At 55.9% G+C, this 44,389-nt stretch carries 34 protein-coding genes (1 of these 34 running past the window's edge); 15 read left to right on the forward strand and 19 right to left on the reverse strand.

What is annotated here, in order from left to right:
• The 7 genes from IE111_RS22905 to IE111_RS22935 form a co-directional block, all read left to right on the forward strand.
• On the forward strand, nucleotides 1-862 hold the 3' portion of the coding sequence (locus IE111_RS22905; protein WP_189613307.1) for a VWA domain-containing protein. It extends 101 nt beyond the left edge of the window; 862 of the gene's 963 nt are visible here — the last part of the coding sequence; the start codon falls outside the window, past its left edge; the stop codon is at nucleotides 860-862.
• Nucleotides 859-2,589 carry a VWA domain-containing protein gene (locus IE111_RS22910; RefSeq protein WP_189613309.1) on the forward strand — a complete coding sequence of 577 codons (1,731 nt, stop codon included), beginning with the start codon at nucleotides 859-861 and terminating at the stop codon, nucleotides 2,587-2,589. Before IE111_RS22905 ends, IE111_RS22910 begins: the two co-directional genes overlap by 4 nt.
• A complete protein-coding gene (locus tag IE111_RS22915) occupies nucleotides 2,583-4,199 on the forward strand; it encodes a BatD family protein (protein ID WP_189613312.1) in 1,617 nt (538 codons plus the stop codon). The genes IE111_RS22910 and IE111_RS22915 overlap by 7 nt, the downstream gene beginning before the upstream one ends.
• Before the next feature lie 182 nt (nucleotides 4,200-4,381).
• Nucleotides 4,382-5,968, forward strand: coding sequence for a CHASE domain-containing protein (locus IE111_RS22920; RefSeq protein WP_189613314.1), 1,587 nt, complete (start codon nucleotides 4,382-4,384; stop codon nucleotides 5,966-5,968).
• A 2-nt stretch (nucleotides 5,969-5,970) separates the two neighbouring features.
• Entirely contained in the window at nucleotides 5,971-6,393 is a 423-nt protein-coding gene (locus tag IE111_RS22925; protein WP_189613316.1) for a DinB family protein, read from the forward strand.
• Nucleotides 6,394-6,526: 133 nt separating this feature from the next.
• Entirely contained in the window at nucleotides 6,527-7,012 is a 486-nt protein-coding gene (locus tag IE111_RS22930; RefSeq protein WP_189613318.1) for a GNAT family N-acetyltransferase, read from the forward strand.
• Nucleotides 7,013-7,122: 110 nt separating this feature from the next.
• Complete coding sequence (locus tag IE111_RS22935) at nucleotides 7,123-7,794, forward strand: dienelactone hydrolase family protein (protein WP_189613320.1); 672 nt, start codon at nucleotides 7,123-7,125, stop codon at nucleotides 7,792-7,794.
• A 4-nt stretch (nucleotides 7,795-7,798) separates the two neighbouring features.
• On the opposite strand, the gene IE111_RS22940 is transcribed toward IE111_RS22935, so the two are convergent.
• The 5 genes from IE111_RS22940 to IE111_RS22960 form a co-directional block, all read right to left on the reverse strand.
• Nucleotides 7,799-9,238 carry a DHA2 family efflux MFS transporter permease subunit gene (locus IE111_RS22940; RefSeq protein ID WP_189613322.1) on the reverse strand — a complete coding sequence of 480 codons (1,440 nt, stop codon included), beginning with the start codon at nucleotides 9,236-9,238 and terminating at the stop codon, nucleotides 7,799-7,801.
• A 119-nt stretch (nucleotides 9,239-9,357) separates the two neighbouring features.
• Nucleotides 9,358-9,924: a peroxiredoxin family protein gene (locus IE111_RS22945; protein ID WP_189613324.1), complete on the reverse strand. Its 567-nt coding sequence runs from the start codon at nucleotides 9,922-9,924 to the stop codon at nucleotides 9,358-9,360.
• A 93-nt stretch (nucleotides 9,925-10,017) separates the two neighbouring features.
• Complete coding sequence (locus IE111_RS22950; protein ID WP_189613326.1) at nucleotides 10,018-10,431, reverse strand: VOC family protein; 414 nt, start codon at nucleotides 10,429-10,431, stop codon at nucleotides 10,018-10,020.
• Nucleotides 10,432-10,458: 27 nt separating this feature from the next.
• Nucleotides 10,459-13,815, reverse strand: coding sequence for a methylmalonyl-CoA mutase family protein (locus IE111_RS22955; RefSeq protein WP_189613328.1), 3,357 nt, complete (start codon nucleotides 13,813-13,815; stop codon nucleotides 10,459-10,461).
• A gap of 18 nt (nucleotides 13,816-13,833) precedes the next feature.
• A complete protein-coding gene (locus IE111_RS22960) occupies nucleotides 13,834-14,685 on the reverse strand; it encodes a 3-hydroxybutyryl-CoA dehydrogenase (protein WP_189613330.1) in 852 nt (283 codons plus the stop codon).
• Between the two features lie 207 nt (nucleotides 14,686-14,892).
• On the opposite strand from IE111_RS22960, the gene IE111_RS22965 reads away from it, so the two are divergent.
• The 6 genes from IE111_RS22965 (at nucleotide 14,893) to IE111_RS22985 (ending at nucleotide 19,718) form a co-directional block, all read left to right on the forward strand.
• On the forward strand, nucleotides 14,893-15,288 hold the full coding sequence (locus IE111_RS22965; RefSeq protein ID WP_189613332.1) for a MerR family transcriptional regulator: 396 nt from the start codon (nucleotides 14,893-14,895) through the stop codon (nucleotides 15,286-15,288).
• A 94-nt stretch (nucleotides 15,289-15,382) separates the two neighbouring features.
• A complete protein-coding gene (locus IE111_RS22970; protein WP_189613334.1) occupies nucleotides 15,383-15,640 on the forward strand; it encodes a helix-turn-helix domain-containing protein in 258 nt (85 codons plus the stop codon).
• A complete protein-coding gene (locus IE111_RS22975) occupies nucleotides 15,624-16,841 on the forward strand; it encodes a type II toxin-antitoxin system HipA family toxin (RefSeq protein WP_189613336.1) in 1,218 nt (405 codons plus the stop codon). Before IE111_RS22970 ends, IE111_RS22975 begins: the two co-directional genes overlap by 17 nt.
• Before the next feature lie 297 nt (nucleotides 16,842-17,138).
• The gene (locus tag IE111_RS22980; protein ID WP_189613338.1) at nucleotides 17,139-18,101 is read left to right on the forward strand and encodes a C4-dicarboxylate TRAP transporter substrate-binding protein; all 963 of its coding nucleotides are present in this window, start codon (nucleotides 17,139-17,141) and stop codon (nucleotides 18,099-18,101) included.
• A gap of 223 nt (nucleotides 18,102-18,324) precedes the next feature.
• Nucleotides 18,325-18,456, forward strand: a complete 132-nt coding sequence (locus IE111_RS24685; protein ID WP_268245057.1) for a hypothetical protein — start codon at nucleotides 18,325-18,327, stop codon at nucleotides 18,454-18,456.
• A 71-nt stretch (nucleotides 18,457-18,527) separates the two neighbouring features.
• On the forward strand, nucleotides 18,528-19,718 hold the full coding sequence (locus IE111_RS22985) for a glycosyltransferase (protein WP_189613340.1): 1,191 nt from the start codon (nucleotides 18,528-18,530) through the stop codon (nucleotides 19,716-19,718).
• 231 nt (nucleotides 19,719-19,949) lie between these two features.
• On the opposite strand, the gene IE111_RS22990 is transcribed toward IE111_RS22985, so the two are convergent.
• From IE111_RS22990 to IE111_RS23040, 11 genes are all read right to left on the reverse strand, one after another.
• On the reverse strand, nucleotides 19,950-23,000 hold the full coding sequence (locus tag IE111_RS22990; protein WP_189613342.1) for a transglutaminase domain-containing protein: 3,051 nt from the start codon (nucleotides 22,998-23,000) through the stop codon (nucleotides 19,950-19,952).
• A 57-nt stretch (nucleotides 23,001-23,057) separates the two neighbouring features.
• Nucleotides 23,058-28,154: a PKD domain-containing protein gene (locus tag IE111_RS22995; protein ID WP_189613343.1), complete on the reverse strand. Its 5,097-nt coding sequence runs from the start codon at nucleotides 28,152-28,154 to the stop codon at nucleotides 23,058-23,060.
• Nucleotides 28,144-31,485 (reverse strand): carboxypeptidase regulatory-like domain-containing protein, encoded by a 3,342-nt coding sequence (locus IE111_RS23000; RefSeq protein ID WP_189613345.1) that lies wholly within the window; start codon nucleotides 31,483-31,485, stop codon nucleotides 28,144-28,146. Before IE111_RS23000 ends, IE111_RS22995 begins: the two co-directional genes overlap by 11 nt.
• A gap of 74 nt (nucleotides 31,486-31,559) precedes the next feature.
• Nucleotides 31,560-32,318 (reverse strand): hypothetical protein, encoded by a 759-nt coding sequence (locus IE111_RS23005; protein WP_189613347.1) that lies wholly within the window; start codon nucleotides 32,316-32,318, stop codon nucleotides 31,560-31,562.
• Between the two features lie 266 nt (nucleotides 32,319-32,584).
• Nucleotides 32,585-33,148, reverse strand: a complete 564-nt coding sequence (locus IE111_RS23010) for a hypothetical protein (RefSeq protein WP_189613349.1) — start codon at nucleotides 33,146-33,148, stop codon at nucleotides 32,585-32,587.
• Between the two features lie 25 nt (nucleotides 33,149-33,173).
• Complete coding sequence (locus IE111_RS23015) at nucleotides 33,174-34,286, reverse strand: NAD(P)/FAD-dependent oxidoreductase (RefSeq protein WP_189613351.1); 1,113 nt, start codon at nucleotides 34,284-34,286, stop codon at nucleotides 33,174-33,176.
• Between the two features lie 25 nt (nucleotides 34,287-34,311).
• Nucleotides 34,312-36,174 (reverse strand): LodA/GoxA family CTQ-dependent oxidase, encoded by a 1,863-nt coding sequence (locus tag IE111_RS23020; RefSeq protein ID WP_189613354.1) that lies wholly within the window; start codon nucleotides 36,172-36,174, stop codon nucleotides 34,312-34,314.
• Nucleotides 36,175-36,329: 155 nt separating this feature from the next.
• Entirely contained in the window at nucleotides 36,330-37,025 is a 696-nt protein-coding gene (locus IE111_RS23025) for a M24 family metallopeptidase (RefSeq protein ID WP_189613356.1), read from the reverse strand.
• A gap of 74 nt (nucleotides 37,026-37,099) precedes the next feature.
• Nucleotides 37,100-37,564, reverse strand: a complete 465-nt coding sequence (locus tag IE111_RS23030) for a GNAT family N-acetyltransferase (protein ID WP_189613358.1) — start codon at nucleotides 37,562-37,564, stop codon at nucleotides 37,100-37,102.
• Nucleotides 37,565-37,980: 416 nt separating this feature from the next.
• A complete protein-coding gene (locus IE111_RS23035; protein WP_189613360.1) occupies nucleotides 37,981-38,850 on the reverse strand; it encodes an HNH endonuclease in 870 nt (289 codons plus the stop codon).
• Between the two features lie 209 nt (nucleotides 38,851-39,059).
• Complete coding sequence (locus tag IE111_RS23040) at nucleotides 39,060-39,503, reverse strand: GIY-YIG nuclease family protein (RefSeq protein ID WP_189613362.1); 444 nt, start codon at nucleotides 39,501-39,503, stop codon at nucleotides 39,060-39,062.
• Nucleotides 39,504-40,964: 1,461 nt separating this feature from the next.
• Between IE111_RS23040 and IE111_RS23045 the strand changes: the two genes are divergently transcribed.
• Complete coding sequence (locus tag IE111_RS23045; protein WP_189613364.1) at nucleotides 40,965-41,693, forward strand: hypothetical protein; 729 nt, start codon at nucleotides 40,965-40,967, stop codon at nucleotides 41,691-41,693.
• Nucleotides 41,694-41,750: 57 nt separating this feature from the next.
• Here IE111_RS23045 and IE111_RS23050 read toward each other — a convergent pair whose 3' ends face one another.
• The 3 genes from IE111_RS23050 to IE111_RS23060 all read right to left on the reverse strand — a co-directional run bounded on the left by IE111_RS23050 (nucleotide 41,751) and on the right by IE111_RS23060 (nucleotide 42,890).
• Complete coding sequence (locus IE111_RS23050; protein ID WP_189613366.1) at nucleotides 41,751-42,032, reverse strand: type II toxin-antitoxin system RelE/ParE family toxin; 282 nt, start codon at nucleotides 42,030-42,032, stop codon at nucleotides 41,751-41,753.
• Complete coding sequence (locus IE111_RS23055; RefSeq protein WP_189613367.1) at nucleotides 42,029-42,301, reverse strand: CopG family ribbon-helix-helix protein; 273 nt, start codon at nucleotides 42,299-42,301, stop codon at nucleotides 42,029-42,031. The genes IE111_RS23050 and IE111_RS23055 overlap by 4 nt, the downstream gene beginning before the upstream one ends.
• A gap of 151 nt (nucleotides 42,302-42,452) precedes the next feature.
• Nucleotides 42,453-42,890, reverse strand: coding sequence for a hypothetical protein (locus IE111_RS23060; protein ID WP_189613369.1), 438 nt, complete (start codon nucleotides 42,888-42,890; stop codon nucleotides 42,453-42,455).
• 282 nt (nucleotides 42,891-43,172) lie between these two features.
• On the opposite strand from IE111_RS23060, the gene IE111_RS23065 reads away from it, so the two are divergent.
• A partial coding sequence (locus tag IE111_RS23065; protein ID WP_189613371.1) for a hypothetical protein occupies nucleotides 43,173-44,389 on the forward strand: 1,217 nt, incomplete at its 3' end.

The raw sequence follows: 44,389 nt of genomic DNA on the forward strand, positions 1-44,389 counted from the left end.
CTATCTGGCCAGTTGGGTCCAGCGGGAAGGGCGTGCGCCGGCCTCCTCCGGCCGCCAACGCGGCGTCTGGCTCTGGCTGGTCTGGGCCCTGCTGCTGGTGGCGCTGGCGCGGCCACAAACGGTCGGCGAGCCGATCATGCCGGAACAGCCCGGTCGCAGCCTGATGCTGGTGGTCGATATGTCGCGTTCCATGCTGGAAGAGGACATGACCTGGCAGGGCCGCTACATCACCCGGTACCAGGCGGTGCAAAACGTCGTCGGGGATTTCGTGCGCCAGCGACAGGGCGACGCCCTCGGTCTGGTGGTGTTCGGTGATTTCGCCGACATTCAGGCGCCGCTGACGCCGGACATCGAGGCCGTGCGCGAACTGCTGCTCGACCTGATACCGGGCATGGCCGGCAACGGCACCGCCATCGGCGACGGCCTGGGCCTGGCGGTCAAACGGTTGCGCGATGTCTCGGTACCGGACAAGGTCATCGTCCTGCTCTCGGACGGTGAAAACAACGCCGGCCGGCTCACCCCGGCAGAGGCGGCCAAGGCCGCGGCCGCCAGCGATATCCGCGTCCACGCCATCGGGTTTGGCGGCGAACCGCGCATCGGCCTGTTCGGCACGCGCAGCGGCGATGGCGTGGACGAGCGCGCCCTGCGGAACCTGGCCGAGCAGACCGGCGGCCAGTATTTCCGGGCCCGCAGCACGGACGAACTGGAAGCCGTTTACGAGCGGATCGACGAACTCGAACCCAGCGCCCTGGACGGGCCGGAACACCGTCTGGCGCGGGAATGGTTCTGGGTGCCCACGGCTCTGGCGCTCGGGTTGCTGGCGCTGGGCCGCCTCTGGCCGGGCCGGGAGGTTGCGGCATGATCTGGACCCGTCCCTGGCTGTTACTGCTGTTGGTGCCCTGGTTGTTGTTTATGGCCTGGCAATGGCGCCGGGCCCGATCGGCCGGCCGCTGGTCTCAGGTGATGGACCCGCAACTGCTGTCCGCCCTCGGGTATCGGGCCGGGCAACAGCGCCAGCCCGGGCTCAGCCTCGCCCTGGGTCTGGCCGGGGTTCTGCTGATCGTGGCGCTGGCCGGTCCGGCCCGGTCCCTGGCCGGAGGCACGGCACTCAGTCAGGGCAGCCTGGTGGTCGTGCTCGACAACAGTCTGTCGATGGCGGTGGAAGACCTGTCGCCTTCGCGTCTGGTCCGGGCACGACGTACCGCGCTCGACTGGGCCGGCTCCAGTTTGTTTCAGCGCACCGCCGTCATCGCCTATTCCGGCACCGCCCACTGGCTGACACCGTTCACGCGCGACGTCGAGACCCTGCAACTGCAACTGAACCAGCTCGACCCCTACCTGATGCCGCAATACGGTAACCGGCCCGATCGGGCATTCGCCCGGGTGCGCGAGAAGCTTGCTGAATGGCCGGAGCAGCGCGTACATCTGTTGTGGCTGACGGACGATGCCAGTCCGGAACGCCTCGGCGACATCCAGACCAACCTGACCCAGAACGGCCAGGTCTGGATCATGCCGTTCGGCACCGAGGCCGGCGGGCCGATACCGCTGCCGAACAACCAGGGCTTCCTGAACGACGGCAGTCAGATGGTCGTGCCCCGGCTCGAGCGCGCCGAGTTCAGTCAGGCCGCCGAACAACTGGGCGCGCGTGTGCTGGCGCCGGGGCAGCAACCCCAGGCCGCCTGGCTGGGAACCGCCGGGCGCGAGGCCAGCGAAGAGCGTGCCGTGCGCGAATTCGGCTATTGGTTGCTGATCCCGGCATTGATGCTGTTGCTGCCCTGGTACCGGCGTGGTCTGGTTTATGCGCTACCGGCGATGGTATTGCTGCAACCCCCGGCGGCCGAAGCGGCGCAATGGACCGATTGGTTGTTGAAGAACCGGGAGCAACGGGCCTGGCAGGCCTTGAACGAAGGCGAGCACGAACAAGCCGAAGCCCTGAGCCGGCGCCCGGCGATCGACGCGTCCGCCGCCTTCCGGCAGGGCGACTACGACGAGGCGATCGATCATTGGGCCGAACTCGATACCCCGGCCGCGCATTTCAACCGGGGCAACGCCCTGGTGCGTCAGGGCGAACTGGAACCCGCGCTCGAAGCCTACCAGCGAGCCATCGACCTGGGGCACGAAGCGGCGCGGGAGAACCATCGCAAGGTGAAAGACTTTCTGGAGCGTCAGCAACAGGGGTCCGGGAATCAGCAAAATTCGGAGCAGCAGCCGTCCGACTCCGACAGCGAGGGTCAGTCCGGCCAGGACAACCCGCAATCCGGTGATGAATCGAACCAACCTTCGCAATCCGAATCCGAATCGAACCAGCCCGAAAGTTCGCCGTCGGACAGCGACCCCCGGTCGAGCAACGAATCACAATCGCAACAGGCCGACGACGCCCAACAGGCCGAGGAACCCGGCGATGGCGAGCCGCAACCGGGCCAGCAACAGGCCGACTCCGCCGAGCGTCTGCGTCAACAGGCGGTCGAGCAGTTGCTGAATCAGGTGCCCAGTGCGCCGGAGAGCATCCTGCGGCACAAATTCCAATATCAGTATGAAAAAGACCCTGAACGACAGGGCTCGAACGAACAGGAAACCCCGACATGGTAAGGCGATGGCTGCTCATTCTGGCGATGCTCGCCCTGGCCCCGCTGGGCCGGGCGGACGTGACCGCCAGCGTGGATCGAACCACTCTCTACAGCGATGAAAACCTGTTGTTGACCATCCGTGCCGATTATCCGGAGGCCGAAGAGCCGCTGGACCTGACTGCGCTCAGCACCCTGTTCGAGATCGAGCAGCAGACCCAGTCGACCCAGAGCCGCTACAGCACCAGTGCCGGTCGGGAGCGCTGGCGCGAGTGGCGGTTGTGGCTGCGGCCCAAGCAGACCGGCACCCTGGCTATACCCAACTTCAAGCTCGGTGACGAGCGCACCGAACCGATTTTTGTGCAGGTGCGCGACGCCGCCAACCGCCAGGACGGTCTGCCGGAAGACGCCGTGATACTGGAAGCCGAATTGAGCGACGAGAGCCCCTATGTCGGCCAGCCTGTCATCCTGACCATCCGCCTGAAATACCAGGTCCGCCTGCAGGGCACGTTTGACTCGCTGGAACTGGACGCCTTCGAGGCCGAGCAACTGGACGAATCCAGTTCGGTGGTTCGCGAAAATGGGCAGCAATACAACCAGTATCGGCTGGTCTATCGGCTCACTTCGGAACAGGCCGGCGTGGTGTCGATCCCCGAGATCCGTTTCAGCGGCCAGTACCAGTCCGGCCAGTTCAATTCGGCCCGACGCATCACCCGGACCCATCGCGGTCTCGACCTTCAGGTTCGGCCCATTCCGGACAACTACCCCGGTGACGCCTTCTGGTTGCCCGCCGAATCGGTCAGCCTGCACGACAACCTGTCCTCGACCCTGGAACTGACCGCCAACGAACACCTGAACTGGGTGGTCACCACCCGCGTCAACGGCCTGCCCGCCACCCGCCTGCCGAACCCGATCGCCGATCTGGACGGGGACGACTTCCGGCTGTACCGCAACGAGCCGGAATTCGAAGAGGGCGACCCGCTGGGCCGTCGCCGCGACATGGCGGCTCTGGTGTTCACCGAACCCGGCACCTACACCCTGCCGGCGGTTCGGGTGCCCTGGTGGAACCTGCGTACGGACCAACTGGCCTGGGCCGAAATACCGGCGCGGACCGTGACGGTAATCGCCGGCGCACAAACGACGATAACCCCGACTCTGTCCGAACCGGCCGGCACAACGGCCACCGAACCCGCGCCGGCTTCGGCCGGTGTCTGGCCCTGGGTCAGCCTGTCGCTCGGCATCGGCTGGGTCGCGACCGCGTTGGTGTGGATTGCCTCGCTGCGGCGCACTCCGACCCACCGTCCGGCACCGGTAACCCAATCGGAACCAACCCGACAGACCGACTGGGCCAACCTGAAATCCCTGGCCCGGACGGGGCAACCCTCGGCGTTTTACACCGCCCTGACCACGGCCCTGAACCGTCGGCACCATATCCATCTCGACCGGCTCAAGCCCGACCTCGACGAGCGGGCCCGACACTGCCTGGACCAGCTCGAAACCAGTCTCTACAGCGTCGAAGCGGGGGAACCACCGGAGACCGCAGACCTGGTCAACCTGGTCGATGCGCTGGAACGTGCGCTCAAGCGGGGGAACACAAAAACGGGGTCCGACCCGACCCGGCTTTACCCGGACTGACCACCGGTCACGCCGGTCTGTGACGGCCCTCAAAGCATGCGCGGCGCAATACGCTACACTGGTCCTGATCCCAACCGGGGTCTGACCCGTACCCTGAAGGAGAAGGGGCGTTTTCCCTTCGCAGCGATTGGAGTTGGTTGTTTGAGATCGGACACCTCGTATGGATTGCCCCGAGGGATGTCGTGAGCCGTCGCGCCATCGCCTTCCTCGTGTTATTCACCACCGTCGGTATCGCCTGTTTCGGCTGGCTGGCTCTGAGCCTGTACGAGGCCGAGACCGACGCCATCGACCGTGGCTTTCGCAGTCGGGTGAATCAACAGGTCACGCTGTTCGAGCGGGAAGTCCTGTTGCATCTGGAAATCCTGCATGCCCTGAAACCCGGCTTCGAAACCGCCCCGACCGTCGACTATGAGCAATTCGACCGGCTGACCCGAAATGTACTGAAGCGTTCACCGGCGTTACAGGCGCTGGCGTGGGCGCCACGCGTATCCAGAAGCGAGCTGGAACCCTTCCAGGCCCGACTCGCCGCAGAGCAACCCGGGTTTCAACTGACCGAACGAAACGGAGGAGGAGACATCAAACCCGTGGACCCGCGGGATTGGTACCTGCCCGTGGCCTACATTCAGCCGTTGGCCACCAACAGCGCGGCCGTCGGGTTCGATCTCGCCAGCGAGCAACGTCGACTCGCCGCTTCCATCGAAGCGCGGCGAACGGGAAAGCTGGTGGCGACCGCCGGTGTTCGTCTGGTTCAGGAACCCGCCAATCAACGCGGTTTTCTGGTGTTCATGCCGTTGTATCATGGTGAACCGAGTAACCTGACCGAACGCCTTCAGCAGCACTATGCCTACCTCAACGGGGTCTTTCGCGTCGGCGAACTGTTCCGCCAATCCATCGGCGTCACCGTCTCCAAAAATGTGCTGTTGCGAGTGCTGGACCGGACCGAAGGCGAGCCCGAAGAGTTATTTGCCAGTGCCGACCCGGGGCTTGAACGATGGAACCGGGAATTCACCTACGTCCAGCCCCTGGCCGACATCGCCGGTCGTGACTGGGTCATCGAGGCTATGCCGTCCAACCAGTATTTGCAGTTGCGGCGGGGCTCCTTACCCATTCTGGTGTTCCTGGCCGGTCTGGTATTGCTCGGCATGCTGAACGTCTACGTGGTGGTGACCCTGCGACACAACCGGGAATTGAACGCGACCAAGGATCAATTGGAACGCATCTCCCTGACCGACAGTTTGACCGGGCTCGCCAACCGCCGTCACTTCGACGAGTTCCTGGAGACCGAATGGAAACGCGCCCGACGTCAGGGCAATCGACTGTCGCTGATCATGATCGACATCGACCATTTCAAGCAATACAACGACGAATACGGCCACCCCGCCGGCGATCACTGCCTGGAACAAGTGGCGCAGGCGCTTGACAGCGTTGTGGGTCGATCCACCGACCTGGTGGCCCGTTACGGCGGCGAGGAGTTCGCCCTTGTGCTGCCGGACACGGACGACGCCACCGGCGTCGCCGAGGCCTGTCGCGAAGCCGTCGAGTCGCTGCGCATTCCACACGAGTATTCCCGCGTGGCCGACATCATCACCATCAGCGCCGGTGTCTATACCGTCGAACGACCCGAATCCGGGATGACCGCAGAAAGCATCACCGAAAAAGCCGACGAAGCTTTGTATCAGGCCAAGGAGCGCGGTCGAAATCAGGTGGTGACGGTGGCGAGAAGCTCCGGCTTCAAATCCGAAAAGCCTGTCAAAACGCAAGGAGGTTAATCGTGCTGAACATCATCCTGACCAACCTCGAAAACCGATTCGATGTGTTCAACGACATACTCGCTACGGTCGACGACAACGATTTTCACAAGAAGCTGGACGTCCCGAAAAACAAATCCATCGCCGAACATCTATGGTGCGTGATCGGAGCGCGACAGAGTTTTGCCCGCGCGATTCAGGCCGGCGAGTGGCAGGGTTTCGAATGCTCGCTGGATACCGAAGCCGGACCGGCCGCCTACAAAGCCGCGCTGGACAAGGCAACGGCGATATTCCATCGAACCGTAAGGGATTTGGACACTTGGTCGGACGACCGCGAAGCCCTGCTGGCGCAGTTGTACGAACACGAAGTGATGCACGAAGGCCAACTGATTCGGCAGGTGTATGGCCTGGGGTTGTCGATGCCTGCAACCAGTACTTGGGCTTGATGGCAGCGGGAAGTCCGGGCGTCAAACCTGGAAGCCTCTGACAACAGGAGTTTGGTACAGTCCGTTATATAACGTAGATACCCTGGCCGGGGTTTTCGGCATAATAACGCCGGGACCCTGACGAGAACCGTGTATGAAGATTGTGCTGGACAACCTGGAAGGACCGGAAGTCGCCGACTTGCTTCAGGATCACCTCGATCAGATGGCCATCCATTCCCCGCCCGAAAGCCGCCACGCGCTCGATCTGGACGGTTTGAAATCGCCGTCGGTCACCTTCTGGAGCGCCTGGGACGGGGACAACCTGATGGGCTGCGGCGCGTTGAAGGAACTGGACGCGCGGCACGGCGAACTGAAGTCGATGAAAACGGCCAACGCCTACCTCAAGCGCGGCGTGGCCAAGGCGCTGTTGCGGCACATCCTGGCGGAGGCCGAACGGCGCGGTTACCGGCGCGTCAGTCTGGAAACCGGCTCGATGGCGGCCTTTGACCCGGCCCGGCGGCTCTATGCGAACTTCGGTTTCACCGACTGCGACCCCTTCGCGGACTACGTCGAAGACCCGAACAGCGTCTTCATGACGTTGGAATTACCGGTCGCTAACATCATCTCCGACAGCGCCTGACCGGATTGTGTTTACAAACTGAAACCAGATCCCCGGGCCCGCCGACACGACCGAGGCCGTTCGAGCGCTACGCTACAGCACATAACCGGCCGAAACGGTAGGAGGTGCTTATGACCGAGGATCTCAAGACTCATACCGAAGCCGTCACCATACCGATCGGACCCAACTCCCTGAACGCGGACATCACCATGCCGCCCCGCGTCCTGCGGGGGATCGTCCTGTTCGCCCACGGCAGTGGCAGCAGCCGGCTGAGCCCGCGCAATCGCACCGTAGCCCGTGGACTGGTGGGTCGCGGCATGGCCACCGTTCTGCTGGACCTGCTGACCGAACAGGAGGACCAGGTAGACCAGATTACCCGCGAGTACCGTTTCGATATTCCTCTGTTGGCCAGGCGACTGGTCGCCGCCACCGACTGGGTGTTGGAGCAGCCCCGGTTTCGGACAGCGCCCATTGGATACTTCGGCGCCAGTACCGGAGCGGCGGCCGCCCTGATCGCGGCGGCGGAAAAGGCCGAACGGGTGTCGGCCGTGGTCTCACGTGGTGGCCGGCCGGACCTGGCGGGCGAGGCATTGCCCCGCGTCCAGGCGCCGACCCGTTTGATCGTGGGCGGTAACGATACCGCCGTGATCGAAATGAACCGGGACGCGGCTGGCGAGATGCGCTGCCCCGTTCAAGTGGACATCGTCCCGGGTGCCAGTCACCTGTTCGAAGAGCCCGGCGTATTGGAACGCGTCATGGAGCTGGCCGGCGAGTGGTTTGAACAACACCTGGACTCTGGCTAGGCGCTCACCCGACTGCGCCGTTTCGGCGTGACCGGACCAGATAGCGGTGCAGCCAGAGCGACATCGCGAGGCCCAGAATGGCCAGACCGAAGGCGAACCAGAACGCCAGGTGGATGCCGGCGGCCAGCGCCTCGGGTGATTTCGGGCTGTCGAACAGGGCGGCCCGGGTGCTCAATACCGTGATTAACAGAGCGGTGCCAATGGAAGCGCCGACCATGCGCAGGGTGTTGTTCATCGCCGCCGCGTGGGCGATCAGCGGCCCGGGCAGGGAATTCACGCCGGCCGTGATCAGCGGCATCATCAACAGGGTAGCGCCCAGCATCTGGCCAATCGAGCCGGCCATGATCCAGGCGTAGTGGATGTCTTCCGGTACCATCGCTAGAAACAGCATGGCGCCCGCCAGCAACAGAAAGCCGACGATGGCCTGCCGTTCGATGCCGAACGCATCGAACATCCGCCCCGCCACAGGAGAGACCATGCCCATGATGACCGCGCCCGGCAGCAGCACCAGGCCGGTGTGCAACGCATCCTGACCGCGCACGCCCTGAATGTAGAGCGGAATCAGCGTCTGGGTACTGATCAGCAGAGTGAACACCAGAATCGATTGCAGCGATGTCAGCGTGAACACCGGCGATTGAAATACTTTGAAATCCAACAACGGCATGGGCATGTCGAGCTGACGTCGGACGAAGAACGTCAACGACACCGCCCCGATGATCAGGCTGATCAGTACCGACGGACTCGTCCAACCCGCCGAGCCGGCGATGCTGAACCCGTACAACAGACCGCCCCAGCCGAAGCTCGACAGCGTCACCGACAGCGCATCGATCCGGGTGGGCCGCTGGTGCGTCACATTCTTCATGAAAAAGAAGGTCGCGACGATCACCACCAGGGCGATCGGAATCATCAGCACGAAGAGGTAGCGCCAGGAAAAATGATCGATGATCCACCCGGACAGGGTCGGTCCGATGGCCGGTGCGAAGGAGATGACCAGACCCACCAGCCCCATGGCCGTACCGCGTTTCTCCAGCGGAAACATCGTCATCATCAGCGTCTGAATCATCGGCATGATGATACCGGCCGCCGCACCCTGGATGATGCGGGCCAGCAGGAGCATGGTGAACGTCTGGGCGGCCGCACCCAGAACGGTACCGACGGTGAAGATCAGCAGGGCCGTGAGGTACAGGGTGCGGCTCGAATAGCGATCGATCAGCGCCGCCGTAACCGGAATCAGCAGACCGCTCGCCATCATAAAGGCGGTGGTGATCCACTGCGCCAGGCTGGCGTCCGCCTGGAAGTCCTGCATGATCGGCGGAATGGCGACCAGCATCAGGGTCTGGTTCAGTACCGAAACGAAAGCCCCGGCGATCAGGATGACGACAATGAGGGTTCGGTTGTAACTGAGTGCGGGTTTGTCCGAGTCGGTGGTGGAATGAGACGTCATGGTGTATCCGTGAGATTCTAGAGCAAGCAGTCTACCAGCCTCATCCATGGTTGCGTGTGTCGATGGTCATAGGGCTTGGACTGGAACGCATCGTTCCAGCCATGAGAAGCCGCGGAATGTCAGGCGGTTTTCGCGGTCGGACGGGCTTTGGACGCCTCGCCGATAAAGCGCTGAACGCGTTTCAGCGGAATATGGTCGCTGGTGTCACGGCCGTACCAGGTCTCGACGATGTAGCCCTTCTCGTTGATCAGGAAATCGGCCGGTACCAGAGTCACGTTCGGGTTTTTGCTTGGCCGACCCCCGGTAAGAACGCCCCGAATAATACGCGGCAGCTTGAACAACATGGCCTTGAGCAGGGCGGAGCCCGAGCGCTCGACGCCGTATTGATTGTAGAGCGTGAGGTCTGGATCCGCGATCAGCCGGAACGGACGCGGATGCCGCGCCACATACTCGCGCACCTCCTCCGCCGTGGAACTGAACACCGCGATCACCTCAACCCCCTGGCGCTGCCAGGCCTTGTACTGATGGGTCAGCTCATAGACCCGGAAATTACAGAACGGGCAGGCCGCATCCCGAAAGAAACACAGCATCACCTTCCGGCCGCGAAATTGATCCAACCGGATCGGTTCGCCATGGATGTCGTGCGTTTGAAACTCAGGAGCCGTTCGGGGCGCTTGCAGACGCATCAGATACCTCGTTGATTGAAGTCCAAGACAGGGTTACGGGTGTAAGACCGCATTGGACCAGGCCATCTGATGTAAGTTCCGCACGCTACGCCACTACTGCTCAAACACCCCGGCCGTTTCATCAAACCCCTTCATCTCAATCGGATTCCCGAACGGATCGTAGAAAAACAGGGTGTGCTGCTCGCCGGGCTGGCCTGCGAACCGGCGCGTGGGCGGGATGACGAAGTCGACCTTCGCGTCTTCCAGGCGTTTGGCCATGGCCTGCCAGTCCGGCAACGCCAGAATGACCCCGAAGTGCGGCATCGGCACGGCAACGTCGTCGACATGGCCGGTGGCGCGTGTGGTCCAGACCTCGCCCAGGTGCAGCGAGATCTGGTGGCCGAAGAAATCGAAATCGACCCAGGTATCGGTGCTGCGGCCTTCCTGACAGCCGAGCACATCGCCATAGAAGGCGCGGGCCTTTTCCAGATCGGTGACATTGAACGCCAGGTGGAATATCGACTTCATAAAGTTCTCTCGTTGTCGGAATGAACCCTACATATTACGCCGATATTCGCCGCCGACCTCATACAACCTGTGACTGATTTGCCCCAGGCTCGCGACCTTAACCGTTTCCATTAACCGGTCGAACAGGTTGTTGCGTTGACGGGCGTCTTCAGCCAATGCTGCGAGCGCCTCCTCTCGACGGTCACCATGCTGCGCGTGGAACCGCGTCAGTTGTTCGATCTGCTGCTGCTTTTCCTCGTCGGTCGAGCGCATCAGTTCCACTTCGGTTTCCGCTTCGCCGCCGTCCTTACCGAGGAAGGTGTTCACGCCGATGATCGGCAAGTCGCCGCTGTGTTTCTTGTGCTCGTACACCATCGACTCGTCCTGGATTTTGCCACGCTGGTACATCGAGTCCATCGCGCCGAGCACGCCGCCGCGTTCACTCAAGCGTTCGAACTCGGCGTAGACGGCGTCTTCGACCAGGTCGGTCAGGTAGTCGATCGTAAACGAGCCCTGCAGCGGGTTTTCGTTCTGGTTCAGGCCCAGTTCCTTGTTGATGATCAACTGGATCGCCACCGCGCGGCGCACGCTTTCCTCGGTCGGCGTGGTGATCGCCTCGTCAAAGGCGTTGGTGTGCAGGCTGTTGCAGTTGTCGAACAAGGCGTACAGCGCCTGCAGCGTGGTGCGAATGTCGTTGAACTGGATTTCCTGGGCGTGCAGCGACCGGCCCGAGGTCTGGATGTGGTACTTCAGCATCTGCGAGCGGGCGTTTGCACCGTAGCGGTACTTCATCGCCCGCGACCAGATGCGCCGCGCGACCCGGCCGATGACGGCGTATTCCGGGTCCATGCCGTTGCTGAAAAAGAAACTCAGGTTGGGCGCGAAGGCATTGATGTCCATGCCGCGTGCGCGGTAATACTCGACCAGGGTGAAGCCGTTGGCCAGCGTGAACGCAAGCTGGGTGATCGGGTTCGCCCCGGCTTCGGCGATGTGATAGCCGCTGACACTGACGCTGTAGAAATTGCGCACGCCCTGGTCGATGAACCAGCTCTGTACATCGCCCATCAGATGCAGCGCGAACTCGGTCGAGAAGATGCAGGTGTTCTGCGCCTGGTCTTCTTTAAGGATGTCCGCCTGCACCGTGCCGCGCACCTGTTTCAGCGTATCGGCCGATATTTTTTGATAGGTCTCGGCATCCAGAATCTGGTCGCCGGTCACGCCCAGCAAACCGAGCCCCAGGCCGGTGTGGCCTTCCGGCAACTCGCCCTGGTAGGTCACCGGCCGGTCGCCGAGCAGTTTTTTGATTTTCTTCTCGGCCGCGTCCCACTGGCCGTTTTCGCGCAGGTATTTTTCCACCTGCTGGTCGATGGCCGTGTTCAGGAACATCGCCAGAATGATCGGCGCCGGGCCGTTGATCGTCATCGAAACCGACGTGGTCGGCGCGCACAGATCGAAACCGGAATAGAGTTTTTTCATGTCGTCCAGCGTGGCGATGGAAACGCCGCTGTTGCCGACCTTGCCGTAGATGTCCGGTCGTTCAGCCGGGTCTTCCCCATACAGGGTGACCGAGTCGAACGCCGTCGACAGCCGCGCCGCCGGTTGCCCGAGCGACAGGTAATGGAAACGGCGGTTGGTGCGCTCCGGCGGGCCTTCGCCGGCGAACATCCGGGTCGGGTCCTCGCCCGCGCGGCGGTAGGGGTAAACGCCACCGGTGTAGGGGAAATGGCCGGGCAGGTTTTCCTGGCCGGTGAACCAGACGCGCTCGCCCCAGTCCCGGGTGCGGTTGGCCGCCACCTTGGGGACCTTGTTGCCGCTCAGGGTCTCGCGGTAGTTGTCGCCGGAGATGACCTTGTCGCGCACCTGGTATTCGAACTGATCGCGCTGCACCGAGTCCATGCGCTCGTCCCACTGTTGCAGGGCGTCGCGGGTCTCGGGCAGCAGGTCGTTCAGCAACTGGTTGTAACGCTGCGCCATCGCCTGGTGCTCTGCAGCCAGATCCTCGGCCTTGATCGGCACCAGCGGGTCCGGCAACTGTTCAGACGGACCTGCACCCAGTAATTTCAGGCTCTCGTACAGGTGCTGCACCTGGCGGGCGAGCTCGGCCTGTTCGCGCAACTGACCGCGAATGCTCTGCCCCTGCTCGGCGATTTCGGCGAGATAACGCTGGTGTTGACCGGGGATCAGCACATGCGCCTGCGGGTCGCCCTCGGGCAGGTCGCCGTCCCAGTCGCGTTCGGTGTTGCCCGCGAGCATCCGGCACAGGCCATTGAACACCCGGTTCACGCCCGGGTCCGAGAAATGGCTGGCGATGGTCGGGTAGACCGGGATTTTGGCGTCTTCGGTCTCGAAATCGATCCGGTTGCGCCGCCATTGTTTGCGCACATCCCGCAGCGCGTCCTGGGCGCCCTTGCCGTCGAACTTGTTGATGGCGATCCAGTCGGCCAGGTCCAGCATGTCGATCTTCTCGAGCTGACTGGCGGCGCCGTAGTCCGGCGTCATCACATAACCCGGGATGTCGACCAGATCGACGATGGCGCTGTCGGACTGGCCGATGCCGGCGGTCTCCACGAAGACCAGGTCGAAATTCTGATGGCACAGCTCGGTGATGGCGTCGTTCAGCTCTTCGCTGGTCGACAAATGCTGCCGCCGCGTCGCCATGCTGCGGAAAAACACATTCGGCAACCGCAGGCTGTTCATGCGGATGCGGTCGCCCAGCAGGGCGCCACCGGTACGGCGACGGGTCGGGTCGACGGCGAGCACGGCAAATTGCCGGTCCGGGAAGGCGGTCGCGAAGCGCAACACCAGTTCGTCCGTCAGGCTCGATTTACCGGCGCCGCCGGTGCCGGTCAGGCCGATGGTCGGGCAGTTGCGCTCGCCACCGGTCGGTTCGGCCCGACCGCTTTCGATGTCCGACAGCCGGTGGGCGCGTTTCAGGTCCGCATGGGCGTCCTTGGTGAGCTGTTTGGGGCGGTGTTTGCGGGCTTCGCGGATGCGTTCGACGGCGTCGTCTATCATGCCCGGCAAGCCCAGTTTCAGGCCATCGTTCGGGTGGTAGATGCGGGTGACGCCGTAGGCTTCCAATTCGCGGATTTCCTCCGGCGTAATGGTGCCCCCGCCGCCGCCGATAACGGCGACATGACCGGCCCCGGCCGCGCGCAGGCGGTCGACCAGATAGCGGAAATATTCGTTGTGGCCGCCCTGATAGGAACTGAGGGCGATGCCGTCCGCGTCTTCCTGCAACGCGGCCTTGACGATATCGTCCACGCTGCGGTTATGGCCGAGGTGAATCACCTCGCAGCCGCGATCCTGAATAAGCCGGCGCATCACATTGATGGCGGCGTCGTGGCCGTCAAACAGACTGGCGGCGGTGACGATGCGAAGCGGTGCCTGGTTCGAGTCGGTCATGGAGCGCCTCCGGACGCGTCAGTCGTAAGAGTAGAAGCCGCGGCCGTTCTTGCGGCCGGTGTAGCCGGCGTCGACCATTTGTTGCAGCAGGGGGCAGGGGCGGTATTTCGGGTCGTTGAAACCCTCGTAGAGCACTTTCATGATGAACAGGCAGGTGTCGAGCCCGATCATATCCGCCAGCTTCAGCGGCCCCATGGGATGGTTCATGCCGAGCTGCATGACGGTGTCGATGTCCTCGGCCGTGGCGACGCCTTCGTACAGCGTGAAAATGGCCTCGTTGATCATCGGCATGAGAATGCGGTTGGAGACGAACCCGGGGTAATCACCGGCCGTGACCGGCACCTTGCCGATTTCCTCGCTGAGCAGATGAATGGCCTGATAGGTCTCGTCCGACGTCTGGCGCGCCCGGATCAGCTCGACCAGCTTCATCAGAGGCACCGGATTCATGAAATGCATGCCCACGAACTGGCTCGGACGGGACGTGGCCGCCGCCATGCGGGTCAGCGAGATGGCACTGGTGTTGGAAGCCAGGATGGTGTGTTCCGGGCAGAGGTCGTCGACCTGCTTGAACAGGGCGATCTTGGTCGCCTCGTTCTCGGTGACGGCCTCGACCACCAGATCGCACTCCGCCAGGCCCTTCAGTTCGGTATGGGTGTGCAGTCGTCCCAGGGCGCCGGCCTTGATGTCCTCGGTGATTTTGTCCTTCTCGACGAACTTGGTGAGGCTCTTGTCGATGGAGGCCAGGGCGGCATCCAGCTGCAACGGCTGCTTGTCGACCAGGTGCACGGTCAGGCCGTGCTGGGCAAACACCTGGGCAATGCCGTTGCCCATGGTCCCGGCGCCGAGGACGCCAACGGTTTGAATCGCCATAGTGAAATCCTGTGTGTTCCGCACTGTTCGGCCCCGACAGGGAGCCAACCTTGTTTTTATTGGCGAATCAGGCTAGTTTTCGTTTACGTTAACGTCAACTTGTTTTGGAGTGTAAGATGGGGGCTTCGGTGCGAGAGCACGTAAACTCTCGCGAACAGACCGGACCAACCCCCGACAAAACACCCGTGAGGAGCCACCAGCCACATCATGACCGTCCGACCCGAAGAGACCATCTACAGCATCCGCGACCTGGCCAGCGAATTCGACCTGACCACCCGCACCATCCGCTTCTACGAAGACAAAGGCCTGCTCAGCCCTCAGCGCGAAGGCCAACGGCGGATCTACCTCAAGCGGGACCGGGCGCGGCTGAAGCTGATTCTGCGCGGCAAGCGGCTGGGCTTTTCACTGGACGAGATACAGCAACTGGTGGACGCCTACGAGACCCCCGAAGACGAGGTGCCGCAGCTGGAACAATACCTGGCGACCCTGGTTGAACACCGTGAGACGTTGTTGCGGCAGAAAGAGGATTTGGAGAAGACGCTGGAGGAGCTGGAGTTGGCCGAGCGGGAGTGCCGGTCGGCGTTGGATCGGAAGCGGGGGTAATGGGGTTTTAATCACCTTATTAGGTGATTTCTTTGCAATCTCATCGGTTTATGGCTATTTTATCACCGAATAAGGTGATTAATGTTGCAGTGATATGAACAGCCTGGAAGCCATCGGCCGCAAAGCGAGAAAACACCGCAAGCAGCTTAATTTAGGCAGCATGAGGGAGATTGCCCGGACGCTTCAGATTTCGGTTAACGATATTTCGGAGATCGAGCGGGGTATCTTTACTGGCTCGATACTGAACGTAGAACGCTACTTGTCGTATATAGGGCTGGAACTGACGGCGGTTGAGTCCAAAACGCCGACGCTCGATGACCTGGAGGCTATATTCCGTGAAGACGACGATTGACTGGCCTAGGCGTTTTTCCGAGCTACAAGTCTTCAGTCGGCAGGAGCGGGTCGGAACGCTGGTCCACGAAAGTCAGTACGTCTTCGGTTATTCTGAGTCCGCCCCTCGGCCCTGTTCACTGACCATGCCGGTTCGTATTGAAAGCTATGTTCGTGGTGCCCTGCATCCGGTATTTGAAATGAACCTCCCGGAAGGGTTTCTGCGTCGCTACATCAGTGAACGCTTGGTCCGCTACACCAAGGTTAACGACATGCTGTTCCTGGCACTGCAAGGTGACCGTGGAATCGGGCATTTGAACTATCGAAGCGGGCTTGATTTTGGTCAGGCCGATACGGTGTCGATGGACGATCTGTTGACTACCCGACGAGGCGAGGGGCTGTTCACCTATTTGCTGGACCGATACGGCTTGACTCACACACTGTCCGGCATGCAACCGAAACTGCTGGTGCAGACCGACAGGACAACCTTGTCTTACCCGAACTGCATTGTAAAAACCGAAGATGCCGAGTTTCCCGGTCTGGTGACAAACGAGTACCTCTGTATGAGTCTGGCCCGCGAATGCGGCCTCGCGGTGCCGGACCATTACCTATCGTCCGGGCGCGACCTGTTCATCATCGATCGTTTTGATGTGTTCCAAAATCAGAAGCTTGGATTCGAGGATTTCTGCAGCTTGATGGGGCTACCGGGAGAGGATCGTTACAGTCGTAGTTATGAAACCGCGGCGAAGGTACTGAATATCTATAGACTCCCGCAACCTGATTTTAAGTCGTTTTTCAGGCAGATCGTGTTCAGTTGCGCTATTGGTAACGGGGATGCTCACCTCAAAAACTTCGGTCTACTCTATGACCCGACGTCTACGGAAATCAGGCCGCGATTGTCACCAGTTTATGACTTAACCTGTACGCTGGCGTATGAGCACCTGGACAAGCAACTGGCACTGACGCTGAACGGCCGCAGAGACTTTCCGAATAAAACCGGCCTGATGGCATTCGGCCGCGCATTGGGCATTCGAAACCCAGGTGCAGTCGTCGATGAGGTTGTGACGCTCATTCGCGACGGACTAAAGCATCATGATCTGGCCGATGAAGTTCCTGAGGTGATTAAAATTATTGACCGTCAAGCAGGCTATACCGGTTCCGAATCAGCCTCTGGCGTTCGTGTTCCGGCAAGGCAACGGTCAAAGCGCAAGAAGTACCGTTAGCTAGCGATCAGCACACTCCGTCAGCCTCTATTTCACCGCTTCCCACACCTAGACGCGACCCGATAAGCGTAATCTTGCCGGCTGACTACCCCCAAGTAAGCAATATTTCGCCAATTCCACTCGTCAAACACGCAGATAGCTGCAATTCCGCGCTGGCTTGCCAATTGCAAACCTCACAAGTCCCGTCTGCTCGAAGATGGTGAACTTCAATAATAACAAGCAATGATGACTGTGAGGTCAAACGCAATGGCTCATACTAAATCAACGCTCGCCCTGCTCGTGGTGCTGGTGGTCTCTATGCTGACCGGTACCGTCCACGCCGCTACCGAATGGCACGTCTCCCTGTGGGGACAACGCCGCGCCTTCACCGAACACCTGGAAAAGCTGGCCGAGCTGGTCGCCGAGAAGACCAACGGTGACTTCACCTTGAACCTCTCCTACGGTGGGCTGGCGAAGAACACTGAAAACCTTGATGGCATTTCAAATGGTGATTTCGAGATGGCACAAATCTGTGCCGGCTATCATCCAGAAAAGAACCCGTTGCTGACGGTATTGGAACTGCCTTTTCTCGGAGTCGAGAATCTGGCGCAGGAGGTGGAAGTGTCAATGGCGTTATACCACCATCCGGCCGTGGTTCGGGAAATGGAGCAATGGAATGCGATCATTCTGATGCCATCCCCGCTGCCGCAATACAACGTTATCGGCCAGGGGCGGGCGCCCGCCAGTCTGGACGATTTTTCAGGCATCCGGGTACGCGCCACCGGCGGCATTGGTAATGCACTGGCCATGCTGGGAGCTCAGCCGACGCCCATGCCGGCCACGGAAGTGCGACAGGCCATGAATTCCGGAGCGATCGAAGGCGCCTCATTCGCGCCCCATGCGCACATGTCGTTCAGTACGCTCGACGCTTCAAACTGGTGGACCACCAATTTAAACCCGGGCACCGTGAATTGCCCCGTGATCGTGAATACGGATGCGCTGAGGCGGTTGTCTTCCAACCATCGCCGCGCACTGGCGTCATCCGTCCCCAAGGCGTTGGCGCACTATATTACTTACTACAATCAGGAAACAATGGAAGATTGGCTGCCAACACTTGAAGAGCGGGATATCGAACTCGTAACCTTTTCAGACGATGAATTGGGTAGGCTGCGTGTACTGGTGGCTCAACCCGCAGCGGAAGCCTGGATACGTCAGCAGACCGAACGAGGCTTGCCCGGGCGTGAACTGTACGAATTCGTGATCAGTACGCTCAACCATTAACCCCGGTTGTAGCATGCCTAGCCCAAATAGGGCCGCCTGCCTCGAAACTGCATCCGCGAATTTCCCGGTGGCGGTTTTATCTCAAGCGGGACCGGGCGAGGCTGAAGCTGATTCTGCGCGGCAAGCGGCCGGGTTTTCACTGGACGAGATACGCAACTGGTGGACGCCTACGAGACCCCCGAGGACGAAGTGCCGCAGCTGGGAACAGTACCTGGCGACCCTGGTGGAACACCGTAAGACGCTGTTGCTGCAGAAAGAGGATTTGGAGGAGACGTTGGAGGCGTTGGAGGCGTTGGAGGCGTTGGAGTTGGCCGAGCGGGAGTGTCGGTCGGCGTTGGATCGGAAGCGGATCTAATGAGAGGTGGACGGTGCTCAGTGACGGCGATACCATCGATCGATGTGGAACGTCGGATTAAAGGACGCTGTATGAAGGCATTGCTGGTTTGGGAAATGGGCCAGGATCTAGGGCATGTATCAATTCTCGCGACGGTTGCGCGTGTACTGATCGATTTAGACTATGAAGTGGTATGTGTGCTTAAAGAAACGTCCCATGTAGCGAGTACGTTTGGAGACCTTCCAATTACGTATCTACCCTTTCCTCCTACCGATCGAGTACGACGCAGTTCTTCCCCCACTATTTCAATGGCCGACATACTGAGTCGAAGAGGGTTTGACGATCCTTCACGACTGTCTAAACAAATAGAGAAGTGGCAAGCGGTGTACGACGCTGTCCAGCCGGACCTGGTTGTTTTCGACTTTGCACCGATGGCTTTGTTAGCCGCACGGAATCGGGACTTCAAGAAAGCTGTAATTGGTACAGGCTGGGGGACTTTGGCGCCTGGGTATTCGGTATTGCCACTGAATTTATGGGCGGATATCGATCCAGAGTTGATTCGTTCATCGGAAAAGACTCTTGTTGATTCCATCAATCACGTATGCCGAGCGATGTCGTGCGCTGAAGTGAACTACGTGTCCGACCTTTATGAAAGCGATCTTACACTGATTGTAAATTTCCCGGATCTTGATATATACGGGCCGCAACGCAATAACGCTATTTACTTGGGACCAATTGAGGAAAATAGGGCAGGACCGGTCAATGATAATTGGCTTGAAAAAGGAAGTAATGTCTTTGCTTATTTGAAATCAGGCCATTCTATAACCACCCGTACGCTGAATGTACTCAAGAGGTTGAATGTCAATTCCATTGTTTATATACCGTCGCTTTCAGACGACTCCGCGAATGCAATGCGAAGAGACGGTTTCAAAGTATCGACGACGCCAGTCAATCTTCGCTCGCTATTGCCTAAGGTGGATGCGGTTATATGCCATGCCGGATTGGGAACGTTAGGCCGTTCAATAATGGCGGGAACGCCTGCATTGGCATTGCCACTGCAACTTGAGCAAGCCAATACGGCGGAACTGTATACGCGGTCTGGCGCTGGCTTGCACGCCGGCCCCTCGGCTTCGGAAGAAGAGTTGGAGAAGAAGCTGAGTGCATTGCTCCAAAATGAAGTTTACATGGACTGCACCCATGCTTTGCGCAAGAGTCTCAATCACCCTGTTTCCGCAAAAACAAGAATTCGGAATGAGTTTGCTTCTATGTTCTCCTATCAGTGAATTCGACCACTAACCTGTAAGTCGAATTCACTGTAAATCACTTAAAGGGTTAGGCTCAGTCATCCTAGACCCAGCCTAATTTTATGGCGATCCAGAATAATAGAAATAGGAATGCAAGTAATGCCGAGGTAATAATCTCACGTTGCCAAAAACCTGGATTACCGTCCTTCGAAAACTTTGACTTGCTATCTCTTTTTCTAGCCATGACTGATTTTCGATCCTAATTAGTGCCTATTTTTTACAGCTGTTCTTTATCCAGCCTGTAACCATGCTTTGAATGAAGCTGATAATATGAATTATTATAAAAATAATCAGAATTAACAGTATTGGATTGATGACGCCAACGACAAATATTAGGCTCAAATTGGACAGGTAATTTCCAAGCATTGTAACCAAAATTGCACCCATCGCAGCTTCAAAGAAACCACAGCCAGCGTAGGTTAACTCAAGAAAAACTCCAACCCCGCCAAAGGCCTTGCCTGCAAAGGAATTTAGAAACTTCATTGACTTGGAGGCGTCATCGCCACCGACTAAATAAGACAATATCCCAACGGTGTCTTTTAGGATTTCCCCGCCATTTGCGCCTCCTGAAATTTTATAAGCGGAGGAACCTGTTTCATCTAGTATTATATAGCCGCTTCCGATCCAGCCATTGTAGTTTAGTGGTTCTTCGTGGACGGTTACTGTCTTCCCACTGTATATGGCGGATCGGATTTCTTGCCGTGCATCGGGATCAATAGAGACAGACGACAACTGATCAGCATTGCTAATATCGAGTGTAAAAATTCGCTGACCAGAATTTGTTGCCAGACCTATTGCTTTAACAGCACTAATACCCTGAACTTGTTCTGTATCTGTTGAAAGGAGCGTTTCTGGAATCCAATTTTCCATGTAACTCCATCTGGATCCTATCAAATGGTTAAAAACTAGTCGGCTGGAGGGGTCGTTGTCTTTTGCAGCGCCAATTGATCTAACCATATCAACATCCATGGTCATACCCGGAAATCTAACGTTTCTGGGTATTCCGAACCAATAAATTGAATCTACGCGTGTGTGAAACATCCCAAAACTTGGTGCGCGATAGTGGAGCTGATTGGCTGATCTTTTTGTTAGCTCGTCCTGTACATCATTCAGTAAAAAGTAGGAAATGATATTCGCTTGTACAAAATTACCAATTATGTCGTCTTGGTCTATATTCTCATGGTTACCGGACTCAAGGGTGTTGACGACCTCTTCAAGTTGACTGTGTATTCGTTCCAGGTGCGCATTAGAGATGCCCTGTAAGTCTAACCCTATTGCTGTGTATTCGCCTGCGACTGGTTTGTTGTTGCTTTGTTCCCAACCAAACGCGGGATCATACAATGCCAGGGTGCTATTAAGCTCCTGCCCCATTGTCACGGTGCCCGTAGCATAGGTCGTATTCTCGCCGTAGGTCAGTCGAGGCTTGAGTTGAATGAGATAGCCTGGAAGTTGAGATGGCAGGTCGTTCAATTCGATATCTTCGGACTCATCGACATCAGGCAAATAGCTATTGACCAGATCTATGTCAGATTGAGTAGCCAATTCGTAACTTATAGCAACGTCTTTTCCGGCTAGATCAATCGTTGGAAGAGTGACATTGATTAGGTCTCCACCCCATGGACCAGATTTAAGTTGAACCTTGAATTTATGCTTGAAGTGATCTGGAATAGATGTCAATTGATCGCTTCGATCCAGTACTTTATAAGGTAAGCCGGCGCTGAGCGGAGCTCTTTCCTTAATGGGAATGTCTTTAAGGCCCAGAATGTCCTCAAGTGTTGTATCTGGATTTTGGGTTTCAAAGTACTCCTCAACATCAGATTGAAAGCTCTGCATGGCATTTTGCATCGAAGTATCGTTGACCCCTTCGATAATGCCAGTGGATTCATCGATGCTGACGTTGTCTATAAATTCATCTACTATGGTATCTGCATCAAACGGGAGGCTTGCTGGAAGGCCTTCACCCTCAGCGAAGTCGTATTGTTTGAAGCTAGGATCCATCGGTATCCAGTGGTCACCCTCACGATTTACCAGGCCTCTACTGGGCTCGAAATCTACCCAGGCTTCAACCCAGATATGTTCCATTTCAACGTGACTGATTTGACCATTCACTGTTACCAGGCGAGCGGGAATGCCCCCTTGTAACATAACATTGGTCGCAGCCTCTGGATCGACAGCACCACCCACCCAGTTCATGGCTTGGTCTACAGGGACTTCTATTGTCCCGTATGAAAAGCGGGCAGGAATATCGGCTGCACGAAGAAGAGCCAGAAGGAGGGAGGACGTATCGAAGGGGTTACCTGCTTTTAAATCAAGAGTGTACTGTGCTCCTTGGATCGAACCGTAGCTTGGAATAGAATAAATATTGTTGTAAACCCAGTTATAAATCTCTATCGGGTCATTGTTGAGGCTGGCGGCCAGGTTCTTAATCGCCTCAGTATGTGGGGCTTCGGGGACTTCAACCGTATCTTCGGAAGTCGGGTGTGCAGCAGGACTACTCAAACCTCTAAGAACATCAATAGTCAATGTGTTGGAGGCTAAAACAACAGGTTCCAGCCACTGGTTCTGCAGTGAGGAAAGATCAGTTAGTGGTTCACGCGCTTCACCGTTTCTAGGGCCGAAGGGTAGGGTGTCTTTATCAAAATCCTCGGCTTGGTGAGAATGATCGAACTGTTGTTCGTTAAGATACTCACTGAGTTCGACCAATAGGGCTTCTTGCTCTTTGAACGTATCGGCGCTATCCAATTCAGATTGTATGCGCTTGATTGGATCCAATGCCTCTTTGAACTGTTGCACCGCAGTAAAGTGCCTATCAAAAATCACTTCATCCGCGTTTATCTCGTGCAAATATTCCAGCATGTCATCGAAGGAGTCATAAGCACTCTGTTCGAGGTCTGACATCTCGTCTAAAGTGTCCGTGAGAGCAGAAAGTTCAGCAGTACCTGGACCTCCCAGTCCTAGCCGAGACAGAATACGCTCGAAATCACTGATTTCATTCTTATCGTAGTTTTCTAAAGCATATAGGGTTTTTTCAGTGAGGGTGGTTGCTTGCTTGAAACTTTGGGTCAGTGCAGCCTCCTTACTATCCGGGGCTGGAGTTTTATGTTGAGTCTTCGCCACAATTTGTGGCTGTATATTCAACTGAATAGCTGCGGGGGTGTAATAAGCGTACTGATACAATGCAACGCCTATCAGGAAGATCAATAGCAGTGCCGTCCACTTGGCAATCCTCGAGCGAATAATGTCAAAAAAACTGATATTCATCTGGCCTGATCCTTTACTGTTTGATGCCTAAATTCCACCATGATGGGTGCTATTTCCCTAGTCATTGGACCAGGTGGCTACATAGAGAGTAATGCCATAACCACGTGGCAGCCTGCTATTGCGAGGTGCATCCTGGTTTAGCACCGTGCCTTCTTCTGCTGCACTGGTTCTAACCGCTAAGATCTCTCCTACAGAGAAACCGTCGGAAGTGAGTAGCTGTTCGGCATCCTCTACCGAGAATCCCCTCACATCCGGTACCAGGTTGTAGCGGACCCTTCTGTTCGGAATGCTGGATATGACTTGAGACTCACAACTTTGGAAGTAATTGCCATAACCGCCATAGTCTCCATATCCGTCATAAAATGAGGTCTCCTCGGACCAGTCACTCAGTGAGGGAATCTCACCGTAGCCACCGTCGTCGCACTCTCCGAAAGATGGAAACTCGCTGAATTCCCCGTATTCACCGTAGTCCCCGTAATCTCCATAGCAGTCGTCGTCATCCGGAGTGAAGTGTCGCTCGATCCGATAGTAGTACTGGGTACCGTCAGTGACGCTCTCATCGATCCATACGGAATAGGTATTCTCGGTTTGTGCGATCCAGTTGTATGGACCGTCAAATTGAGTGGACCGGTAGATATCGACTAAGTAGGTTTCGGGATCATAATCCCAGGTCAACTGGATCTTTCGAGATTTGGGCCGGATGTCAAGGTTGGCAACGCAAGCCTGAGCACTGTATATGTAGACTGAATCCGGGCTGGAGGACAGCTCCCCATCGTTTGTAACCAGTTGAACGACGTAATCGCCGGGTTCGTCAATGGTAAAACTTGCCGACTCCGGTTCGTTGGAGATCAACTGCGCTTGACTGTTATCGGGTCGGTCACTGAATGACCATTCAAACTGCAAACTGTCGCCATCCGGATCGGATCCGTAGCCATTAAGATAGATCGTGTCTCCCAGGTACACTTGCCCAAATCCACTCCGGTAGGCCGATGCATAGGGTTTAACATTTTCTGTACTCAAAACGACCAAATCAGGCTCACTGCTATTGGTACCATCCGACACGATCAGTTGAACGACGAATTCACCCGTCTGGTTAACGTAGAAGTACGGCTGAGAGCTGTATCGATTGTACAAGTACGGTTTGTAGCCGTTAGGGGTACTGAGGATGTTCCAATTGTAATTGAGGGCATCACCATCCAGGTCTGAACTATTGCTGCCGTCGAGATAGACATATTGACCATAATCGATCCGCGTATCCGGACCAGCATCAGCATTCGGTACCGAATTGCCGACGAAAATGGTGATTGAATCCGATTCGCTTTGCAGTTGACCATCATGGACGATCAACTCGGCGACGTAGGTACCTTGTACATCGATATCGACGTAGGGGCGGGCACTACCGCTGTTGACGATATCGGATTGGCTTCCTGCCGGTTTTTCAACCAGGTTCCAGTAGTACTGTAGTTCGTCGCCATTTACATCGAAGCTACCTGAACCATCCAATGTGACACGATCATTGATGTGCGCAAGAAGATCCTGACCCGCGTCGGCCACGGGCGGAACATTGGATGCGCTGAGAATGACCTGATCTGTATCAGACCCGCCCGCATCGTCCCGAACTGTAAGCTCAGCTATGTAGGTGCCTTCTGCATCGACAGTAAAAGACGGATTGCCGGCAGACGGATCGTCGAAAGAAGCAAGGCTCCCATCGGGCTGTTGAGTGAACTGCCACTCATAACTCAGCAAGTCTCCATCCTGGTCGTAACTGTTAAGGCCATCCAATTGGATGAGCTGCTGCAGCTGGATAGCCTGATCCGGCCCTGAATCAGCCACAGGGTCACGGTTTGGAACCGATATGGCTACTCGTTTGGGTAAACTCGCATCGTCACCATTGCTGGCGATCAGCTCAAAAACATAGTCGCCTTGCTGGTCAACGATGAACTCTTGGGCCGCAGCGGTCGGATCGGCAATTTCGATCTCCGAGTTAGACGGTTTCTCGACCAAGGTCCATTCATAGGTCAATGGCTGTCCGTCTGCTTCACGACTGGTGCTAGCGTCCAGTGTTAATGTGTCGCCAACGAAAAGAGACCTGGAGTCTCCAGGTTCAGCCACGACATTGAATACTTTGAACAGGTCAATACCAAGAGTGGAGCTTTCACCATTATCAACCAACCGAAGTACACAGGCGTAGTCACCCTGGTCAATACCTGCGGTGCTTCCATTCCAGGCTTCGGTGAGGGACTCCTGGGCATCGATCTGTAGCGTTAATTGTCTGGATTCGATGATGGAGTTGTGAGTTACGTCAAGTATTGATTGCTCAATTTGGGCCGCGGGATAAGTGCTGGATCCAGTGTTTTCGAGGGTGTCAATACAGGTCTGGTCGTCACCTCGCAGTATTTCCTCATGCTCCGCTTGTACGTTGCCTTGGATATCTACGTTACTGTTTGACACTATCTCTATAATGCGACTGTTTACACCGACCAGATCATCATCGTCATCATATACATAGGTCCAAACGGTATAGGTACCGGGAGGGATGTCATCAAGCTGAAACTGTTTCCCAATGGTCGATGCCATTCCGGGCTGTACAGCGGTGATGTCCGATTCCCAGTTCTGAACTTCATTGCCGTTCTCATTGTTAACCTGAATGACAACTCGTCCGCCATTGAACAATTCGTTGCTGGTGACATTCTCCAAATTTACGGAGACTGGTAAGAGGTCGGTTGTGCTGAATTCATCCTGGTTGATGATTTGCCCGTTTCCGGCGTCACTACCTGTCGCTATATCGACTTCCAATGGATAGTCATATTGTTCGTCTCGAACGACCTGAAACTGGTAGGTGGTTTCATTAACCAGGTTGCCTTCTCTGCGCAGACGGGCGATAACATTGTAAGTGCCCGCATACTGATTACCCGTATTCCATGCCCAGCTGGGATTAACAGTGGCACCTGGCTCAATGGAATCCAGTGGAATTGTGGTATCTGCGAGCTGGTGGCCATTACTATCGGTAATTTCCAGTTCAAGCTCTGTTGAGAAAGTAGATCCGGAGAGGTTCTTGACACTGGCGGTTACAACTACGTCCGTATTCGGACCGGTGGTCTCGTTAGAGACTCCGAGGTCAAGATCAAATGCAGACGAGGTCACATTAACATGTTGGGGGCCCAAAAGGACCTGATGCCGGTCGCCCCCCGGGGTATTCACATAAGACAATTCCAAAGAGCGGGTGATCAGTCGCTGCTCATTCTCGCTCGCGCCAATCAGTTTAACGTCATACTGGAGATCGCGAATTTCATTGGAGAGCAATCTGTCGAACCGCCAAGTGACTTCTACGCCTTCGTTCGTTGTGATGACCGATTCCGGGTCGTGGGAAAAGCTGGAATTATCTATAAACAGGCGATCACCCGAGACGCGACTAATGAGCTCGACATCCACCAAAGCGGACTCTACGGGAACTGAAATCGGTTGTTCTCGCGTATTGCCGTGAACATCTCGAACAATCAGGGTTCCCTGACCCGGTATGCTGGGATCAATGAGGCTGATATTGAATCCGAAAAGAGGAAAACGACCGCCCGTGGATTGGGTGCGATGCAAGGAGAGGTTTTCCGAATCTCCGAGCTCGACAACAACCAGACCAAAATCTCTATCTAGAACGCCGTTTGCATTAACATCCTCACCAGCGTCCATTTCGCCATTGTTGTTCGTGTCTTCTGAACGTCCATCGATAATACCATTCGAATTCAGATCTTCACCCGGATCCAGGATTCCATTGGCATTGAGATCTTCGTTATCGGTGGCAGTGCCAACAAAGGTGTGCCCTACATGCTTGAATTCACCGATATTAGGCAAAAATGGATCGGATACCGGGGTGATATCGGAGAACGCCTGGCCGGCAGGGTAACCATAGGAATCGTAGGCATTGAAACCGTAAATGTAGGCTCCGAAAGGTTTATCCGCCGTCAGATTGTGCTGACCGGGTTCAAGCGTTACCTGTCCTCCCAAGAGACTGCTACCAGGGATGGGCGTGAAGTTTGATGTATCGAGCGTTTCATTATCCAGCGAGAGATTTGTACCAGGCTCAATGACTACGTTAACAAAGTTATCGGCAAACCCGTCTTCCGGTGTTGTAAAGAGGTAACTGTCCAGAAATTGCTCGTGGGGCACGATACTCATCATGAAAGGATCAGCTTTCACGCCGTCGGCACCCTGCCCCATCGCATATTGTGCGACATAAATCGGCTGGGCCGAGCGAACGGACGTTGCTCCATCCAATTCAGATTCGAATATTTCCCCTGCGGCAAGAGTAGCCACGACTTCGTTGTTGACGACCACTTCGGTATTGTTTTGAGATGCCATGACTCGGAGAATGTCGCCAGACAGTCGTGTAGCAAGGGGGACGATGTCATAGTTAAATCCCCATTTGTCGACCGGAACCATGGTCTCTACCAAATGGTCGCACCATCCGATCCGTGGGTCTCGAGACGGTACATCGCCACATTCATGTGCACCGTAAACAACAATGGGCTGATTCGAAACAATATGGCTTCCGCTTAAGTCAGCGTCCGCAGTCGCGAGTTGAATGGTCTGGTTTTTATCAAGAGACAGTTCCGTTGGTTGTTGTGCCTGGAATGTATCATTGATGTTGGCAGAAGGAGTGACGATGACCCGGGTGTCGTCTTCTGTCGCAACGATGACAAATTCTGAGGCCAGATTCCAATTGTATCGGTTAAGCCCGTAGTAACTCAGTACATAGTATTCATGACCTATGACCTTTTGGGGTAGCGCCAGGAAGCCATCGGTCGTATAGCGTTTTGCATTCAATCCGTATACAGCGATGTCTTCGGCAGACTCTATGTAAACGGCGAGATCTTTTACGAGCGCATTACCGTGCCTGTTGAGAGCCTGGGGCAGCATATAGCTGGTGACAGCACCGGCGGAAAGCTGAACAGTCTCATTGATCGCCAGTCCCGGAACCGAGATGGTTACTGCGGTATCCGACTCGGAAGACATGTATAGGACGGGTGTCCCGCTTTCACCATGATTACTTGGAAATGCGAGCGTAAATTCCTTTCCCAAAGAGCTTGATTGGGCCAAGCCCATGCCTGGGGTAACGGCCAGGCAGGCCAGAGCGACGGAGCTATTGATCTTATTCACCATGGAACTCCTTTCCTTCGAGCCGAATATTTACCGTTATGGACTTTTCATGTTCAGGAGGAATGAAATAGTCACTCAGTTCCTGATCTATTTCGATTCGGATAGAAGGTTCCGCCTGGATTGCCAGGGTGTCGGCCCTGGAATTCCATGAAGACTCCCAAATCTCGACAGTTAACCGATAATCCCCTTCTTGGAGAACATCCAGATCGTGTGGGAGAAGTTCAACCGTTTTAACGGGCACACCAGATTCGACAAAGACCGATTCCCGTCCAGAAGAATACAATCGCGAGCCCTGCGGGTCTTCGACATGGTATTCGATTTGAAAGTCGGTATCGACATTGCTGCCATTGCTCAGTTGAACGATTGGTGCCAGGTTCCAGGGTTCACCGACTGCAGGTTCCTCTCCATACTCGAGTAGTTCGAACTCCTGGACCTTACGAGTCTGATTGATATCGAATTTTTTAGCCATTTCAAATAGAACCAGATTGTTTGGACCGACTTTCTGGTTTCCGGAAACGACCCGATACACTGCAGTGTATGTTCCGGTGGCTAAATTCGAGGTATTCCAGGAGAACTGAATATCGCGAGTACTGTTGGCGTCTAACTCAAGCCCATTGTTCTGGATGATGTTTCCCGAATCGTCTGTCGCTAGCAGCGAGAGAACGGTATTTTCATCCTGGTTTATTAAGTCCATCTCCAATCCAACACGAGTCGCTGTAGAAAGCTGACTCTCGACGGAGAGAGTTTCATTTACGGTTTGGTACGCATTGAAGGAGCGATCGGTCAGGCTGCTATCGGTCAATACGACGCCTGACCCCGTTGCCGGTACCAATTCGATATTGAACAGCATCCACACAGGTGATTCCAGCCTGAGAAGGTGGGTCCTCGGTGTGTAACCTACGGCGGAAATGAGCAGATCGACATCGCCGGTCGGAAGCTCGCCTAATTGATAGAGACCTTGGCTGTCGGACTGAGCTTGAGAATCACCGTCGACAATCGTAATCGTGGCGTTTTCGATGGCCGTTCCAGTACTAGCGTCAACGACCTGGCCATACAGTACCGGTGATGGCGACAGGCGGCTCATCTCTATTTGATCGAGCTTCAGTATCGTTCCGGCGGTCACGGTCACCAGTTCACTGTACGTTTCAAAGCCATCCGCATCTACTTTTAGCCTATAGGTACCAGGGTCGACACTGTCATGACTAAAGACATAGTCTTGGATACTCAATGAGTATAGTGCTGCATCAGTATCTGTCGCGTGTAGGGAAGCCCCTGTTGGGTTAATGTCAGACTCATTGACAGCATCCACCGCTGAACCGGATATTCCGCCCGGCCTTTCATCGGTTTTAGTTTGCTCCAGCAGTTCAATGTTGAGTAGGGAGCGGTTACCGGCATAGAGAGTGATGTTGCCTTGCTCAGTCAAATAACCGGCCGCCGTGACTTTCAATGATTGTTCACCAATGCTCAGGCTTTCAAATTGGACTTCCCCATTGATGCCCGTTGTCGCCGTTTCAGAATTCAATCCGCTCAGTTCTACAGTGCTGCCACTGATTGGGTCACCCGTGAGCCTGTCGGTGACTACTGCCGTTAGGTCTGCGATGGGGTCAACCCCGTCTTGAGGCTGTGTGGTTTCCTCCAGGCTGCCATCATTGGAAGAATCCTGATCTGACAGTTCAACTTTGGCACTTATGTTATTACCCATAGTGACCGTTAAAGACCCTTCAATGGGGTGAAACCCTGATTTTGTAATGTTGAATCCCAAAGTACCTGATTGTTCGACCACAATAGCGCTCTTTCCGTTCGTATCTGTAAAGTCTGTTCCGCTGTCCGTAGAGGCGGGCAGTTGATACCTGACATTGGCATATTTAATGGGCTGGCCGTCAGTCGTGGTAACCTGGAAGTTTACGGTCGATGTGGACGGTGTATCTGGAAGAGGCTCGGAAGCGTCAGACTTAATGGCACTCAGGGTTGGCGAATAGCGAAGGGTGGTTCCGGCGGTCACAGTAGCGGTTGCAGACGTTGCGCGGTAGCCATCTTTATAGGTCGTGAGTTTGATGTCACCGGGGTCAATCCCTGTCAGCGTGAAATGGCCGGATTCTGAAGTGGTCGCTGTCCAGTCCTGAACCCCTTTGACGTGTATGTCGGCTCCTGCAATAGGTAAGCCTGAGCCACCGTCAGTCACGGTTCCCAGAACAATACCGTTAGCGGGGTCGGGAACCAGCTTTATGGGTGGCAAGTTTGCGATTGCATTTCGGTCGACCGTAACCTGATTCAGGGTTTTTTTCTGGTAACCCTCAGCTTCCACGTCAATGGAGTATTGTCCAGGATCAATATCTTCAAAGAAAAATGACCCGTTCGGGCTGTTGAGCGCATAACTGTTCGATGGGGATGCAATGCTGATGTCAACGTTGTGAACGGGTGTTGCCGTTTGGGCATTTTCCACTGAGCTTTTCAAGCCTGTGGTTTCGCTGTTGGAAGCTTGAATGACGTCGGAATTGAGTGCGCTTAAAACCAGCGCAGTTTCGAAAACACTGTTGTTCCAGCTGCCATCGCTCTGTTGCCTCGCCTCCAGGCGTTTCAGATAAGGTGTGAGCTCGCTGTGATCGGAATAGGTGGGGTAAATCGCAGTGAGTACCGCTGCACTTGTGTGCAGGTCGGACCAAAGACCTGTGGCGGAATCCACCGAGTCCAGTAAGCTATTTCGTGCATTCAGTATGGCGGTATAGACATCTTGTGTGCTGTCGGGAGCCGTTAGCCACAGCGCTCTCACGACCATCGCGGTAAGATATTCGGAGTGGATTCCGTCACTGTATCGCCAGAAACCGTCGTTTCCTTGTGTCGTGAGCAGAAACTCAGTCGCATCGTCAACCACGTCTCCGGCCGTCCGGTCCGAGTGGTAGAGCGCGATTAGGCTGGTCGCTGTATCCGCTACCGTACTTTCGCTCACAGGGCCCGCTCCGAAGCCCCCATCAGAGTTTCTTCTGCTTAGGATTTGATCTACCAGATCACTTGAATCCGCGTCGGTCAGGGCGAGTGCAATCGTTTTTTTAGCAAGGGAGAACGTGTCTTTGTAGCCAGTTTGCGTCAGGATCTGGACGGAGGCATCCAGGTTGGCTTGACCGTTCTGGGTGAGAAAAAAGACGGCCTCTGCGGTAGATGCAAATTCGGATGTGGGTTCTTCATCCGACGCGATATGGCCGCTACCCTGAATCTGAGTCATTAGCCAGCTCTGGCCGAGCTCCACCGGAGTATTGGCCAGGGCCGAGTGAGAAAACCATAGGCCAAAGCTGACCAGGCAGCCAGATACAAACCGCAGGACTAATTTGGAAAACATGAACGTATTTCCTTGTGAGCAGTCTTTTTTTCAGCCGATACATCCTTACCCGGCCGTTTTAATCGGATAGGCTACTAGGCCCTCGTGGACTTCGTACGTCGAGAAGACCTCAGTAGAAGTGGTATGAAGGAGATTGCGAATAGCCCCAGAATTCCCGGTTCGGAGACGGTTACCGGTTCGTCCGGGTCCGGGTAGGCACCATCCGGATCCGAGCTGTAGTGCATAGACCCGTTGAAGTAATAGCCCAGACCACCATCAACATCGTAGTGGTATAAACCGCCTATATTCTGATCGCTGATCTCGAACGAGAGTTCAAAAAACTCGCCTTCTTTCAGTTCGGGTAAGTAAAAACCCAAGGCCAGTGCTGTATCATCTTCGATGTTATTCATACCGTTGGTATTGTCTGGTGTGGCCCCGTCATAAAGGTTATCCAGTAGGTCACCGAAGATGAATCCCGGTTCATCGATTTCCCATGAGTCAGCTTCCGTATTACCGACATAATACCCTGACTCATTAGTGAAGGAATTTGAATGCTGATGAATTTCAGCGTCGAGATAAACGGCTGTTGAGAGGGCGGAAAAGTCCGTGCTGGTTGTGTTGGTGATTGTCCAACCGAAGGTTCCCAGGTTATTGCTGTCGAGATTGTAAGAAAAGTCGACACCTAAACCTTCATCAGCGAAATTGGAATAGGTATAGCCCAATTGTCCGTCTTCAAGAGTGTAGCCAATGGTATCGGTGTAGTTAAAAAGTGTCAGCTCTTGAATAATTAGCGAGGCACTGGCGCTTTGCGTCAGCGAAAAGGCGAGTAACAAAAATGGAATTGTTTTTTTCATTATTTCTTCCTTGATTGAGGTTACTGGGGGCCTACCTTACACAGTCAGAATGGGAACATGAACACAAAAATAGAAGTAAAATCACATATGTGTGATGGAGTTCACAAAACAAGTTTGACGTGGTGTACCCCAGGATATGTCTTTCTGCCCAATTTTTAACTTGGTTCTTACCGAGTTCTGCAGGAGTAACACTTGATAAATCGACAACCCTGACAACCATAGACAGCCTTCCCGAGTTGCGAACTACTCAGGAAGGCTTTTAGCCGCTATTCCACCGCTTCCCACGAAAACATCCCATCATAATCGGCACAGTTCGCGACCGCCTCCGCCGCCTCATCAATGTACACCTGCTGTTCGGCCGAGACGGGATAGGTCAAATACTGAGAGCACTGGGCGCTTTGCCCATTCCCAACCACCACTTTGGTGCCAGGCGTCAGCGTGCAACTGACCATCTTGTCCAGCGGTGACCATTGATAGCAGATTTCATAGTCTTCGCGATAATCGGCCACTCTACCCGAGGGTTTATCAAAGGCCCACCAGTTGCCCAACCGACTGCCCGGGTTGGTGCTGTTCCAGGCGCGGTAGATCTGGATACGGGTTTCCTCCAGGGCGACATACACCTGGCCCTGGCACAGTTCACCCTCGTTCGGCGCACCCAGGGCCTCGTTCAATAACGCCGGGTCGGTTACCGGCTCGAACTGAGTGCTGAGGTGTGGAGGTATGTCCGTACTCCCTTCGCACGCCTGTGACACGGTCGGATCTGTTTGTGTCGGAAAACTGGAGCACCCTGCAAGGATGATGGTCAGTGTGCTGATTATTGTTGCTCTCATTGCCTGTCCTTTTCTGTTGATCGGTTCAAACGGTTTGCACGTCACCTTGTGCACGCGTTGCCCAAAACGGGCATTGTGAAAAACGCCTTGGCCCGGCATAGGTGCGTTGCCAGTGATCCAGATACCGTCGCTGAACAGCCTGCATTTCGGTTTGGAACGCCCGTAACGCGTCGTTGTTTTCCGGGAACCCGTTGCAGATGGCCTTGTGGGCGCTGGCCGCCGTCGCCAGGGCGTGGAACAAGCCCTGGGATGAGATCGGGTCGAACGTCATCAAGGCATCGCCGATGGCGAGGAACCCCTTGTCCGCGCTGGCCAGGTTGTCGATTTCCAGCAGGGCGGTCCCGGCGGGGTGGTTGTGGACCGGCGCTAATTCACGTTCGCCCAACACCTGGGATAACAACGGCTGCCGTCGGGCTCGCTGCTGAAAGGCTTCGGGGACGTTCAGCTCACGCCGAAGTGGGTCGTTGATATCCAGATGATACGCCAGCACCCTTTTCTCACTCGGCAGTTTGACGCTGTACCACCAACCATGGTCGTCGGCGCAGGTGCGTAAACTGGCGTCGTGATCGTCCGGTCGTGCGGGCAGGATGCTGTACAGACAGACCAGCGGGTCGTCCGCAACCCGGGTTAGGCCGAGCCGGTGGGCGATGCCGCCGGAACGGCCGGTGGCGTCCACCACTATGGGCGCGTGGTGGGTGACGCCTTCGAACGGAAGGTGCACGCGCCAGCCGCTTGCGTCCGTGGTGATGTCCATGCGCCGACAGCCGGTTCGCAATTCAGCCCCGGCTTCTACCGCGCCGTCACGCAAGAGGTCATCGAACGCTTGCCGGTCCAACACCCAGCCCGGCCCTGAGGGGGCGGTTATGGCATCCTGCCAGACCGGGGTGTCGCTGTCCCAGGTGGACACCGCCGGCCCCCGTTCCCGATGCGGGCCGGACAGGAATCGCTCCAGCAGGCCCAGTTCCTGAAGCAGAACGCGCGCCGCCCCAGGGAGGGATTCACCAATGCGCGGCGCTTTGGCCAGGCGCGAACGCTGCTCCAGCATCAACACCCGGTGGACGGGCGCCAGCCTTCTCGCCAACGCGCAGCCGGCGACGCCCGCCCCCAGGATGATGGCATCCCATCTTGGGTTATGCATGCTTGCTACCAATCTTTGCCAGTGTTTATCGGTCGGGTTTCTGGCGCATAGCAGCATGGCGCATGCCGTGGTCGGTCAGGTGTCGCTCTTCGGGGGTCATGGCTTCGCCGCCCCGGTCTTCCACCTGCATGACGGGTGGAAAATCCGGGTCGTCTTTTATACCCGGGCGCACCTCGACAATGCCCATGTCGTCGAAGTGGTCGATCATGTTCGCCAACTGGGTGTCGTAACCGACGCCCAATGTGCGGTCCCAATCCGCGCGTTGATTGAAGGCTTCGAGACGCTGCTCACGGGGGAGGTCGGTGTTCATGACGGTGTCGTAGTTCTTCTTGCTGAGCACCTGGTTGGGAACGCGCGCCGGCCAGAAGGTGGGCAGGTAAGGGTCGTACTTCGGGTCGTAACCGGAGCGGCAACTGGCCGTGTCGGTTTGCCAGGGAATGGCCATCCACCGGGTAATGGACCCGGGGAATTGCGCATAGAGCGGGCCGTTGTACGAAAGCGCCTCCGACGGGGTGAGGGTGGTGCCGTAGTCCGGTTCGGGGTTCGATGGGTCGCGGTGGCGCCAACGAAAGGGCTCGCTGTACATGGTGGCGTGTCGCACGGGCCAGGTCATCTCGCAGCCGGGGTGGAAGGCATCCGCCAGGCAAAATTCCAGCTCGGCCCGGTCGAGCATGGCGGGTTGCTCGGCGACGGGCACCTCATCGATGGACCTGGGCGTTGACGGTGGCGCGTCCGGGTCGAAGTCCGCCTCGAATTCGCCTTCCGCCCAGCAGTCCAGCATGGCCAGTTGGGTTTCGGTGAGGGCGTTCATGGCGTTGACCAGCGGCGGCATGGGCACATCCATGGCATCGCCGTAGATCCACGGCCAGAGATTCATCGACACTTCTTGGTCCGCCGGGTTCCGGAACGCATGGACGACGGTTCGACGCAGTTCCTTATAGGTGTTCCCCGGGTGCGCCAGTTGGCGAAGGTAGTGCGGGTCCAGAAAGTGCTGCGGCATACCGAAGCCGAACCCGGCGGCAAAGCCTGCATTCATCCATTGAAGATCGCATAGGGCCGTGAAGATGGGCAGAATATCGTGCTGGAACGACGGCCGGGTCGGCGCCGGTAACTGACCGGCCTGAACCGCCACATCCGTCATCAGGTCATACATGGTGCGGATGGTTTTTTGTTGCGGGCCGTAGTTCGGCGGGGCCACCACAACCCAGGCGGGGGCGACCTCCAGTTTCCGGCCGTGCAACGTCACCGAGGCCGTGACCGGCCCGTCGCTGGTGTCGTCGTACCAGCCATCGTTGTTGGCGAACGTGGTTGGCGCCTTGTGCTCGTAATTGGCGGATTGGCCCAGCCCGCCAAAGGCTTCCAGACGGCCCACCTTATCGGTGCGCAGTTCACCGAGCGGCACCTCAATGCCCATGAACGAGCCCCCGGTAAAATGGTAGTCCGGCCCTTGCGTTTCCGGTGTGCTGATGGAACGAGGCCCCGGTTCAATGGACAGAAGGCCGCGGTCGGTGATGTCCGCATTGCGCCGCGTAGACGGCGTCGCCGTTTTCGCTTCGGGAATGTCCAGCGCGATTTCAAAGTCGTACCAGGCGGCCTTGTGGTTCGCCAACTCGACGCGCCATTCAATTTGAGTGTTGTCGTCCATGGTCAGTTCACGAACGACGTCGCCATTGGCGTTGTAACCGTACAACCGGAACTGGGCGACTTCGCGTTTCAGGGCGCCGGTGGCATCCCGATACGCCCCCGGTTCCTTGGGTGGCGGGTTCGTCACTTGCGGGCCGATGTAGTAGCCGTCTTCCTGTTTGGAATTGCCGACGCGGGCGATGCCGATGGCGGGGTGGATCTTGGCGTAGACGATGGTCTCGTCCGTCGTATCACGAGTAGTCATGGTGGTTATTCCTTGGGTGATTCAAACAAAGTCCCTGCGCTCGTTTTTAAGGGCAGTGAATGGAGTGTAGAAGGGGTGGGGGAGTTGGCAAGGTGGTTGTTGGTTGAACCTTCGGCTCTGATAGAATGAAGAGAGGTATTGGAATTTCGGTGTACCTACAGCGCGACTGCACAGCCATGATCATCGAAATAATAAATATCTTCATGTTTGAACCCCCAGTTCTGGCCGGTTTTTCTGATATGGGGTTCGAAGGTAAAAAACCTGACGCTACCCAGCTTCTCGTGGCAATTGCGATCAATGAACCGCCTATCGGATGGCTGTATTTCTATGCTGTGACCTAGATTTTGAAGGAAATCCAGATTCTCATACCCATATTGCCGAATACGAGCATTGCCGTATTCGAATAGATCGGAAAACCGGGTGTCTGTCGTGGCGAACTCGATCATATCGTTGTGCAGCTGCCGCTGTATCGCGAGACCTTCCGAAAACTCCCGTCGCGCAGGGTAATGGGCGACTATGCCTTCCTCTACGACATAGGATCGGGCGCAATCGCCCCAAGCATTCCCTATTCTAGGGCTGAGATCCACGGTAACCAGGTTGACCTCTCCTACCGGCTCGGTCGCTGAAATGTAGTCTTTACCGGATATCGAAAGACAGCTTCTACACCCCAGTAGCACAAATGCCGGGACATCGTGATACCAAGTGTCGGGTGCTCCGAAATCTGCCAATAGCTCTGCGGCCTTCCGGGCAATGGACTGTTCGGTAGACTCGGCAGTGATGAACCTTCCGAGCCGAGAATGAACTTTTTTGGCTATTCCCTGTACGTGTTGGTAGTCTTCGAATTGTTCCATATTAATCTCTGCACATTAGTCCCAACATCACTCCAGTATAGCGAGTGACGTCATAGTGACCGCTTTGCCGTACCTTAGTCGAGCAAGACTATTTTAAACAGTGGAAGCTGTCTCCCAGGCACACTCTGAGAAGCCCGGTAGCCGACAAGCTGTCCGCCCGCTGCCAAATAGAACTGTTCGGCGTGCGGGTCGCCTTGTATCAGCAAGATGTGGCCGCCCAAGCCGACGACTGTGGACTTGGCATGCTCGATTAGCGTACGTCCCACGCCGGTTCCGATGTGGCTTGGCTCCACAAACAGTGCTTCTAGTTCGAACTCTTTGTCGGAAATGAGCTCAACCGCGTAGAACCCCACTATTTGGTGGTGGCGTTCTGCAACGACGAAGGTGAATGCTGATGCCGCAATTTGGTCAGCGGACCAATTGAGTTCATCTTTGCATAAGCGCATGAACTCCGCTGAATACCCCCAGTATGCTTTGGAGCGTAATGCCAGGGCGCTGAGCAGATGCGCCTCTTCTGGTTTCGCCGGTCGGATTACCATCAGCTATGTCTGCTATGTTTACTTGTCTTAGATGAACCACTAAGCATTAACCAACTTACCCCGAAAACGCATCGCGCTTCGGGGTAAGTTGGACTTGCCTCGTTCGGAAGTTGTGTTTAATAATACTTTCTACATTTAAACAACTTATCCAGACACCGGGCTATTACTTACCACCTTTTGATGGGCCGTTGCCACGACCACCGCCGGATGGGTTGCCTGACGTTGAAGGCCAATTACCGCCTGGCCCTGGGTGACTTGAAGGTCCACGACCTCCGCTTTTACCACCTCCGCCTTTACTACCACCACTACTTTTAGCCATGAGTTACTCCTTTGACATCGCCGGATTCACGAGAATAGAGGCACCAACTCCCGGCATGCATTGATACCTCTAACGTTTGAACTAGAGTAGAGATCCGTCAGGGCGATCGAATCGGGCGCTGATTGTATGGCACCAGCAATGCCAGCTTTTCCTGAAGCTCCAAGCGAATCTCATCACGACATTTCCCATGATGGGCCTCTCGGTGATGATTTGGACAAAGCGCAACAACGTTTTCTACAGAATCTGGCCCATTATCATGCAATGGAATGACGTGGTGAGTTTCCAGGTACAAACGACCATTTGCCATAGTAAAACCTTGTGCACCGCAGTATTCACACTTTCCATTTGCACGTACCAAAACGTACCTGCGAACTTCAGCTCGTCGGACAAATGGAAATGACTTTGTTTCACATCTTTTCGCATCCCTTTCTACAGGGGGAGCTAAATCAAACTGATCGACGAAATTATCAGAATCACTGCCCAATCCTCGCATAAGTGTGGTTTTCCCTGTTTCCACACGGTATTCCGAAACATGCCATGGCTCAGGGTCTAAGGACCGAAACTGTACTTTAGAAGCCTTGGAGTTAGGGTCATTTCGAATCCGCCTGGTTCCATCACAAAGGATCACCCGAACTGGAAGGTTATTCAGATATGCCTCTTGGATTGCCTCATCCATTTCCTTTGCTCGACGGACGGTAACGCCCTTCTCCCTCTTGGCGAATTCTCGCGGATTCAGCTCGTTTATGATGCCTCTGCTTGTTTCTTCCAAATCGTTATGCCAGAGGTTTAATACGACAATCTCGTTTAGTTTGACGAACGACCAGTTGTAGCAGTATTTTGGATTCGAAGCGGCGCTTGAGGCGTTGCCTTTCGATTCTTCCCAGTCACTGACATCTATGCCCGCGTCTCGAACCAAGTCATATACTCGGTTATGACTCGAAGGTTTGATCTCATCAAGAAATGGCACTTGCGATCCCCTCTTTGTCGAATTTAGAATGAATCAGATAATATGCCGAACGAGATCATCAACGGATGCCCTACTGAGCAACCTAGTCAATGCTCTGTTGGTTTGCCCACTCTACCGGTAGAATGCCCATTTTCGATGCAAAAATAGTAGTAGATCCTATATGGATTGCCAAAGTATTCGTCTTCATTGTGCGACCGGTTAATGATCGTTCAAACGCCGTTCCTATTGTCGGTAGTGGTTATTTCTCGAATTAAAAACTCTTCAAGAGCGGCGGCTTCGAATGAGGTTTCTTTAGGTACCCCAACAATCCAGACGTACCGTGGCTGAACCGTCCATTGGTCGTGCTTTAATACACACTTTTTGTCAGGGCCGTATTGACAATAAGAACTCAGGCGAACACTCACTGAGCTCTTCATAGATGATTTGCCGATATAAATTACGCGGCCATGAACATCTAGGAAAGTGTAAATTCCTGCTTTTCCATTGCTTGGCCAAGTGTCATTCCACCGATGCTCAGCTTTAAGTACGCCATCGTCTCGCTCCGGAAATAGATCGTATAGAGGCCCAGAGCTGAACATATCCATCCCAGGATGCCGGTAGCGTGAACAATACTCGGCGACCTTAGCTTTTAGATCATTCAGTGTTCCTATCATAGAGATCCTATTAATACCTAACCACACGGGAGCGTTTTTACAAGTGTTCTGCCGCCGCAGGCGGAGAAGTAGCACGTATGGCTATTAGTTGTACATTTTCAGTAGCTCATTGGCTTTCTCTCTAGTCTCTCTGGGCACCAAAGGTGAATCTGAACTTACAATCTTTTTGAGAGCTTTTTCTGCCAAACCAGCTGCGATAATACTTCGAGCATGACTAGTACGAGAAACGCACGATTTTTCGGTATAATCCGATTCAGACATTAGCTTCTTAATCACATCTTCCCTGGATGTGGTAGGTGAAGCAAATTCATCGAAATACTTCACAAAGCAGGATTTCCCGACTGATTGCAAGTTTCTCATGAGCTGTTCGTCATTCATTGCTTAACTTAACCTCAGATATACATAAAATATTTGAAAACGTGATATCCATTGTCGCAGTGCCCGTCGTTGTTAAAGGCTGAGTTCGTATAAAATGGCCACAACTTACCTTACATACTTATTGGTGGTTATCAGGTTTTGATTTTTCAATTGCCTCGAACCCTAAAAACGTGAGTTTACTTAGCGCCGAGGCGACGCTTACCGTAAGCAATACATACACCCAAGGCAGCCAAGAAAGAAAAGAAATGACAATGCCGACGAAAAAATTAACAAGTGCAAGATTAAAAGCCGAAACAAATAGAGGCAGGATAATGGACTGATTGTCCTCGGGTGGTCCAATAAAAAAGAGCGATATGGAGGTAGCGAACACCGAAAACAAGAAAGATCTAAGCAAAATGCCAATGAGCGAGTAGTCACTCACCCAGGCAACTCCTAGTAAGTCCAAAATCACAAAGTTAGAGCACATTAAAGCGATGACATAGAACCCGATTCCGCCAAAATGCTCGTAAAACCACTTTAGTGTCTCTGAAGGTATCATTTCCTGAGTATATCCTCATAACGCTACTTTTCATCGTCACCGTAGCCCTGCACCACGGTTCTCACAGCGAGTCCCGGAGCGCTTCTGAGGCTCATAGCAAACCGAAAAAAACGTCTCACTAGACGAGTATCCGTAACATCAGTGTATTCCCAACGCGTATCCCAGAAAATATCCGGAATATGCGTCGCACGTAAGTCCATGTGTAGGCCATTTTGTGACGGAGCGCAAGGTTTGAAGCGGCGTGGGTTTCACATCTGTCCGCCCTGCTCCAGGTGGACCATTAACGGCTGAAGAATGGTTGAAAGATGAGGTTGGTCCGTGATCAAAACAGCGCGCAAAAATCACCCAAAAACCGGTTGATTTTAACGGTGGTTCATGCGTGAATAGACGGATGCTCTCTGCGTTCAGAGAGCATGAATTGGAAGTAGAACGCTTAACAACGAAAGGTCGCACTATCGACGTAGTTGATCAATAAATAAGCGCTACCTCCGGGTGTTGGAGCACCCGAAGGCAGCTGACCAAAGCAGACTGTACAGGAGTCCACAATGGCTGATCGCAATCATACGCCAGAATCCCGCTCGTCCCAAGAAAGTCAAAACAGTTATCTCACCATCCTGTCCCATCCCGTCCGCCGACGGGGCGATTTCTATTCCCTGAACGACCTGCACGAGGCCGCCGGTGGCGACCCTGGGCATCATCCTGAGCGGTTTTTGGAGTCGCCGCAGGCTCGGGGTTGGTTGGCGGGTCTGGGTGGTTCTGGGGAAGAAAAAGAAGGTCGCGCACGGAGTGCGCTCCTACGGGATTCAGTGTCCGTGTTTGCCCGGCGGGAGTTGGTAGAGGCGTATTCGCTTTGGGTCGGGTCCCGGTTTGCGTTGGCGGTGCTGCGGGCCTTGGGCGAGCAGCCCGGGGCGGCGATGTCGGGTGGAGAGCCCGCTACCCGGTACGATCTCGGTTACGTCCGGGACCTGCGCTGGGATGACGACCGCGCGGGCGATATCGCCTGGTGGGAGTTCGACGGGCAGGATGGCCTGACGGCCGAGGAAGCCGCCGGGCGCGGGCGGGATTTCTTCGAACAGACGCGGCGTCTGGCCCGTATCAACCCCGGGGATGCCGAAATGGCCCTCAAATACAGCCTGATGCGGCTGACGGAGCGCGGCTTTCCCGGGTGGGATTTCCGCTATTGCGAAATGGTGTTCTGCGAGTGGCTCAGCCGGGCCGCCGTCGCCTGGATGGCGTCGAACGGCCCGGAGGCGTTGCCGCTGTCGGCGGAGTAGCATCGTGGCGCCGGGGCCGCTGGCTCCGGCGTCGTTTTCCCCGGTCACGTTACATTACTATCGTTCACCTTCCAGCTCATGCCATACCCGGAGAATGATGATGACACTCGCATGTACCGAGTAGCGGACAACGTAGTTGCCGAACACCATGTCGCGGACTGAATCAGGCACGGGTGCCATTTCAACCGCTGTCCCCATCTTGGGAAAGTCTGGTAGCAATTCGATTTTGCCGACCAGCTCCGCGGCTATCCTGCCTGCCGCAGTGGGATTATGGTCGGCGATGAACTCCCTGAGGCGTTGCAAATCTTCAATGGCTTCGTCCGTGTAAACCAGTTTCACTTACCGGACCTCGGTGCATCCTGCTCGTTTTCGGTTCCCCAGCTATTGAGCCAGCGATGGACCTCGCCGGCATCAACTACCTTGCCCTGGGCCGCAGACTCCATTGCCTCCAGAGTTTGCTTCCAACGTTCTTGCTCAAGCTGTTGCTTTTCGATGTATTCCGACAGTGCCTGGTTAATCACCCAACCTTTGCTCCGGTGAAGCCTGTTGGCGATGGCTTCCAGGTGCTGTTCAACGTCTGCCTGAAGGCGAACAGTGGTGACACTCATGGACGTACCCTCAAATTCGGTGACTACAATGTATTACAGCATAGTTGACGCGGGTGCGCCAAACAATTCGACAGCTGTATTTTCGCTACCGGTGTGCCTTAATCCGGCTGTAACCCAGCAACCACAGTACTTGCAACGAACCCCGGTCGCGTTACAGGGTGTTTCTGTTGGCCTGGAACGCGCGATAGAGCCGTTCCGCGAGAAAGACCAACCCGACCAATGCCCCCACCACCACGGAGAGCAATAGGCCGTCCAGCAGCGTAATGAAGTAGACCTGGAAAAAGCCACGCTCCGGCATCAACTGGCTGACCACAAGGGTCGCCCCGATGCCCGCCCACACTTCCAGCACCGGGTAAAACTGGGTCAGGGCTTTCAGCCCGGTGGCGATGTTCAGCCGGCGCACAAAGGCGTGCCGTTCCTGTTTCAACGCCCAGCCTTCCAGCGCCATGTAGAGGCCAATGAAGGTGAACACCCCCATCACCATGGCGACAACCTCGACCGGTGGCCGTTCCTCCGCCAGGGCGAAGAAAAAACTGATGGCGGCGTTCAGGCTAACAAGGAGGGTCCATTTGGCGAGCCGTTTGATCATGCATCTCTCTCTGGTGTGACCGGTGAATCGTTCAGGGTGTGTGCCCGGAGTCGGGTGGCGCCATCTTCCCATTTGCGGAATTCAAACAACAGCGGTTTGTTGTAGGCATTCAGCCAAAAATGACAACGGGTGATGACAAAATGTGATGAATGCCTGTTTTATTGCACTGATATGATCCTAAATCGGTTTTTGGGCTGATCTATACGATGTTTTCTGGTATCTATCCCCTCGGCGAGCCAGGACGTACGCCATGGACACGGACATTCACGACCAGGGATACCCATGAGCACCCAGAGGGACATCGCCCAACTCCCCGACGACGCCAAGAACTTTCTGCGCCGACAAGGCATTTCACTGAACCCCTTGGTGTGGCACGCCAGTTACCGCTATCCAGATGACGCCAAACGGTTCGAACCGGAACGCACGCACCGGCGGTTTTATCTGCTGAAAGGCAACACCGGTTTCGAATTCCTCACCCGGCATTCGAACCACAAGCGCGGCATCGTGTACGCCATTCACCGCAGCGAAGGCATCGGTGGCCCCAAACCGGCCGCGCCGCGTGTGGAACTGAACCGACCGAAAGCGGAGGTGATTGAAGACACGCCGTTGCCGGACGGTACGCCGGGCGTGGAGCCGGAGGTGACGCCCGAGTTCTACGCGCAGCTGCGGTTCACCTACCCGGATGGTTCCGGCGTGGTCGCACCGTTCACCATCGAGACCGATACCGAAGCGTTCGAAGGCCGCCTCATCGGTGGCGACACCCGCAAGCGACCGCTGAGCAAGGCGGGCACGGTCACCTACACCGTCGGCACACCGGTCTCGACGGAAGCGTGGCAAACCGAGCTGGACCGGTTGGAAGCCCACTGCCAAACCCTGGCGGATGCCCGGGATGACACCGGCGATACCCAACACATCCCCAACCGGCTGCAACCGCTGCACCTGATTAACACCCGGGTACTGACACCGGGCGACCCGGCCGACATGCCCACCGAGCTGTTCAGCGCGGGCTACCCCTTCGCCACTCTGTTCGACACCGCCGCCCAACTCTGGGAACGCCAAACACAGCGACCGAACCGGTTTGTCGATGGCTTTCGGGAGCGCTGCACTATAGAACCTGGAACACTGAGCCAGCATCTCGGGTCCAGCCTGGGCCTGTCCACCCGGACGGTTCGCATCGACACCGTCTCCAACAGCCTGCTGGACCTGATCCACTTGCTCAGTGACGACGCCGTACTGGAATCGCTGGTCACCCTGGCAACGGACTGGGACTATGCCGAACCGGAGGCCTGGGCCTTGGAAGCGGCCCTGGTGGCCCTGCTGAGCCAACGCTGCTCTGTCGCACCATCATCCCAGGCCGGCAACCGGTCGCCTTACCACGGCGTAATGGCGGACATCGGCCAAAGCCTGACGCAATTGGCCGAGTGGATGCGCCAACAGGCCAAGGTACTGACCCAGTCCGCGCCGGACTCGCAATTGGTCACCGCCACCCTGCAAGTACC

The sequence above is a fragment of the Saccharospirillum salsuginis genome, assembly GCF_014651855.1.
In the GTDB taxonomy this organism is placed as follows: Bacteria; Pseudomonadota; Gammaproteobacteria; order Pseudomonadales; family Natronospirillaceae; genus Saccharospirillum; species Saccharospirillum salsuginis.

Coding starts and splice junctions, on each gene's coding strand:
- IE111_RS22910 (WP_189613309.1), top strand. CDS start 859: ATGATCTGGACCCGTCCCTGGCTGTTACTGCTGTTGGTGCCCTGGTTG.
- IE111_RS22915 (WP_189613312.1), top strand. CDS start 2,583: ATGGTAAGGCGATGGCTGCTCATTCTGGCGATGCTCGCCCTGGCCCCG.
- IE111_RS22930 (WP_189613318.1), top strand. CDS start 6,527: ATGAAGATTGTGCTGGACAACCTGGAAGGACCGGAAGTCGCCGACTTG.
- IE111_RS22935 (WP_189613320.1), top strand. CDS start 7,123: ATGACCGAGGATCTCAAGACTCATACCGAAGCCGTCACCATACCGATC.
- IE111_RS22940 (WP_189613322.1), bottom strand. CDS start 9,238: ATGACGTCTCATTCCACCACCGACTCGGACAAACCCGCACTCAGTTAC.
- IE111_RS22945 (WP_189613324.1), bottom strand. CDS start 9,924: ATGCGTCTGCAAGCGCCCCGAACGGCTCCTGAGTTTCAAACGCACGAC.
- IE111_RS22950 (WP_189613326.1), bottom strand. CDS start 10,431: ATGAAGTCGATATTCCACCTGGCGTTCAATGTCACCGATCTGGAAAAG.
- IE111_RS22955 (WP_189613328.1), bottom strand. CDS start 13,815: ATGACCGACTCGAACCAGGCACCGCTTCGCATCGTCACCGCCGCCAGT.
- IE111_RS22960 (WP_189613330.1), bottom strand. CDS start 14,685: ATGGCGATTCAAACCGTTGGCGTCCTCGGCGCCGGGACCATGGGCAAC.
- IE111_RS22965 (WP_189613332.1), top strand. CDS start 14,893: ATGACCGTCCGACCCGAAGAGACCATCTACAGCATCCGCGACCTGGCC.
- IE111_RS22970 (WP_189613334.1), top strand. CDS start 15,383: ATGAACAGCCTGGAAGCCATCGGCCGCAAAGCGAGAAAACACCGCAAG.
- IE111_RS22980 (WP_189613338.1), top strand. CDS start 17,139: ATGCTGACCGGTACCGTCCACGCCGCTACCGAATGGCACGTCTCCCTG.
- IE111_RS22985 (WP_189613340.1), top strand. CDS start 18,528: ATGAAGGCATTGCTGGTTTGGGAAATGGGCCAGGATCTAGGGCATGTA.
- IE111_RS22990 (WP_189613342.1), bottom strand. CDS start 23,000: ATGAATATCAGTTTTTTTGACATTATTCGCTCGAGGATTGCCAAGTGG.
- IE111_RS22995 (WP_189613343.1), bottom strand. CDS start 28,154: ATGGTGAATAAGATCAATAGCTCCGTCGCTCTGGCCTGCCTGGCCGTT.
- IE111_RS23000 (WP_189613345.1), bottom strand. CDS start 31,485: ATGTTTTCCAAATTAGTCCTGCGGTTTGTATCTGGCTGCCTGGTCAGC.
- IE111_RS23005 (WP_189613347.1), bottom strand. CDS start 32,318: ATGAAAAAAACAATTCCATTTTTGTTACTCGCCTTTTCGCTGACGCAA.
- IE111_RS23010 (WP_189613349.1), bottom strand. CDS start 33,148: ATGAGAGCAACAATAATCAGCACACTGACCATCATCCTTGCAGGGTGC.
- IE111_RS23015 (WP_189613351.1), bottom strand. CDS start 34,286: ATGCATAACCCAAGATGGGATGCCATCATCCTGGGGGCGGGCGTCGCC.
- IE111_RS23020 (WP_189613354.1), bottom strand. CDS start 36,174: ATGACTACTCGTGATACGACGGACGAGACCATCGTCTACGCCAAGATC.
- IE111_RS23025 (WP_189613356.1), bottom strand. CDS start 37,025: ATGGAACAATTCGAAGACTACCAACACGTACAGGGAATAGCCAAAAAA.
- IE111_RS23030 (WP_189613358.1), bottom strand. CDS start 37,564: ATGGTAATCCGACCGGCGAAACCAGAAGAGGCGCATCTGCTCAGCGCC.
- IE111_RS23040 (WP_189613362.1), bottom strand. CDS start 39,503: ATGATAGGAACACTGAATGATCTAAAAGCTAAGGTCGCCGAGTATTGT.
- IE111_RS23045 (WP_189613364.1), top strand. CDS start 40,965: ATGGCTGATCGCAATCATACGCCAGAATCCCGCTCGTCCCAAGAAAGT.
- IE111_RS23055 (WP_189613367.1), bottom strand. CDS start 42,301: ATGAGTGTCACCACTGTTCGCCTTCAGGCAGACGTTGAACAGCACCTG.
- IE111_RS23060 (WP_189613369.1), bottom strand. CDS start 42,890: ATGATCAAACGGCTCGCCAAATGGACCCTCCTTGTTAGCCTGAACGCC.